General features: G+C 49.4%; 59 protein-coding genes and 3 pseudogenes (1 of these 62 running past the window's edge). 52 read left to right on the plus strand and 10 right to left on the minus strand.

The window, feature by feature from the left end:
- Nucleotides 1-294: 294 nt before the first annotated feature.
- Complete coding sequence (locus tag IT084_RS18180; RefSeq protein WP_243276881.1) at nt 295-459, minus strand: hypothetical protein; 165 nt, start codon at nt 457-459, stop codon at nt 295-297.
- A 28-nt stretch (nt 460-487) separates the two neighbouring features.
- Here IT084_RS18180 and IT084_RS18185 point away from each other — a divergent pair, with 28 nt between their 5' ends.
- From IT084_RS18185 to guaB, 47 genes and pseudogenes are all read left to right on the plus strand, one after another.
- Nucleotides 488-577, plus strand: a complete 90-nt coding sequence (locus IT084_RS18185; protein WP_243276872.1) for an Ada metal-binding domain-containing protein — start codon at nt 488-490, stop codon at nt 575-577.
- The gene (locus IT084_RS08545; RefSeq protein ID WP_195712447.1) at nt 565-1,308 is read left to right on the plus strand and encodes a plasmid pRiA4b ORF-3 family protein; all 744 of its coding nucleotides are present in this window, start codon (nt 565-567) and stop codon (nt 1,306-1,308) included. Before IT084_RS18185 ends, IT084_RS08545 begins: the two co-directional genes overlap by 13 nt.
- Nucleotides 1,309-1,368: 60 nt before the next feature.
- A pseudogene (locus tag IT084_RS19005) lies at nt 1,369-1,431 on the plus strand (SEC-C metal-binding domain-containing protein); the annotation flags it as partial.
- Between the two features lie 1,106 nt (nt 1,432-2,537).
- Nucleotides 2,538-2,924, plus strand: coding sequence for a hypothetical protein (locus tag IT084_RS08555; RefSeq protein ID WP_195712449.1), 387 nt, complete (start codon nt 2,538-2,540; stop codon nt 2,922-2,924).
- A 327-nt stretch (nt 2,925-3,251) separates the two neighbouring features.
- Nucleotides 3,252-3,650: a hypothetical protein gene (locus IT084_RS08560; RefSeq protein WP_195712450.1), complete on the plus strand. Its 399-nt coding sequence runs from the start codon at nt 3,252-3,254 to the stop codon at nt 3,648-3,650.
- Nucleotides 3,651-4,063: 413 nt separating this feature from the next.
- On the plus strand, nt 4,064-5,218 hold the full coding sequence (gene dinB, locus IT084_RS08565; RefSeq protein ID WP_195712451.1) for a DNA polymerase IV: 1,155 nt from the start codon (nt 4,064-4,066) through the stop codon (nt 5,216-5,218).
- 167 nt (nt 5,219-5,385) lie between these two features.
- Nucleotides 5,386-6,588, plus strand: coding sequence for a methyl-accepting chemotaxis protein (locus IT084_RS08570; RefSeq protein ID WP_195712452.1), 1,203 nt, complete (start codon nt 5,386-5,388; stop codon nt 6,586-6,588).
- A gap of 578 nt (nt 6,589-7,166) precedes the next feature.
- Nucleotides 7,167-7,397 (plus strand): hypothetical protein, encoded by a 231-nt coding sequence (locus IT084_RS08575; protein ID WP_195712453.1) that lies wholly within the window; start codon nt 7,167-7,169, stop codon nt 7,395-7,397.
- A 104-nt stretch (nt 7,398-7,501) separates the two neighbouring features.
- A complete protein-coding gene (locus tag IT084_RS08580; protein WP_195712454.1) occupies nt 7,502-9,202 on the plus strand; it encodes an IS1634 family transposase in 1,701 nt (566 codons plus the stop codon).
- A gap of 92 nt (nt 9,203-9,294) precedes the next feature.
- Nucleotides 9,295-9,861 (plus strand): annotated as a pseudogene (locus IT084_RS18595) (ATP-dependent RecD-like DNA helicase); the annotation flags it as partial.
- Complete coding sequence (locus IT084_RS18600; protein WP_279327853.1) at nt 9,859-10,152, plus strand: ATP-binding domain-containing protein; 294 nt, start codon at nt 9,859-9,861, stop codon at nt 10,150-10,152. The pseudogene IT084_RS18595 and the gene IT084_RS18600, both read left to right, overlap by 3 nt.
- 123 nt (nt 10,153-10,275) lie before the next feature.
- Complete coding sequence (locus IT084_RS08590; RefSeq protein ID WP_195712456.1) at nt 10,276-10,494, plus strand: hypothetical protein; 219 nt, start codon at nt 10,276-10,278, stop codon at nt 10,492-10,494.
- A 14-nt stretch (nt 10,495-10,508) separates the two neighbouring features.
- A complete protein-coding gene (locus IT084_RS08595; RefSeq protein WP_195712457.1) occupies nt 10,509-12,221 on the plus strand; it encodes a recombinase family protein in 1,713 nt (570 codons plus the stop codon).
- 21 nt (nt 12,222-12,242) lie between these two features.
- Nucleotides 12,243-12,644 (plus strand): annotated as a pseudogene (locus IT084_RS08600) (ClpP family protease); the annotation flags it as partial.
- Nucleotides 12,641-12,862, plus strand: coding sequence for a YlzJ-like family protein (locus IT084_RS08605; RefSeq protein WP_195712458.1), 222 nt, complete (start codon nt 12,641-12,643; stop codon nt 12,860-12,862). The pseudogene IT084_RS08600 and the gene IT084_RS08605, both read left to right, overlap by 4 nt.
- Nucleotides 12,863-12,951: 89 nt before the next feature.
- Nucleotides 12,952-13,740, plus strand: a complete 789-nt coding sequence (locus IT084_RS08610; RefSeq protein WP_195712459.1) for an undecaprenyl-diphosphate phosphatase — start codon at nt 12,952-12,954, stop codon at nt 13,738-13,740.
- Between the two features lie 98 nt (nt 13,741-13,838).
- Nucleotides 13,839-16,124, plus strand: coding sequence for a DNA translocase FtsK (locus IT084_RS08615; protein WP_195712460.1), 2,286 nt, complete (start codon nt 13,839-13,841; stop codon nt 16,122-16,124).
- A 73-nt stretch (nt 16,125-16,197) separates the two neighbouring features.
- A complete protein-coding gene (gene mnmH / locus IT084_RS08620; RefSeq protein WP_195712461.1) occupies nt 16,198-17,259 on the plus strand; it encodes a tRNA 2-selenouridine(34) synthase MnmH in 1,062 nt (353 codons plus the stop codon).
- Nucleotides 17,260-17,265: 6 nt separating this feature from the next.
- A complete protein-coding gene (locus IT084_RS18840) occupies nt 17,266-18,048 on the plus strand; it encodes a helix-turn-helix domain-containing protein (protein WP_195712462.1) in 783 nt (260 codons plus the stop codon).
- Between the two features lie 128 nt (nt 18,049-18,176).
- Nucleotides 18,177-19,508, plus strand: a complete 1,332-nt coding sequence (gene rimO / locus IT084_RS08630) for a 30S ribosomal protein S12 methylthiotransferase RimO (RefSeq protein WP_195712463.1) — start codon at nt 18,177-18,179, stop codon at nt 19,506-19,508.
- On the plus strand, nt 19,505-20,050 hold the full coding sequence (gene pgsA, locus IT084_RS08635) for a CDP-diacylglycerol--glycerol-3-phosphate 3-phosphatidyltransferase (protein WP_195712464.1): 546 nt from the start codon (nt 19,505-19,507) through the stop codon (nt 20,048-20,050). The genes rimO and pgsA overlap by 4 nt, the downstream gene beginning before the upstream one ends.
- 167 nt (nt 20,051-20,217) lie before the next feature.
- Nucleotides 20,218-20,772, plus strand: coding sequence for a hypothetical protein (locus IT084_RS08640; protein ID WP_195712465.1), 555 nt, complete (start codon nt 20,218-20,220; stop codon nt 20,770-20,772).
- A 4-nt stretch (nt 20,773-20,776) separates the two neighbouring features.
- Nucleotides 20,777-22,279, plus strand: a complete 1,503-nt coding sequence (locus IT084_RS08645) for an AAA family ATPase (protein WP_195712466.1) — start codon at nt 20,777-20,779, stop codon at nt 22,277-22,279.
- Between the two features lie 217 nt (nt 22,280-22,496).
- Nucleotides 22,497-23,735 carry a competence/damage-inducible protein A gene (locus IT084_RS08650; protein WP_195712467.1) on the plus strand — a complete coding sequence of 413 codons (1,239 nt, stop codon included), beginning with the start codon at nt 22,497-22,499 and terminating at the stop codon, nt 23,733-23,735.
- Nucleotides 23,736-23,820: 85 nt separating this feature from the next.
- A complete protein-coding gene (recA, locus tag IT084_RS08655; RefSeq protein ID WP_195712468.1) occupies nt 23,821-24,858 on the plus strand; it encodes a recombinase RecA in 1,038 nt (345 codons plus the stop codon).
- 13 nt (nt 24,859-24,871) lie between these two features.
- Nucleotides 24,872-25,333 (plus strand): regulatory protein RecX, encoded by a 462-nt coding sequence (locus IT084_RS08660; protein ID WP_195712469.1) that lies wholly within the window; start codon nt 24,872-24,874, stop codon nt 25,331-25,333.
- A gap of 191 nt (nt 25,334-25,524) precedes the next feature.
- Entirely contained in the window at nt 25,525-25,707 is a 183-nt protein-coding gene (locus tag IT084_RS08665) for a hypothetical protein (protein WP_195712470.1), read from the plus strand.
- Between the two features lie 117 nt (nt 25,708-25,824).
- Entirely contained in the window at nt 25,825-27,351 is a 1,527-nt protein-coding gene (gene rny / locus IT084_RS08670) for a ribonuclease Y (protein ID WP_395879635.1), read from the plus strand.
- A 219-nt stretch (nt 27,352-27,570) separates the two neighbouring features.
- On the plus strand, nt 27,571-28,089 hold the full coding sequence (locus tag IT084_RS08675) for a hypothetical protein (protein ID WP_195712472.1): 519 nt from the start codon (nt 27,571-27,573) through the stop codon (nt 28,087-28,089).
- Between the two features lie 15 nt (nt 28,090-28,104).
- A complete protein-coding gene (locus IT084_RS08680) occupies nt 28,105-28,884 on the plus strand; it encodes a TIGR00282 family metallophosphoesterase (RefSeq protein ID WP_195712572.1) in 780 nt (259 codons plus the stop codon).
- Between the two features lie 122 nt (nt 28,885-29,006).
- Complete coding sequence (locus IT084_RS08685) at nt 29,007-29,267, plus strand: stage V sporulation protein S (RefSeq protein ID WP_027363759.1); 261 nt, start codon at nt 29,007-29,009, stop codon at nt 29,265-29,267.
- Nucleotides 29,268-29,373: 106 nt separating this feature from the next.
- Entirely contained in the window at nt 29,374-30,321 is a 948-nt protein-coding gene (locus tag IT084_RS08690) for a dipeptidase (protein ID WP_195712473.1), read from the plus strand.
- Between the two features lie 89 nt (nt 30,322-30,410).
- Nucleotides 30,411-31,241 carry a PHP domain-containing protein gene (locus IT084_RS08695; protein ID WP_195712474.1) on the plus strand — a complete coding sequence of 277 codons (831 nt, stop codon included), beginning with the start codon at nt 30,411-30,413 and terminating at the stop codon, nt 31,239-31,241.
- 52 nt (nt 31,242-31,293) lie between these two features.
- Nucleotides 31,294-32,463: an LL-diaminopimelate aminotransferase gene (locus IT084_RS08700; protein ID WP_195712475.1), complete on the plus strand. Its 1,170-nt coding sequence runs from the start codon at nt 31,294-31,296 to the stop codon at nt 32,461-32,463.
- A 73-nt stretch (nt 32,464-32,536) separates the two neighbouring features.
- Nucleotides 32,537-32,803, plus strand: a complete 267-nt coding sequence (locus IT084_RS08705) for a translation initiation factor 2 (protein ID WP_195712476.1) — start codon at nt 32,537-32,539, stop codon at nt 32,801-32,803.
- Between the two features lie 169 nt (nt 32,804-32,972).
- Nucleotides 32,973-33,392, plus strand: coding sequence for a DUF3842 family protein (locus IT084_RS08710; protein WP_195712477.1), 420 nt, complete (start codon nt 32,973-32,975; stop codon nt 33,390-33,392).
- An 86-nt stretch (nt 33,393-33,478) separates the two neighbouring features.
- A complete protein-coding gene (gene cobU, locus IT084_RS08715) occupies nt 33,479-34,063 on the plus strand; it encodes a bifunctional adenosylcobinamide kinase/adenosylcobinamide-phosphate guanylyltransferase (RefSeq protein ID WP_195712478.1) in 585 nt (194 codons plus the stop codon).
- 17 nt (nt 34,064-34,080) lie between these two features.
- Nucleotides 34,081-35,604 (plus strand): cobyric acid synthase, encoded by a 1,524-nt coding sequence (locus tag IT084_RS08720; protein ID WP_195712573.1) that lies wholly within the window; start codon nt 34,081-34,083, stop codon nt 35,602-35,604.
- The gene (gene cbiB, locus IT084_RS08725; protein ID WP_195712479.1) at nt 35,601-36,575 is read left to right on the plus strand and encodes an adenosylcobinamide-phosphate synthase CbiB; all 975 of its coding nucleotides are present in this window, start codon (nt 35,601-35,603) and stop codon (nt 36,573-36,575) included. Before IT084_RS08720 ends, cbiB begins: the two co-directional genes overlap by 4 nt.
- Before the next feature lie 25 nt (nt 36,576-36,600).
- Nucleotides 36,601-37,995 carry a cobyrinate a,c-diamide synthase gene (locus IT084_RS08730; RefSeq protein ID WP_195712480.1) on the plus strand — a complete coding sequence of 465 codons (1,395 nt, stop codon included), beginning with the start codon at nt 36,601-36,603 and terminating at the stop codon, nt 37,993-37,995.
- A complete protein-coding gene (gene cobS, locus IT084_RS08735) occupies nt 37,992-38,768 on the plus strand; it encodes an adenosylcobinamide-GDP ribazoletransferase (RefSeq protein WP_195712481.1) in 777 nt (258 codons plus the stop codon). The genes IT084_RS08730 and cobS overlap by 4 nt, the downstream gene beginning before the upstream one ends.
- 90 nt (nt 38,769-38,858) lie before the next feature.
- Nucleotides 38,859-39,950 carry a threonine-phosphate decarboxylase CobD gene (gene cobD / locus IT084_RS08740; RefSeq protein ID WP_195712482.1) on the plus strand — a complete coding sequence of 364 codons (1,092 nt, stop codon included), beginning with the start codon at nt 38,859-38,861 and terminating at the stop codon, nt 39,948-39,950.
- A gap of 1 nt (nt 39,951) precedes the next feature.
- Nucleotides 39,952-40,581, plus strand: coding sequence for an alpha-ribazole phosphatase (gene cobC, locus IT084_RS08745; protein ID WP_195712483.1), 630 nt, complete (start codon nt 39,952-39,954; stop codon nt 40,579-40,581).
- A 113-nt stretch (nt 40,582-40,694) separates the two neighbouring features.
- Nucleotides 40,695-41,021, plus strand: coding sequence for a YtrH family sporulation protein (locus IT084_RS08750; RefSeq protein WP_195712484.1), 327 nt, complete (start codon nt 40,695-40,697; stop codon nt 41,019-41,021).
- Entirely contained in the window at nt 41,018-41,521 is a 504-nt protein-coding gene (locus tag IT084_RS08755) for a hypothetical protein (protein ID WP_195712485.1), read from the plus strand. The genes IT084_RS08750 and IT084_RS08755 overlap by 4 nt, the downstream gene beginning before the upstream one ends.
- Nucleotides 41,522-41,545: 24 nt before the next feature.
- Entirely contained in the window at nt 41,546-41,770 is a 225-nt protein-coding gene (locus IT084_RS08760; protein WP_195712486.1) for a helix-turn-helix domain-containing protein, read from the plus strand.
- Between the two features lie 152 nt (nt 41,771-41,922).
- Nucleotides 41,923-43,380, plus strand: a complete 1,458-nt coding sequence (gene guaB, locus IT084_RS08765; RefSeq protein WP_195712574.1) for an IMP dehydrogenase — start codon at nt 41,923-41,925, stop codon at nt 43,378-43,380.
- A gap of 123 nt (nt 43,381-43,503) precedes the next feature.
- On the opposite strand, the gene IT084_RS08770 is transcribed toward guaB, so the two are convergent.
- Nucleotides 43,504-44,133, minus strand: coding sequence for a GNAT family N-acetyltransferase (locus IT084_RS08770; RefSeq protein ID WP_195712487.1), 630 nt, complete (start codon nt 44,131-44,133; stop codon nt 43,504-43,506).
- Between the two features lie 210 nt (nt 44,134-44,343).
- Between IT084_RS08770 and IT084_RS08775 the strand changes: the two genes are divergently transcribed.
- From IT084_RS08775 to IT084_RS08785, 3 genes are all read left to right on the plus strand, one after another.
- Nucleotides 44,344-45,747: a phage-shock protein gene (locus IT084_RS08775; RefSeq protein ID WP_395879638.1), complete on the plus strand. Its 1,404-nt coding sequence runs from the start codon at nt 44,344-44,346 to the stop codon at nt 45,745-45,747.
- A gap of 80 nt (nt 45,748-45,827) precedes the next feature.
- Complete coding sequence (locus tag IT084_RS08780; RefSeq protein WP_279327850.1) at nt 45,828-47,414, plus strand: ASKHA domain-containing protein; 1,587 nt, start codon at nt 45,828-45,830, stop codon at nt 47,412-47,414.
- Nucleotides 47,415-47,607: 193 nt separating this feature from the next.
- The gene (locus tag IT084_RS08785; RefSeq protein ID WP_195712489.1) at nt 47,608-48,777 is read left to right on the plus strand and encodes an aminotransferase class V-fold PLP-dependent enzyme; all 1,170 of its coding nucleotides are present in this window, start codon (nt 47,608-47,610) and stop codon (nt 48,775-48,777) included.
- A 41-nt stretch (nt 48,778-48,818) separates the two neighbouring features.
- Here IT084_RS08785 and IT084_RS08790 read toward each other — a convergent pair whose 3' ends face one another.
- The 7 genes from IT084_RS08790 to IT084_RS08820 form a co-directional block, all read right to left on the minus strand.
- Nucleotides 48,819-49,220: a cobalamin B12-binding domain-containing protein gene (locus IT084_RS08790; RefSeq protein WP_195712490.1), complete on the minus strand. Its 402-nt coding sequence runs from the start codon at nt 49,218-49,220 to the stop codon at nt 48,819-48,821.
- 20 nt (nt 49,221-49,240) lie between these two features.
- Nucleotides 49,241-50,845, minus strand: a complete 1,605-nt coding sequence (locus tag IT084_RS08795; RefSeq protein WP_395879640.1) for a methylmalonyl-CoA mutase — start codon at nt 50,843-50,845, stop codon at nt 49,241-49,243.
- Nucleotides 50,846-50,923: 78 nt separating this feature from the next.
- Nucleotides 50,924-51,880 (minus strand): methylmalonyl Co-A mutase-associated GTPase MeaB, encoded by a 957-nt coding sequence (meaB, locus tag IT084_RS08800; RefSeq protein WP_195712491.1) that lies wholly within the window; start codon nt 51,878-51,880, stop codon nt 50,924-50,926.
- Between the two features lie 18 nt (nt 51,881-51,898).
- On the minus strand, nt 51,899-52,438 hold the full coding sequence (gene cobO, locus IT084_RS08805) for a cob(I)yrinic acid a,c-diamide adenosyltransferase (protein WP_195712492.1): 540 nt from the start codon (nt 52,436-52,438) through the stop codon (nt 51,899-51,901).
- Nucleotides 52,439-52,964: 526 nt separating this feature from the next.
- Nucleotides 52,965-53,936 (minus strand): acyl-CoA dehydratase activase, encoded by a 972-nt coding sequence (locus tag IT084_RS08810; RefSeq protein ID WP_195712493.1) that lies wholly within the window; start codon nt 53,934-53,936, stop codon nt 52,965-52,967.
- A gap of 36 nt (nt 53,937-53,972) precedes the next feature.
- Nucleotides 53,973-55,088, minus strand: a complete 1,116-nt coding sequence (locus IT084_RS08815; protein ID WP_195712577.1) for an acyl-CoA dehydratase activase-related protein — start codon at nt 55,086-55,088, stop codon at nt 53,973-53,975.
- The gene (locus IT084_RS08820; RefSeq protein WP_195712494.1) at nt 55,088-56,065 is read right to left on the minus strand and encodes an acyl-CoA dehydratase activase-related protein; all 978 of its coding nucleotides are present in this window, start codon (nt 56,063-56,065) and stop codon (nt 55,088-55,090) included. Before IT084_RS08820 ends, IT084_RS08815 begins: the two co-directional genes overlap by 1 nt.
- A gap of 382 nt (nt 56,066-56,447) precedes the next feature.
- Here IT084_RS08820 and IT084_RS08825 point away from each other — a divergent pair, with 382 nt between their 5' ends.
- Together IT084_RS08825 and IT084_RS08830 are read left to right on the plus strand one after the other, a co-directional pair.
- Complete coding sequence (locus tag IT084_RS08825; protein ID WP_195712495.1) at nt 56,448-57,065, plus strand: DUF3786 domain-containing protein; 618 nt, start codon at nt 56,448-56,450, stop codon at nt 57,063-57,065.
- A gap of 18 nt (nt 57,066-57,083) precedes the next feature.
- Entirely contained in the window at nt 57,084-57,617 is a 534-nt protein-coding gene (locus tag IT084_RS08830; protein ID WP_195712496.1) for an NUDIX hydrolase, read from the plus strand.
- A 21-nt stretch (nt 57,618-57,638) separates the two neighbouring features.
- On the opposite strand, the gene minC is transcribed toward IT084_RS08830, so the two are convergent.
- Nucleotides 57,639-57,671, minus strand: partial view of a septum site-determining protein MinC gene (minC, locus tag IT084_RS08835; protein ID WP_195712497.1) — the 3' portion only. Its footprint extends 615 nt past the window's final position; the window shows 33 of its 648 coding nt (coding positions 616-648); its start codon lies off the right edge, out of view; the stop codon is at nt 57,639-57,641.

Below are 57,671 nucleotides of genomic sequence, written 5' to 3' on the forward strand. Positions count from 1 at the left end.
GGCACTTCTTGCATGGCTGTCTCGACTGTAGAAGTCTCAAAGATTATGCAAAGTAAATGAGACAGAAATCCTTATATTTAATGGTCTGTACGAGTTTACTTTGCATAATCATCTACTTTGCATAAGGAGGATTATGCTAAGCTTTGCATAATCCACCCTGCGGTCAACCTGTTCGTGTGGCGAAAAACCACACCTAAAGGCCGTGAACAGGGGACGTTCAGGCAGGCCGCTTAGGTCTGTTTTGGGCATCCGCGAAGTATAAGACCTACCACGGCCCCGTGGAACCCCACGGGTTTACCCGTGGGAGGATGTCAGGTCCGACGGTAAAAACATCACCGTTGAAAAATTGGGCAGTACCGTTAAACCGAGGGCGCCGGACACCAGCAGCGCAGTTGCACCGGTCGCGCCGGTAACGCCAACAGGGAGCGAAGGCAAGTATATAGGCAACAAGAACAGCAAGAAGTTCCACCTTCCATCGTGTTCCACGCTGCCTGCGGAATATAACCGGGTATATTTTAAAACGCGGGAAGAGGCTGTTAGTGCTGGGTATACTCCTTGTAAGAGATGCAACCCTTAAAACTGTTCGAAGGAGAGGTTAACCGGGTAGCTATTACGTACTCTTGGGTACGGTTAGGACTTCCGCGAGCCCTATCCATAGCCCAGGATCAAGCAAAGATTTCGTCCTCCCTTCCCATTGCGAACAAAAGGAAAGGCGGTGATTATGTGGGGTCAAATGTGGTATATCAGCTTAAAATAACGTTACAGAAAATAGAACCCCCTATCTGGAGGCGGGTCTTAGTGCCGTCAGGCATTACTTTTAACAAGCTGCACAAAATTATCCAGGCCGCCTTCGGCTGGCAAGACTATCACCTATTTCGTTTTGATTTCGATGATGTGGTGGTTCATGTTCCCGACCCCGATTATGCACCAGGAGAACTGTATAGTGGCAAAAAAGAAATGAACGCCAAAAGAACGAAAATCGACATCCTTTTTAGTGAACGCAAAAAATGCGTTTATATTTATGACTTTGGGGATAACTGGAGGCATGATGTAATCCTGGAGACAATCATGCCGGCCGAAGAAGGACGGCGTTACCCGGTATGCGTGGCCGGTGCCCGGCACCGGCCACCAGAGGATGTTGGCGGAGTTCCGGGTTATGAAGAATTTCTGCGCATAATCTGTGACCCCGGGCACCCGGAACATGATGATTATCTGGTTTGGGCAGAAAAGGACACGGGCGGGAGAAAGTTTGATCCGGAATATTTTTATATCAATGAAGTTAACCGGGCTCTGGCAAAGATAAAGTAAAATTATGGTTGTTCTTTGCATGATGGAAGAAATAGATGAGATTGAGGAGGATGAATTTTGCCTAAAATTGGCAGAAACGACCCATGCCCCTGCGGGAGTGGAAAGAAATACAAGAAATGTTGTATTGCCTCGGGCAGAAATAAGCCTTGGTCATTGAATGAGGTCAGCTCTTTTACTACGGGAGAGATCATCATAAAATTGACAGAGTTAGGGATAAACGTATCCGAAAAAAGCTTAGCTGAAGAAATCAAAAACTATTATTCCGCATCCGATTTGGCTAAACATTGGTGGAAGACCAATAAAGTTATTGCAAAGGGCTACGACCAGGACTTTCCCTGGATGGCCGCTGTTGTTCTTTGGGAAAGATTGGCCCCGCACGCTATTAATTCAGAGAAGCTGGATAACATGATGCAAGAGGGGTACCGCCTCTGCAGCGAAGGAAAAGAGGAAAAATGCTGCCGGATATGGTTGGAAGTGTGGGAGCACCTGAAAAAACGTTTTACTCCGGAGATGAAGTCCATCAATGAAGCGGAAAAAGTCTTTTCAGGTTTGCAAAACCTATTTAACTGGTGCCAGGATTTGGAGATGGAGCTGGGCAATGCGGGTTTAAAAGAACCTTCTTTCTACGAGAAAAGGATAGAATACTGCCGGGAGTTCTGCGAGCTATTCCCGGAAACAGATAGGCTAATTATCGAAAACATGAAGCGAGCCGAAGCGGAATCTTATTTCGCCCTTGGTCTAATCGAACAAGGAGAAAAAGCTTTTCAGGCTCTGGTGGATGAATTCCCCAATTCCGCCTGGGCCTACATCGGCTGGGGAGACATGTACTGGTTGTTCCGGGACAGCAAGGCCCCCCGCGATTACAACAGGGCGGAGAATATTTATCGTCTGGCATTAGAGCGAAACGTTGTTGGCAAAGAAGATGTCCAGGAGAGGTTGCAGATGTTAAAAGAGGAGAGAATCAAGGGGAAAAGGTGATCCTTATGCCCCGAAGCATAGTCGGAAGGAGAAATACTGGCCTTCGGGGTAGACGTAAAGACTAATGAACTCGAGGTGGGACACCACGGCAACAGTAGTTCCACTACCCGGGCTTTCCTAAAGCGGTGACTTCGAGATTGTTCCCTGTAAAAGATGCAACCCTTAAGCCTGGCCGGAGATAGTTTCAGAGTTTTCCCTTGGTATATTGACAGGAATCGCTACTTTAGAATAATTCCTTGATGGCGATCAATATGAAAAAGATTTATACGCTTCCCAAATTTGTATATATAAGCCCGCATGCTGCGGAGATGTACTTGCAACGGGTGTTAAATAAGCCTTCCACCCCGAGAAATTTTCAAGCAGCCAGGCTTTTTTTAGCTCACATTTTAAGTAATCGAGCATGTCAGATAATAGGGGATCGGCAGGATGCGGCCGGATATAGATTAAAGTTGTATTATAAGGGGATTATTTTCATTTACAGTCCTGCCGAACAACAAGTCTATACAATATATCCTGCCAAAGAAGACAGTAACCGCCTGGAAATGAAACTGCGCATACCACCGGATTTCATATTAACTAATGAAGTTAGCAATAAAATAGGTAAAAAATTGCGTTCAAAGTTGTTTCAAGTAGAGTGACCGGTTGTTTCCGCGAAGGGGAGACCGGGTAGTTCAACTTCAATTCTAATTTTAAGGGTGTCTGCCAATTGTTTGATTGGCGTGGACATGAAAAAAAGATGTGTTATTGAGATACTTCCTGGTAGTTAATGACATACTCAAATGCAAAATTGTGAGGGCAAGTGAAACAGCAATTTATAGTGCAGGGCAGTTTGTACAGAAAGGAAGAAGAGTATGGGGTGGGCTTTTGCTGAAGAGTACACAATTACTGTCAAAAATCACACAATCACCGCTTCCGAATGGCTTGCTTGGCGAAAACAGGGACTAAGCAATACGGAGATTTCCGCCTTGCTCAACATCAGCCCCTCAATGGCCCGTATTATAGCGCGAAAATTCCGGGAAGCCGGTGTGCCCGACCCGCAATACAGAAAGCGCAAACCCGGCTTTGTAGGTAATCTGAACACCATGATCGATTCCGGAGCTTATGTGCTGGGGATTCTCTGGGGAACAGCTTCTACGTTCGGGGAAGGCTACTGGGTTCGCCATCGTCAAAAGTGGTACGTGGATGTAGTGCGGGAATACCTGGGAATCACTGCAGAAGGGCATGAAAGCTACTCGAATACAGGAAGCCAGTGGAGGTTGAAGATAACCCGCGCAGCGGAAGTGGCCACAATAAAGAATCTTCTTGAACGCTATGGTTGGGTTCCAAGAAAATCGCGGGGAAGACCGTACCCATCAGTTCCCTGAACGACAGGGGTTTTTCAAGAGCATGGGTTGAACTGCACTCCTCGGCGGATATAGTTCGTACAGGTAGACAGAGAATGCCCACTCCCAGATTAAGGATATATGGCAGCCAACCTCTAATGGAAGAATTAAATCGAGTTATTGCATTAAAAACAAACTTGCCACCCAAAAAGCTGCAAAGGATAACCACTGGGACAGGCGAAACCTGGTGCCTGTATTTCTTTGGCAGAAGCTGTCGTGCCATGATAGACTGGCTTTACGCTGGGACAGAATTGTTCAACTCAACAGCCAGGAACCAGTTTGAAAAGGTACTACTGCAAACAGAAAAGAGAGCAGGGAAATAAGGGAGTTAAAGACAGGACAACTTAAAAGTTTCCTCCAAACAACAAACACCAACCTAAATTTGGTGGTTCGCCATGCATATAATTCACATTGACATGGACGCTTTTTTCGCGTCCGTAGAGCAAAGAGATAATCCGGAATTGCGAGGTAAACCCGTGGCAGTGGGTGGCAAGCCCGAACACAGGGGCGTGGTGGCCGCTGCATCTTACGAAGCACGCAAATTCGGTGTAAGGTCGGCAATGCCAATGGCCACTGCGATCAAGTTATGCCCCGGGTTAATTGTTGCTCCGGCCAACCATAAAAAATACCGGGAAGTATCCAGTTCCGTCATGGATATTTTTCACTATTACACACCATTAGTAGAACCCCTTTCGCTGGATGAAGCGTTTCTTGACGTTGCTGGCAGTGAGCGGTTGTTTGGGTCGCCTGTAGAAATCGGAGCGGAGATTCAGCGCCGTATTAAAAACGAGCTCCAATTGTCCGCCTCCGTCGGTATCGGCCCGAACAAGTTCATTGCCAAACTGGCTTCGGGTTACAAAAAACCCGGGGGTTTTACAGTGATCCCGCAAGAAAAAGTTTTAGATTTCCTATCCCCGCTGCCGGTTGAAAAAATGTGGGGCATTGGAGATAAAACTGCCGAAAGCTTAAAACGCATGGGTATCAAGACCATTGGCCAGCTTAGGGCTTTGCCTCTTAAATTGTTGGAAGAAAAATTCGGAAAGCATGGCAAGTTGATGTGTGATTTCGCCCGGGGTGAAGATCCAAGGCCGGTTGAGCCTCAGCGCGAAGTTAAATCGATGGGGAAGGAAGTAACATTTGCCGGTGATGTTGCGAACCTGGAAGAGCTACGGCAGACACTAAGAGAATTAGCGGAGAAGGTCGCGCGTCGTTTGCGCCGTGAAAATTTAAAAAGCGGCTCGGTAACGCTCAAAATCAAATACCCTGACCTGCGACTCATAACACGTACAGAAAACTTGCCTGAACCTACAAACCTGGCGGGTGTCATATATAGAACTGCCAGCCGGTTACTGGACAAGCACTGCAAACCGCCGGTTAGATTGATCGGTATTACCTGTGGAAAGCTCACAGGGGAGCGGTATATCGCACTATTCAGAGACGAAAAGTTGGTAAATGAAGAAAAGATTACACTGGCCCTGGACAAACTCAGGGACCGTTACGGTGAGGATGTTGTAAAAGTTGCAAGTTTATTAAAAAAAAGATATAAATGAATTCAGGCTATCCCGGGCACCCAACCAGTACTTAATTGTTCGCAAGCTAGACTAGTTTTGTTTGTAAATCGGAGGATTTTGACAATAATTGACGAATAAAAAACCGTATTTTTAACAAACAACAGAGCAACACATTGCAAAAAAAATGGGGGGGACAAAACAAACACATGGGGTTACTAAAGAAAAAAGCCGGCAATCAAAAAAATAACTCATCAGGGGAATTTGCTTTTGGTTTTGCAGTAGGGCGTTTTATTATGGCTCATACCGATTTGTTGGCTTTATGGAGCCGCATTAAAGCCGATGAGGCTGCTGGAGAAGCGGAAGAGTTAGCCGTGGGGGCTCAACAGTTATCAGCCTCCATTGAAGAAGTAAATGCTTCCATTGAGGAAACCACAGCTGCCCACCACGAACTTGACAAATTGTCACAGGCCAATCAAACCGCATTGGCTGAGATGGAGAATCTTTTAAAGGTTGTATCTGATGGAATAACAAGTGTAAGCAAGCAATTGGAAGAAGTGGGAAAACGCTTGAATCAAGTTAATCAAATCGGTGAACAAGTGGCAAACATAGCGGATCAAACAAACCTTTTAGCTTTAAATGCAACCATTGAAGCTGCACGGGCCGGAGAACATGGACGAGGTTTCGCTGTAGTGGCGCAAGAGGTGGGGAAATTAGCCGGTCATACTAAAGAAGCAGTAAATACTGTAAAAAATTTGGCTCAAGAAATGGGTCAATTATCTAACGTTGCGGTGCAAAGTAGTAAGGAAATGAGTAATTCTTTCAGCGGTTATGCCGATCATGTCGCATCAGCCGCCAAAAGCATTAGGGAAAGTATTGAACAGGTGGAAACCGCATCCAAATCCCTTGATGGAATTGCAACTGCTGTACAGCAAATCACAGCCGCAGCTGAAAATTTTGCTCAAACAGGCCAGCGTTTAGCTGAAATTACTTCTTTTGGTTCTGCATGTACTGCTAATGCCGCTCATATAAGCCAGGTTGCTTTACCTGTTCTGGAAGACCTTTTTGACAATTTTACAGAAGATACAATTATCCATGTTTTAGCCGCAAGACTTTTTGAGCATGCCCGACTGTTGGATAATATTGTTAAAAATGCGGGTTCCGGTCAAAATGTCGTGACACATACCGAATGTAACTTTGGTCGGTGGTATTTTGGTGAGGGAGCCAAACACTTCGGACATTTGCCATCCTGGAAAGCTTTGGATGGCCCTCATCGCTTGGTACATAGTGTTGGAAATGACTTAATGAAGGAAAGTACGCCCGAATCTGCACAAAGATTAGCAGAAGTTTCATTGGATCTATTGCGCTGCTTTGTGGAATTAAAAAGGCAAGTGGCGGGTAATGTAAATTAACTAGCGAGGGATATACCATTTTATGCTTTTAATACTTAAGCGTAAGCGTCAAATAAACCCCACCAATCCCGGTGGGGTTTATTTGACGCTTACTGGAACTCTAAGAACAGCGGTCAAACCGCGCTTTTTTATATCCTTTGAACAGAGAGCGATATACTCACAGGGATTAAGTGCCTTTTTGACCATTGCTTTCCGTAACTATCACCTGCCAGGTTTGCTTCCTAGCCAATGCACAGTACGTTTTTTCACTGTACGAAGAAAAAAATTTGGCTGCATACATGTTATAGCGCGGTCAACAAACGACCGCGTTTTTTCTTTGGGAAAGCAAAACTGCGAGGGAGCTGATATTTTGTTTATCTCAATTGACCTAGCCCAAAACAGGGGTAGTTGTATACACCCGCCGGGCGGTCAAAAGCGGCAGTGTATACAAACACCTCCAAAAATGTGGCCGCAAGCCTTGTAAATAGCGGCCTTACGGGTGTAAACACTTTTGTTTACACCCGTAGGTTTTTTTAAGGGCTCAATGCCTTGCGGGGCGCGGCTTTCCAAGTGTAAACACCTGTGGGGGTGATATTTTTTTGAAAACCAGGGTAATCAGTCTCCGCCTGCCGGATGACCACTGGATATGGCAGGAGCAGGACAAGCAAGCGGTAATAAGGCTGGCGTTAAATCTCTACTGCCAGATTGGTGAGATCAACAGTAAAATCAACATCTTAAATCAGGAACTGAACGAGATTAAAGACGCCATTATTGAAATCAATAACAAGATCAATAATGCGTTTATTTCGGGAATAGCAACCGAACAATGAACTAAAATACTAGTTAATTCCTAAATTTTATCATCCGAAGCAGGAATAATTACCCTTTCTGACGAATAAACCTATTACCTAACAATTGCAGAAAGGGTGTTCCAATGGCTTCCATTATCAAGAAGAAGATCAAGGGCAATACATATTACTACGCTGTACAGAGCGGTTGGAAAGACGGCAAATCGCGTATTATCTGGCAAAAGTACCTCGGAAAAGCCGACGATATAGTTAAAGCTTTATCCAAAGACCCCGTTAAACCGGTTGAGGTTATATGTTTTGAGTTCGGGGCGTCTGCTACTCTTTATAGCATTGCCAACCAGCTTAAGTTGGTAGAAACCATTGACCGTCATACTAATAAACGAAAACAAGGGCCTTCCGTTGGTCAGTATATGCTGATAGCCGCTATAAACCGAGCCATTGCCCCCACCAGTAAAAGGCAGATTGGTGAGTGGTTTTCTTCTTCATCATTGCAAAACTGGCTACCTGTAAAACCCAAACATTTATCCAGTCAACGTTTTTGGGATCATATGGGATACCTCGATTCCGAGGCCATTAAGGCTATTGAAGCCGAGTTGACTGCCCGTATGGTCAAAGAGTTTAACCTGGATTTAAGGTGCCTGGTATATGATACAACTAATTTTTTTACCTGGATCGATACTATGAATGATTCCGAATTACCGCAGCGTGGTCACAACAAGGCTAAAAGGAACGACTTAAAGCAGGTTGGATTGTCCATGATGGTGACTACGGACTTTCATATTCCGCTGTTCCACAAGGTTTATCCGGGTAACCGTACTGATTCCAAGCAGTTTGGCAGCGTTACCGAAGAACTGGTGGAAAGATTAAGGTTGATTAAGGCTAATTGTCAGGATATCACCCTGGTATATGACAAAGGAAATAACTCCAAGAAGAATCAAAAGCAAATAGATAACAGCCCGTTTTCTTTTGTAGGGTCGCTGGTTCCCTCCCAACACCCTGATTTGTTGGCTGTGCCCCGGTGTTCTTTTACCCCCTTGCAAGGTGCCAATTTTGGCGGTGTATTTGCCTATCGCACCAGGAAAATGATTATGGGGGTAGAGCGAACGGTTGTTGTTACTTTCAATGAAGCACTGTATCTCGGTCAGTTACAGGGGATACTCTTGCAATTGCGCAAGGCCAATGAGGCTTTGCGTGAATTACAGAAAAAGCTTTGTAACCGGGCAAACGCCGGCAAAAAACGGGGTAAGCCGCCAACGGTGGCTTCGGTTCAAAATCAGGTCAAAAAGATATTAACCAGTAGCTCGGCACCGTTATCAAAATTAATTCGTACAGAGGTTAAAGAAGTTGACGCAAATGTGCAGCTGGAGTACTCCATTGATCATGATGCTTTGGATAACTACAAAGATAACTACCTTGGTAAAAGTATTCTTTTCACCGACCGCGAGGACTGGTCCACCGAGGATATTGTGTCCGCTTACCGGGGGCAATCACATATTGAAGATGCTTTTAAAAGGATGAAAGATCCTCATTTTTTAAGTTGGAGTCCACAATATCACTGGACGGACCAAAAAATTGAAGTGCATGCTTTTTATTGCGTGCTTGCCCTCACCCTTACCACTCTGGCCAGGCGGAAAGCTGTTCTTGCGGGAGTTGATATAAGCATCCCGAAGATGTTGGAAGAGTTAGCCAATATTAAAAATGTAGCACATATTTACCCTAAAGATTCCAAACAAAAAGATTGTTTGATGTTGACTAAACGCAATGAGATTCAGCAGAAGTTAATGGAAATTATGGAAATTGAGCAGTTGCATAGGGATATTTGTTAGGTAACAGGACCCAATATCCGGGATGCCTTGATGCGCCTGAGTTGCCGGGTTCTTGTATCCTATAACTAGGAAAGTTACGCTTAGTAGCTGATGAAATGTCCATGGCGGACCTGATTTTGGCCAAAAACCTGTTTGAGGCAATAAAAACCGGAACGAGGGTCCTCCTGGTGGGGGATATTGATCAGCTCCCCTCGGTCGGGCCGGGAAACATACTAAGGGACATTCTGAGCTGTAACAACATTCCCCGCGTCACTTTAAACAAAGTATTCAGGCAGGCGGCCAAGTCGCAGATCATTGCCAACGCCCACCGAATCAACAAGGGACAGCAGTTGATGATCGACACATCAAAAACCGATTTCTTCTTTTTCGAAAGAGAAGAACCGGGGGATATTATCAAGTGTATCCTTCACTGTATCAGTAAACTTGAATATGACGTTGCCGACATCCAAGTATTGTCGCCGCTAAAAAAGGGTCCCCTTGGGACTCAGGAACTAAACAAGACCATTCAGGAAGCCATCAACCCCAAAGGCCAGGCAATAAAATATTCCGACAGGATATTCAGGGTTGGAGATAAAGTAATCCAGACCAAAAACGACTATGAAATGGGGGTATTTAACGGCGATATAGGGGTTGTCAAAAAAATCGAGGGCTCCAGTATGTTTGTGCAATTTAACGGCGATTTGGTTAAATACGGCTACGGCCAGCTGAACAACCTTGAACTGGCCTACTGCATAACGATTCACAAGAGCCAGGGGTCGGAATTTAAAGCGGTGATCATTCCGCTCACGTCCTCACACTATATAATGCTGGCCAGGAACCTGTTATACACGGCAATCACCAGAGCCAGGGAAAAAGTAATCCTGGTCGGGACCAGGAAAGCGTTGGCCATGGCCATCAGGAATAATACGCCGGTAATGCGATATACCAAACTTAAAAATTTATTACCGTAATTTACCAGTGAGATTCCCCATGCTTGTCCGGCTTGAACCGGGCTTTTCTTTTTTTTCAGGAAGCGACTTGAGGGGCATATTTGGCTTAATAATGGGAATTTTAAGGCCAAAGGGGGGAAGTTAATGGTAAAAGCGTCTGGTGGAAAGGTTTTTGTTAATGATGTAGAATATAGGATTAAGAAAGGTCCCGGCACCATTAAATTGCAAAGACGCGATCCGGTATCCGGAATACGGGTGGAAAACGTGTTCACTCCAGGGCCGGATTCCTCTAAACGATTGAGCAACTTTAAAGCTAAGGCCGCAGAACTTGTTTTAAACGATATTCTCAATCAATCCAGGTAGGGGTGTGTATTGAAATGGCCATTCCGGTGGCAGCACTGTACAGGGTATCAACCGCCAAACAACTAAAAGACGATGAAGACGACAGTATCCCCGTCCAATCCGCCGTAATCAGAAACTTCGTTGCCCAGCATCCGGAATGGGAACTGACCAGGGACAGGGAGTATGCTGAAGAAGGCGTGTCTGCCTTTAAATTGAGCAAGGATGACCGGGATATTCTTCAACACGTCATTGACGACGCATATAAGGGTAAATTCAAAGTCCTGCTGGTTTTTAAGGCCGACCGCCTTTCGCGCAACAGCTTTGAGTATCCAATAGTCCTGTGGCAACTCCACCGCGCCGGCGTTGAGGTCGTTGCCGTCGCCGACGGTGGCAAAAAGCTGGGTGTGGAAGACCAGTTTGATAAACTAATCCGCTTTATCGAGGGCTGGCAGGCTGAAACGGAAAGTAAAAATACCAGCATCCGTGTATCCCACGCCATGCGGGAGAAAGCCAAGCAAGGGCACTGGAACGGCGGCCGGCCGCCTTACGGGTTCAGATTGTCCGACTCGAAGCAGGGATTGCCGCTGGTGATAGATGAGCAGGAATCCGCAATAATCAAAGAGATGTGCAGGTTCTACCTGGAGGAAGGAATCGGCAGCAAGCGGATCGCCAAAGCGTTAAATGAGAAGGGGTGCCGAACCAGGGAAGGGAAGCTGTGGAGCGATACCCGTGTCCGGGCGGTGCTGCAAAATCCCATTATCTGCGGTTTACCGGCTTACGACCGTACAAAACAAGGAAATACACCCACCTCGCGGGTCCGGATTAGAGGTTATACCGACCTGAGTAATTTTATCATACCCCGGGATGAAAACGGCAATCCAAAGCCGGTACCGGAATATAGTATTATTACGTTGGAAGAATGGCAACGATTAATTAACAAAATGCGTGAGAATGTACCATCAATGAAAGCTGGAACCCCGCCGGCAAGGGCCATGTCCAGCGAAGCGTTGTTGACAGGCTTTCTTGTATGCGGGCATTGCGGGCGGGGATTTATCAGCTCCGGAAGCAACTGGCGCAAGCGGAACGGCAAGATCTATCCTTGCCGTAAACGGGTTTACCGCTGCATTACACATGCCCGGGTGGGCGGAGGGGAAAAGGTCTGCGAAGGTCAGGGGTCATACTCCCAGCAAAAAATAGACCGCGTTTTCCTTCAGGAATTACAAAATTTTCTATCAGGGCTTAACCTAAATGATCTGCTGCAATATGTTGAGCAAAAACAAATAGATTATCTGGCTTCAACCACAAATCACATTAAAGCCCTTCAAACGGAACTCCGCAAAAACAAAAAGATTTACAATGCCTGGGTAAAACGTCTGGACGAATATTTTTCCGACCCCGAAAACAGTATGTATTCGGAACAACTGCTTGCCGAAAAGGTCCGTGAATATGGTAATATTGTATCGGAGAATGAAAAAGAATTGGAGAGAGTTAAATCCGAGGCCCGCATTGAAAAACACAAGAGAAGCCAGTTGATGGAATTTTCCCGGCGTGCGCCCGAATGGTTTAAGCTCTTCATGGAAGCCCCTGTATCAACGAAGAAGCAAATGTTGGCCCAGATTATCGGCAAGGTTGTTTTATACCGGGACAAAATAGAGATTCATTATAACGTAGACCTGGCAGAATTCTTGGGCCAGGAAGAAAAAACAGTTCAGGACAGGCTCAAGCTAAAGGTTTTAGCGACATTTTGAACCCCGGATAGGAATATTCCCGTTCTTCTGATGTTAGGGGGTAGCGACAAGGAGAGTATCGGGGTGCCGATTGCGGTGTCCACCAATTACTCCTTCATCGCTGAAACCGCAAGTATGACCATCCACCCCATCCGGCTGAACGGCCTTGTCATCGGGGTGCCGCAAACCTACGAATATCTCGATAAAATGCAGGACCGGGTAGTCCGGTTCGTGACCAAACACTCGCATATTACCGAGGAAAAATTCAGGGAGTTGATGTTTCGCACGGGGGAACTGGCCAGGGATATCGGGACCGTGCTGATCGGGTATGATGCGGTGGAATGCGGGTTAATCAACGAGGTGGGCGGCATGAGCCAGGCGTTGCGCAAATTAAACCAGCTCAGGGAAGAATGGAAATCCCGAAAAGAGGTGCAGTTACAGTGATCCTTTACACTCCGATGCAGCTGGAGCTTGTGCTGGCGGGCCTGGACCAGGTGACCCGTTCGGGTGAAGAAGAGACTACTGTGGACGGTATACCCGCAATAGTGCGCAGGACAGCCGATGGTAAAGAGCAAATTGTGCAATTGCTCAGTACAAATCCGGCGGATTATTTGCGCAAGGATTTGTGTCCCGGCGCGTTGGTCAGGTCCGATCGTAAATAATAACTATTTTTGAACATCCCGGCTGGCTGTAAAGTTTGTCCGTATGTTATAATGGTGCTGTTTATGCTACAGAAAAGGCTGGGATGAAATTGGATTTGCTTCAAACGGTAGTGTTGGGAATTGTCCAGGGCTTAGGGGAATTTTTGCCTATATCCAGTTCCGCCCATCTGGTGCTGGTTCCCTGGCTGATGGGCTGGCCGTATGCCGGCTTAACTTTTGACGTGGCCCTGCACGTCGGAACGCTTTTTGCCGTGATCGCTTTCTTCTGGCGCGACTGGCTGCAGTTGATTGGAGATGGGCTGAAGTTCAAGCGGACCACCGAAGGCAAACTATTCTGGTTTCTGGTCGTTAGCACGATACCAGGCGCAGCCGCGGGGTATTTGCTGGAAAACCAGGCGGAAACAGTTTTTCGTCACCCGCTGTTGGTTGGGGTTATGCTCATTATCATGGGTGTAATCCTGTACCTGGCTGATACCCGGTCACTGTCCGTGATCCATTTAAAAGATGTAGGCCTGAAAGAAAGTTTGATTATCGGTGTATCGCAGGCCCTGGCCATTATTCCCGGTGTTTCACGCTCGGGAGTCACCATGACCGCCGGCAGGTTAATGGGGTTGACCAGGGAAACATCAGCCCGCTTTTCTTTTCTACTGTCCACACCTATTATCGCCGGTGCAGGGGTAAAGGAACTTACAAAACTGGCGCCGGGCGACATCGATTCCGTATTTATCACCGGGGTGCTTGTATCGGCGCTGGTGGGGTTTTTAGCCATCAAGTTTTTATTAAGATATTTATCCCGGCGAAATTACTCCATTTTTGCCTGGTACCGCTTATTGGCCGGCTTATTGGTGATTGGTATCTATTTTTATAGAAATTGGTAAATAGTTAAAACCGATGCTGGAATCGGTTTTTTTATTGTTTTTTAGAGGAATTATATGTTAAAAATGGAATATGCATACTAGGGGGAGGTGGCTTACTGATGTCCAGGGTTAATAAGTTGAAGGATCCTTTAAGATACGAAATAACGGGGATTGCACTGCTGGCCATTTCCGTGCTGACGTTGTTAAGCGTGATTAATCCTTCCATCGGTTTAGTCGGGGGGGTTATAAGCAGCCTTTTGATGAGATTGGCGGGAGAAGGCAGGTATCTGGTTCCGGTTTTTCTTACGGTTTTTGGCTTAAAAATGCTGCTGCGCAAGAGCAAGGTTAAAACCCCCGTGAATTTGTCCGGGGCGTTAATTATCGCCGTGGTTGTGTTAACCCTGTTGCATTTTACCGTGCCGGCGGAATATGCTCTCAAGTCCGGCCTGGCTGGTGACGGCGGCGGTTTGATCGGGGGATTGATTTATTTCCTGTTGCTGAAATCGTTCGGGGTGTCAGGCATGTATATCATCCTGACCGCGTTATTGTTAATCGGTTTGCTGCTGTTGACCAATCAATCCATTTCTGTGCTGTTGAAAAATGCGCTGGCTAAAACCTTTAACATGTTAAAAAAAACGATTCAGATGGTGGATGAATTTCTTTTTACCAGCGACGAAGATGAGCCGGTAAATCAACCCGTTATCATTGACGGCTACCCTACCGGAGACGATCTGCCGGGCGGATCAAGGGGTAAAAAAAGCGAGTTTGGCTTAGATGAAAAAAACCAGAGCGGCGAGCAGACCGATCCGCCGCGGGAAGAAAAAAAATCCAATGTCATATATTACCGGCCCTTTCTGAATGCCGGGGCAAGAAGAGACGAAGCAACCGGGGAAGGCGGGAGCGGATCTGCTGCGGGATTGAATGAGCATGAGAGCGGGGGCGGTGAATCCTGCAGCGTTGAGTACCAGCTGCCTCCCGTATCATTGCTGGCCAAGCCGGTGCGAAGTAAAATGCATAAAAACAACCGGGACATTGCGGATAACGTCAAAAAACTGGAAGAAACGCTCGGCAATTTCGGGATTAAAGCCAAAGTAACCCAAGTAACCAGGGGACCGGCGATTACCAGGTATGAGATTCAACCTCCGCCGGGGGTGAAAGTCAGCCGGATTGTCAGTCTGGCTGATGATATTGCCCTGAGTATGGCGTCGCCCGATGTGCGCATAGAGGCGCCCATCCCGGGCAAAGCGGTAGTGGGCATTGAAGTGCCGAACAAGGAGATTGCGACGGTATATTTGCGCGAACTTGTGGAAACCGCGGAATTTCAACAGATGCGCTCCCATCTTGCTATTGCTCTGGGTAAAGATATTGCGGGTAACCCGATTGTGGACGACCTGGCCCGGATGCCCCACTTGCTGATAGCCGGCGCCACCGGGGCCGGGAAAAGCGTATGTTTGAATACCATCCTGGGCAGTATTTTGTATAAAGCAACGCCCCGGCACGTGAAATTCCTGATTATTGACCCCAAGATGGTAGAATTGTCTGTTTATAACGATATTCCCCACCTGGTATCCCCCGTGGTTACCGACCCCAAAAAAGCGGCAACATCATTGCGCTGGGCAGTCAAAGAAATGGAGTATCGCTACGAACTATTCGCCCGGGCGGGTGTACGCGACCTGACCCGTTACAACAACCTGGTGCAGAGTACCGGTAAAACGCCGCTGCCACTATTGGTAATCGTCATTGATGAACTGGCTGATTTGATGATGATCGCGCCTGCTGAAGTAGAAGACTCCATCTGCCGGTTGGCCCAGATGGCCCGGGCCGCCGGAATCCATCTTGTGGTGGCGACCCAGCGGCCTTCAGTAGATATCATCACCGGGTTGATCAAGGCAAATATTCCGTCCCGGATCAGCTTTGCCGTTTCCTCGCAAATTGATTCCAGAACTATCCTGGATATGGGGGGAGCGGAAAAATTACTTGGCCGGGGAGATATGCTGTATTACCCGGTAGGGGCGACAAAACCGGTCAGGGTTCAAGGGGCATACCTGTCGGACAGGGAAGTGGAACTTTTGGTGCAACACTGGAAAAAGCAATCCGTTCCCAAATATGATGAGAGCATCGGCCAGGAAAAGACTGGAGAAAGTGGAGGATCCGATATTGAAGATGAAATGCTGTCCCAGGCGGTGAAGATTTTTGTGGAAACAGGTCACGCCTCCATTTCCCTGCTGCAACGGCGCCTGCACATCGGATACGCCCGGGCGGCGAGATTAATCGACATAATGGAGAAAAAGGGGTACGTTGGGGGATATGAGGGGAGCAAGCCCAGAGCGGTTTTAATTACACCCGAAGAATATAAGAACCAGTTTTGCGATCAACTGGAATGTCAGGCCGGAAATGATAAATAAAAAGAGGATTCATAACCCTTTACGTCGAAGGGAATTTTAACTTTAGCAGACCTTGCCCTCGCCGGAGGACGAAATGTACAAGGATATAGATATAGATGAGCTATTGAGCAGGATGGCCGGCATTCCCCTGATTGACCTTCGCTCGCCGGGGGAATATCGCGAAGTGACGATACCCGGCGCCTGCAATATACCTTTGTTGGACAATATTGAGCGGGCGCTGGTGGGGACGGTGCATAAAAACGAGGGGCCGGAAAGAGCCAGAAAAATGGCCATGGAAATACTGGCTCCCAAGTTGCCTTCATTTGTCTACGCTTTCAAGAAATTGGCCCCTAAAAAGGAAGTGATTATTTTTTGCTGGCGCGGCGGTGATCGCAGCCACTTTGCCGGCTGCATCCTCGACGCCATGGGCTATAAAGTATACAGGTTGCTGGGCGGTTTTAAGGCTTACAGGCGCTACGTTTTACAATACCTGGACAGGGAATTACTGCCGCTCCGGGCTGTGGTGGTCCACGGGTTGACGGGTGTGGGTAAAACCGATGTGTTGCTGGAACTGCAAAAAAGGGGTTATCCCGTTTTGGACCTGGAGGGCCTGGCCAGGCACAGGGGTTCCGTGTTCGGTAAGATCGGACAACCCCCGTCCCCTGGCCAAAAGATGTTTGAATCACTTATTGCAGCTGAATTACAGAAAGCGGAAAGTTACGGCATCTTCATCGTGGAGTGTGAAAGCAGAAGGCTTGGCAACTTGTACGTGCCCGGTTCGGTGATGAATACTATGCAAAGGGGGTACAGGATTCTACTTTACGCTTCCGTTAAGACGAGGATTAAACGCATCTTAAGGGATTATGCGCCTGGAGGGAATGATAACCTGGCCGCCTTGCAGGAGGCCGTGAGCCGTTTAGCCAAGTATCTTGGAAAAAGCAAAGTGGCCGAATTGAACGATTGGCTTTCCCGTGGAAATATTTCCGGCGTAATTGGGTTTTTGTTATTGCAGTATTACGACCCGCTGTACAAGTACCCGGACGGGCCAAGCGACAAATACGACTTGTCGGTAAATACCGACAATTTGGAGCGGGCCGTGCAAAAAATCGAAACTTTTATCGGGGGGTTGGCTGAATTTAAGGATCCGCGGAGGTGATAATCCGTGTCTATCGGTGAAGCGCTCAGGCAGGCCAGGGAACAGATGGGGGTTTCTCCGGAAGAAGTGGAAAACCGCACAAAAATTCGCCGGAAATATATCATCGCGATGGAAAATGATGATTTTGAGGTATTGCCTGGTGGGGTTTATGTCAGGGGTTTTTTACGCAATTACGCCAGGTTTTTAAATATAGACGGGGAAGCCCTGGTCAGGCAGTATGATGAGCTCTACCGGCAACATGACGAGACTGAACAGGTACCGGACAAGGGTCCGGCCGGAGCTGAAAGGAAAAATCTACCCAACCGGCGTTCGCTGGCTTTTATCGCCGTCGCGCTGCTGGTTTTGGGTTTGGTTTACTGGACGGGCGTGTTTAATATAAACCCGCAGGGGAAAATTTCCGGAAACATGGATAAACAAATGTCTTCCGGTGATAAACCGGGAGCCGGCCCGGGCGGGCAAAATAAAAAAAGCGGCGTATCCGGCCCGGCGGAGCAAAGTAATGAGAACAACAAGACTCAGGGCATGGACGTGGTATTAAAGGTTATAAATAAGGAATGCTGGATGCGTGTCGTAGTTGATGAAAAAGATGTTGTGTTTGAGGGAACGGTAGGTCCAGGAAATACCAAGGTATTTCGTGGAAACGAGAGTATCCAGGTAAGGCTGGGAGATGCAGGTGCGGTCAGGGTCATTGTTAACGGAGAGGATTACGGTTTTCTCGGCGCGCCCGGGAATGTTGTGGACAGGGTATTCAGGGTGGGAACAAATCAAGAAGAGTCAGCCGGGGGTTGACGCGACCCCCGGCTTTTTAGCGCGCAGCAGCGCCCGTGATAACCACCGGCCCTACCGGCCAACTATTTTTTGACACCGGCACTTTTGTTGCATTATACTTGTATGAAGACGTTGGAAAGGTGTTACTGATGTTAACCAAAATCGGATTTATTAGCCTTGGGTGCGACAAAAACAGGGTTGATTCGGAAGTTATGCTGGGTTACCTGCGGCAGGCGGGTTACCATTTAACCGGCGATTTACGCGAAGCGGAAATTATTGTGATTAATACCTGCGGTTTTATTAACGCGGCCAAGGAAGAGTCCATAGCCTCCATTCTGGAGGCGGCGCGTTATAAAGCAGATGGCAACTGTCGCCATCTGCTGGTGGCGGGCTGTCTGGCCCAGCGGTACGGCAATGAACTGTTGACAGAGATGCCGGAAATCGACGGGGTCATGGGTACCGGGTCCGTACCGGAGATTGTCTCCGTTCTGAAAAAAATGCAAACTGGTGACAGGGTTGCGGAAATCAACGGCCCCGGCTATGTCCATTCGTGGTGGGTGCCCCGTTTGTTGACCACGCCCGGCCATACGGCTTACTTGAAAATTGCCGAAGGTTGCGATAATTGCTGCTCTTATTGCGCTATCCCGGCCATCAGGGGCTCTTACCGAAGCAGGTCGATGGGGGATATCCTGGCGGAAGCGGACAACCTGTGTTCCCGGGGAGTAAAAGAGCTGATTATCGTGGCCCAGGATACGACCCGGTATGGATTGGATCTTTACGGAAGGCTTGCCCTGGCGGATTTGCTCCGGGAGCTTGTTGCGATGGAGAAGTGCCGCTGGATCAGGTTGATGTACTGTTATCCCGCTTCCGTGACCAATGAATTAATTCAGGTAATGGCGTCCTATCCCAAAATTTGCCGGTACATGGATTTGCCTCTGCAGCATATCAGCCCGCGCCTGTTGCGATTAATGAACAGGCGGGGAAGCAGGGAAAAAATAGTCAACTTAATTAAAAGAATGCGTCAAGCCGTACCCGGCCTGGCATTGAGGACCACGTTCATCGTTGGTTTTCCCGGTGAAACCGAAGCGGAATTTCAAGAGCTGCTCAATTTTATGGAGCAGGTTCAATTTGAACGGGCCGGTGTTTTCGGTTTCTCGCCGGAGGAGGGTACGGCGGCGGTGGCTTTGCCCGGCAGGGTGAGTGACGATGTGATCGCGGAAAGAGTGGAAAGGGCCATGCTCCTGCAGCAGCGGATTTCGCTGGCCCATAACAGGAATTTGGTTGGCCGGGAATTGACGGTGCTGGTGGAAGGCTGGGACGCGGAAGTAAAAATGTACTGGGGACGTACCGAAGCGGATGCGCCGGATGTAGATGGTAAAGTTTATTTTGCCGCGGAGGAAGAAGTTCGGGAAGGCGATTTTGTCCAAGTGCGCATTTTGGATGCAGCAGAATATGATTTGTCGGGAGTATATTTAAAATGAACCTGCCCAATCGGCTAACCTTGCTAAGGATATTAATGGTGCCGGTGTTTTTGGCGATTCTTTCCCTGCGCCTGCCGCTGGGCGATTATATCGCTGCAGGTGTTTTTGTGCTGGCTGCCTGTACGGACGGACTAGATGGTTATATGGCTCGTAAAAAAAAGCAAATTACCAGGCTGGGCAAGTTGCTGGACCCACTGGCCGATAAGTTGCTTATATCAGCCGCCCTGATCGCCCTGGTGGAATTGGACCGGTTATCCGGGTGGGTGGCCGTGGTGATTATCGGGCGTGAATTCGCCGTTACCGGTTTGAGATCCCTGGCCGTTACCGAAGGGGTGGTTATTGCGGCGAGCAAACTGGGCAAACTGAAAACAATTACACAAATTATCGCCATTGTGGCCATGTTTTTAAGGGATTTTCCTTTTAACCTCATTAACATACCGTTTGGTAATATTGCCATGGCCGTGGCGGTTATATTTACCATCTGGTCGGGGATGGATTATTTTCAACAGGCAGGATTTCTCTTGAAGTCCAAAAAGGATTAGAATAATCCCGGCACCCAGCTGCTATGCCGCGGCGGGTGTTTTTGTTTGATGGTGATAATTCCCTGCTCTAACAACGTTTTTGTTATGTTATAATGTTTCGTTGTACGATAGCGGCTTCGCTATGCCGGATGTGTTTTTGGGGAGTGTCCTTGGGAAAGGATGGTAGAATGAGGTGGCAGGGCATTAGAATTCATATCGTGGCAATCTCTTTATTGATCGGGCTGGCCGCGTTTCTGGGGGCGCAATGGCTGTATAACAGTTTAAATTTCCAAAAGCCCCTGCGAGAATTGCTAAGCCAGCATAAACTTGTGGCTGCTTATCAAATTGAAGATGCCGGCGATACTTATAAAATAACCATCACCTTGCGTGAAACCGGTAACCTGATGGAAACTTACAACCTGATTTACGGCGAAATTGAGCAAGTTATGGGCAACCGGCCATTTGAGATTCAACTGGTTGACCACCGGAATGACCGGCTAAACAGCATCTTCGAGCAGGGGCAGTTTGCCATCCATGAAGCCTTGGTAGTGGGCAACTTTACTAAAATGGCGGACGCGTTAAATGGTTATGCCCGCAAGGCCGGGGTGGAATCCAGGGTTTATATTGACGATTACAACATTTACTGGCAGATGCGGGATGGTTCGTATTATTTATACGACGTAGTGCCGAGGAAAGAATATGCCGGAACCACTCCGGTTGGTGTCGCGTTGGATAGGAGGTGAAGCGGTGCTCAAGGAAATCAGTTTGGGGATCGGCCTGGCCGCGGTAATTTTTCTGGCCGTTTCGGGTTATGACGTGATTCCCATCATATTTATGGGTTTGGCGGCCGGGGCGCTTTTTTTCATTACCCGCTCCCGGGGCATGATCGGTAAAACCTTCAGCGCCGCTCCGCCCGCCCGGGCGACAAAAGTGGAATTTAGTGATATTGGCGGACAGGCCACCGCCATCAATGAACTGAAAGAGGCACTGGATTTTATTAAAAACCATGATCAAATCATTAAAATGGGCATCAGGCCGATCAAGGGCATTTTGCTGACCGGCCCGCCCGGAACCGGGAAAACGTTAATGGCCAAAGCGGCGGCCGGCTACACGGAATCCGTTTTCATCGCCTGCAGCGGTTCGGAATTTATCGAGCTTTACGCCGGCGTAGGCGCGCAGCGGGTGCGGCAGCTGTTTCAAACGGCACGGGACAGCGCAATAAAACAAAAAAAGGACAGCGCCATCATTTTCATCGATGAGATTGATATTTTAGGCAGTAAAAGGGGACAAAACGCCAGTCACCACGAATATGACCAGACGCTGAACCAGTTGCTGGTGGAAATGGACGGGCTTAAGGTGAACGACAGGGTGCGGGTACTGGTAATGGCCGCCACCAACCGGGTGGATATGCTGGACCCTGCGCTGCTACGTCCGGGGCGTTTTGACCGCCAGGTCAAGGTGGACCTTGCCGATAAAGCCGGCCGGCTGGAGATCCTGAAACTCCATTGTCGCAACAAGCCGCTGGCCGCGGATGTTGACCTGGAGGAAATAGCCAAACAGACTTTCGGATTCAGCGGAGCGCATTTGGAGAGCCTGGCCAACGAAGGGGCCATTTTGGCCATGCGTGAAGGTTGTACGGAGATAAGCAACAGGCACCTGCTTGAAGCCATTGACAAAGTGATGATGGGTGAAAAGCTGGACCGGCGACCGGCAAGGAAAGAACTTGAACGGGTGGCCGTTCACGAGGTGGGGCACGCGTTGCTCAGTGAAAAAGTGCGGCCTGGTTCGGTTTCCATGCTCACGATTATGCCGCGTGGGCAGGCGTTGGGTTATATGCGGCAGGTGCCGGAAAATGACACGTATCTCCATACCAGGGGGTATCTGGAAAACCAGATTCAGGTTCTACTGGCCGGCTCAATCGCCGAGGAAGTGGTGCTGGGTGACCGGAGCACCGGCGCGGGCAATGACTTTGAGCAGGCCGTAAAAACGGCCGGGCAAATCATTCGCTCCGGCATGTCCGAACTGGGTGTTGTCGACCCGGATATTTTACCCGCGGACCTGCGTTACCGGGTAATTAGCGGCATTATTAAGACCCAGGAGCAAAAAGTAAAAGAATTTTTACTTAAAATGAAGGATGCCATCGGACAAATTGTGCATGTTTTGCTGGTGGAAGAAAAAATAACCGGCGAATATTTCAGGACGATCACAAAAAAGTTTTTACTCGTTCAACAAGGTCATACGGATCAATAAAGGTCGCACGAACAGTTGCGGCCTTTTTATTATTACTCTAGAAAAGTAGCTATGGTCATATTTATGTGCGTGGCAAAGGAAAAACCGAAAGGAGCTAAGGGAACTGAATTAAACGCGCCTTTCATGCTTAAAAAATTTATCACCGGGTTGCGTCTGGCATAAGCAGGGAATATTTCCGGCCGAACCGAATAATCACTATAAACGAGGTGAGCAAACATTGCAGGCAGAAATAATTTTTACCGGAAATAAGCTTTTACTGGGTGAAATTTTAAATACAAATGCGCAATACCTGGGGCGGGAATTGTTCGAACTGGGCATCGAGGTGCTGCTGCACACGACTGTGGGTGATAACCGGACAATGTTGCAATCGGTATTGCATAATTCATTTTCCCGCGTTGACCTGCTAATCATTACCGGCGGCCTGGGACCGGCCGCGGACGACTTGATCAAGGAAACCGTAGCGGATTTTTGGGGTTTGGATATGGTGCTTGACGAGCAAACCCTGCGGCGCATCGAAAAAATTTTGGCGGAACGCGGTGTCACCCTGACAGAAAACTTAAGAAAACAGGCTTTAATTCCCCGCGGGGCGCTGGTTTTGTCCAACCCCGCCGGTATAGCCCCCGGATTGCTGATTCGAAAAGAGGATAAAACCGTAATCCTACTGCCGGGATCGCCTGGGGAATTACGGGCGGTTTTCGAGGGCTCAGCTAAAAAACACCTCGAAGCCGTTGCAGGCGGGGGTATAATTATGCACAGCAAAGTATTTAAAGTGACCGGTATTTCTGAATCACAGGTACAGAAAAAGTTAAACGGTGGTAATTCATGGGACAATCCCAGCATATCCTATGTGGCCATCCCGGGTGAAGTGCACGTGCGGATCACTGCCAGGGCGGATTCCGAACGGAAGGCCCGGGAATTATTGAATCAACATTCTGTGTTGGTCGAGGACAAGCTGGAGGATTATATTTTCGGCAGGGACAACGAGGTGCTCGAAGAAGTAGTAGGCCGGCTACTGGTGGAACGTGGCATGACCGTATCTCTGGCCGAATCGTGCACCGGGGGGCAGGTGATGAAACGGCTGTCGGATATTGCGGGCAGTTCCAGGTACCTGCTGGGCGGGGTTGTGGCCTACAGTAACGAAGTCAAAATTAGTTTGCTGGGTGTGCCGCGGGAAACCATCAACCGGTACGGCGCGGTAAGTGAGCAGACCGCGAGGTCAATGGCCGAGGGCGTCCGGAAATTAACCGGCTCATCCCTGGGCATTGGTATTACCGGCATTGCCGGCCCGGATGGAGGTACGCCGGAAAAACCCGTGGGCCTGGTTTATATTGCTCTGGCGGACAAGGACAATGTGTTTTGCCGGGGGTACCGTTTCCCCGGGCAACGCCGGGGAGTGCGCTCAGGGGCTGCCAATGCCTCTTTGAATATGCTTCGCCGGTACGTACTTGGCATTTAAATGTAAAAATGGTTATTGACATAACCAGATAAAGCTTATACAATTGTATCGAACATATGTTTTACGAAAGGAGGATTTTGATAAATTGATTGAAAAGCAGAAAGCATTGGAGAATGCCCTTTTACATATTGAAAGGCAATTTGGAAAAGGCTCCATAATGAAGCTGGGCGAGTCATCAGCCAAAATAAACGTGGAAGTTATTCCCACGGGGGCCCTGTCCCTGGATATGGCGCTCGGCGTGGGCGGTTTACCCCGGGGTAGAGTAGTGGAAATATTCGGCCCCGAGTCCTCCGGAAAGACCACGGTGGCTCTGCATGTAATCGCCCAGGCGCAAAAGGCCGGCGGTACGGCGGCGTTTATTGACGCCGAACACGCGCTTGATGCCAACTATGCTGCGAGGATCGGCGTCGATATCGAAAATCTTTATGTATCGCAGCCCGATACGGGGGAACAAGCGTTGGAGATCGCGGAATACCTGGTGCGCAGCGGCGCTATTGATGTAATTGTTATTGACAGCGTCGCTGCGCTGGTACCCCGGGCGGAAATTGAGGGCGAAATGGGTGATTCCCATGTGGGGTTGCAGGCGCGCCTGATGTCCCAGGCACTCCGCAAACTAACCGGGGTGATCAGCAAGTCCCGTTGCACGGCCATATTTATTAACCAACTGCGCGAAAAGGTGGGGGTAATGTTCGGCAACCCGGAAACCACTCCCGGTGGAAGGGCGCTTAAATTTTATTCCTCCGTGCGCCTGGAAGTGCGTAAAATCGAAAGTCTGAAACAGGGCACCGACGTAATCGGCAACCGAACCCGGGTTAAAGTGGTCAAAAACAAAGTGGCGCCACCGTTTAAACAGGCCGATTTTGATATTATGTATGGCACCGGTATATCGCGGGAGGGCTGCATCTTGGACGTGGCCGTGGACTTGGGTATAATTAATAAAAGTGGGGCCTGGTACTCGTATCAAGAAGAGAGGCTGGGCCAGGGCAGGGAAAACGTAAAGGAACTGCTGAAGGAACGGCCCGAATTGGTGGATGAGCTGGAAGCGGCGGTGCGCCGGCAGGTGGGATTGCCGGTTTTGTCCGGTAAACAGGCCGAACTTTCCGCCGCACAGGTTGCCGAGTAGGCTATTGGCCGGTATGAGTGCGCAAGATTTAAGAAAAGCCAGGGAAAAATGCTACCGGTTGCTAGCCGCACGTTCCCGCACGGAACAGGAATTAAGGCACAGGCTTGCGGATGCGGGGTTTGCTGGCGATGTTACGGATGAAATTATCCTGGAGTTAAAACATAAGAACTTATTGAACGACGAAGCCTATGCCGGAAACTGGGTCAGGTGGAGGCTTACCGTTAAGCCCGTGGGCCGGGAATATTTACGGAAAGAATTAAAGTATAAGGGTATCGGCAGTGAAATCATTGACAGTGTATTAATTGATTATGATCATGAACGGGAACTGCAAAACGCACTGACACTGGCCCGGCAAAGACTGGAGCGGGAGCGGGGAATTACTTGGCGCCGGCTGGCCGCTTTCCTGCACCGGCGGGGGTTTTCGACGGAAATAGTGGCCGCCGTTTATCGCTTGCTGGTGGAGGTGGAACGGTAGGATGATTTGTCTTGACACGATATTCGAAAAAAAGTACAATTAAATTTGGGAGAAAGTAGAATTGGATTATCCGGCCTTCGGGTTTCATATATATTTTTTCCACAACTATATATGACTATATATGAATCAAGCTGATAATGGTAACGCCGGCCTGCTTTGTTTGGTTGACATAATATCAGCGTAACCGGAGTATGTTGCTTTTTAATTTTTCCGTCCGGGAAGTCCCCGACCGTGAGGGCGGGGATGAAGGGCGGCTAGGGCGGGGACCGCCCGAAGTCACGCCTGCCAGAGAGATCCACTCAATGAAGCAGGAAGCCCATGCCTTTCGCGAAGCGAAAGGAGGGGTAGTTCACCCGTTGCCGGAAAACTTTTAATGTATAGTCCGATTCTTTTTCTTACCGAGTAATGCTCGGTGTTTTTTTTGTTGACTGAGCAATAGTTATTAACCAATAAAATTATCAGGGTTAGGAGGTGACAAATTGCAGACCAACCTGGCAATCGTAATAATTGTCACGGCATTTATTGCCTTTGGGTCTGGATATCTGGTCAGGAAATTAATTGCCGAGTCCAAAATTGCTTCGGCCGAAGCACAGGCCAGGAAAATTATAGAGGATGCCCAAAAAGAAGCCGAGGGTAAAAAGCGGGAAGCAATTCTGGAAGCAAAAGAAGAAATATTAAAACAGCGCAACGAAATGGAGCGCGAGCACAAGGAACGCAGGTCAGAATTGCAAAGACTGGAGCGCAGGCTGGTTCAGAAGGAAGAAACCCTCGATCGTAAAGTCGAAAGCATCGAAAAAAAGGAAGAGGTTCTGAACCGTAAGGAAGCGGAAGTCGATGCGTTAAAGAACGAGCTAACGGCCATTTACAACCGCCAGGTCATGGAACTGGAAAGAATATCGGGGCTGACTTCCGAAGAAGCGCGACAGATATTGCTTGCCGATATTGAAAAGGAAATTCAGCATGAAGCGGCAATAATGATTAAAGAAATAGAAAACAAGGCCAAGGAAGAAGGGGAAAAACGGGCCAGAGAAATCATTACTTCCGCCATCCAGCGCTGTGCCGCCGATCATGTCGCGGAAACGACGGTGGCGGTTATACCGTTACCCAACGATGAAATGAAGGGCCGGATTATTGGCCGGGAGGGCCGAAACATCAGAGCTTTTGAAACGGCAACAGGGATTGACCTGATTATAGATGACACCCCCGAGGCTGTAATTCTATCCGGGTTTGACCCGATTCGCCGTGAAATAGCCCGCATCTCCCTGGAAAAGTTGATTGTGGACGGTAGGATTCACCCCGCCCGCATTGAGGAAATGGTGGAAAAAGCCCGCAAGGAAGTTGATCAGCAAATCAGGGAAGCCGGTGAACAGGCGGTATTTGAAACTGGAGTGCACGGCCTGCATCCCGAGTTGATAAACTTGCTTGGCCGGCTTAAATACCGTACCAGCTATGGTCAAAATGTATTGAAGCATTCCATTGAAGTGGCCCACCTGGCGGGACTGATGGCGGCCGAACTGGGAGTGGATGTGCAGTTGGCTAAAAGAGCGGGGCTGCTGCATGACATCGGCAAAGCCGTGGATCACGAGGTGGAAGGACCCCATGTTGCTATTGGTGTCGAGTTGGCCCAGAAATACAGGGAAAATAAAGAGGTCGTTCACGCTATTGCCGCTCACCATGGAGATGAGGAACCCAGGACCATAGTGGCCGGCCTGGTACAAGCGGCGGATGCCATTTCTGCGGCCCGGCCCGGGGCAAGACGGGAAACACTGGAAGCATATATTAAGCGGCTGCAAAAACTCGAGGAAATTGCCAGCGCGTTTGAAGGTGTGGAAAAGTCGTACGCCATTCAAGCGGGACGGGAAATCAGAATCATGGTCAAACCCGAAAAAGTGGATGATTTGGGTGCGATTAAATTGGTCAGGGAAATTGCTAAAAAAATTGAAAACGAACTTGATTACCCCGGGCAAATTAAGGTTATGATCATCCGGGAAACACGGGTTGTGGATTATGCCAAATAAGAAAGCCAGACGATCTCTTTATAGCTTAATAGCTTAGAGGTGGTTACCGGCGGACGGCATCGGGCCGGCCGCCGGTAGAAGCTATAGCTATATATGAGATCGTTTTTTACTACTGGGAATATTTTTAAATCACTTTGGCCTATCCGAAGGCAGGAATATGGCTGGTGATAAAGAAGTTTTTTAAAGGTGTGTGAGCGAGCGGAAAAGGAAGGTGTACTTATGCGGGCTGGATACAAGGACAGAGATGATGTTACTGACAGTGTCGGGTTGTTGATATCCATACTGGTTCGTTATCCGGAGGTATCGGCTATAAACTTTGATCCCTGGGAACAAATGCTGAGGTTCAGCTTTATTTGTTCCCGGGTAATAGACGAACAGGAATTTAACAATTTCAAGGCCTATCTTTTAGATAGCATTCAATCGTTTAATTACCTGGAAGGCAAGGATGCCAAGTTTATAGATATTTCCCACCAGGTTTATGACGACCTGACTCTGATTGAAATAAAAAGGGATGTCGCTACGCTGGTTCAGGAAGAGATCGCACTGGTGGTCCAGATTTTTTACCAGTACTGGGAAGGAAACCTGGTGTCCGATTTTAATGAAACTTTAATTGAAGAAGATTTGATTATCCAGGAAGAAATTATTGAGCATATGCTGGAAAGCGTTAAAGGTTCGGCCGAAGATAAATTTTTATATGCCTTTCGGGAAGAAGGAAAGGTACTTGTTTTTAATAAATAGGTGGTTATTGTTTTGATTCGACTACTGATGATCGGAGATATTGTAGGGCGCCCTGGGCGACGGGCGGTGAAAGAAAATATACCGGAACTGGTACGGGACGAAAAAATAGACTTGGTTATAGCGAACGGAGAAAATTCCGCCGGGGGTAATGGGATAACCAGGGAAGTGGCCCGTGAATTATTTTCCGCCGGTGTGGACGTGATTACCATGGGTAATCATGTATGGAATAAAAAGGAAGCACTTGATTATATTGCCAAGGAAAACAGGATTATCAGGCCGGCAAATTATCCACCTGGTACGCCGGGTATGGGGTTTGGTTGCTTTAAAACAAAAACCGGCTTTACAGTAGGTATTTTTAATTTATCCGGACGTGTGTTCATGCCGGACCTGGATTGCCCGTTCAGGTGTGCTGATAAAGTATTGAAGGAATTTAGAGAACAAAGCAACATTATTCTTCTTGACTTTCATGCCGAGGCAACTTCGGAAAAAGCGGCGCTGGCTTACTACCTGGACGGCAGGTTATCAGCGGTCTGCGGTACTCACACCCACGTGCAGACAGCGGACGAACGTATTTTGCCAGGGGGCACGGCGTTTATTACCGACGTGGGCATGACCGGTCCCCGGGATTCCGTTATTGGAGTGAAAAAAGACCTGGTGACCAATAAATTTTTAACCCAATTACCGGTGCGATTCGAGGTTGCCGGCGGGCTTTACCAATTGAACGCGGTAATTATTGATGTGGATGCTGAAACCGGCAAGGCCGTCAATATAAAGCGCATTCAAAACTATGAGTAAAAGGTTGCGGTCGGAAAAAATTTTTTAAGGATAAAAAGGAATTTTTGCACTATTGAAGAATATATTTTTGAAAAGGGGTTAGGGGAATAGTCATTCCAGAGCAGAAGAAGGAGGTTCGATGAATGGAAGTGTTAAAAGTTTCAGCAAAATCTAATCCAAATTCCGTAGCAGGTGCTCTTGCCGGGGTGCTAAGAGAAAGAGGTTGCGCCGAGCTTCAGGCTATCGGTGCAGGGGCTTTAAACCAGGCAATAAAAGCGGTAGCAATAGCGAGGGGATTTGTCGCGCCCAGTGGAGTGGACCTGATTTGTATTCCGGCATTTACCGATATAATAATTGATGGTGAAGAGAGAACAGCAATTAAGTTGATTGTCGAACCCCGTTAATTGAAAATAGTTAAATTTAATTTTGAAACCTGTTTATTCTGCAATAGGATAAGCAGGTTTTTTAATTTAGCGAAAAAAAAGATAAGACAGGGGTGAAGCGTTTTACATGTATTTAAAGCAGGTGGTTGACGGGCATTGCGATACTTTAACCGCGCTGACGGCTCAAAAGCGTTCCCTGGGGGAACGTTCCGACCGGGGTCAGCTCGATTTGCCGAGAATGTTTTCCGGCGGTTTGAACGTGCAGTTTTTTGCCGCTTTCATTTCTCCCCGGTATAAAGATATGGCCTTAAAAAAATGCCTGCAGTTAATCGACCAATTTTATGCCGAATTAAACGCCAATAAGGAAGTAATCGAATTGGCTCTGCATGCCGGAGATATCCGGCGGATCACCGGCTCCGGGAAGATAGCCGCTCTGCTGTCGATAGAGGGCGGGGAGTCGCTGACCGGGGACATATCCATACTGCGCATTCTTTACCGGTTGGGTGTACGTTCCCTGACCCTCACCTGGAACGGACGGAACGAACTCGGCGACGGGGTTGGGGAAGGGGAAACGGGTGGCGGGTTGAGCCTTTTCGGGCGGTTGGTGGTACGGGAAATGAACAGTTTGGGCATGCTAATTGATATATCCCATTTGAACGAAAAAGGTTTTTGGGATGTTGCCGAAATATCTAATCAGCCTTTCGCCGCGACACATGCCAACTGCCGGGCCATATGCAACCATCCCCGGAATCTCAGCGACGGCCAGCTTGAATACCTGGCTAAAACCGGCGGAATAGTGGGCTTGACCTTTGTCCCGGATTTTATCGCCGAACATAACCCCGATTTGGAGAAATTAATCAGACATATAGATTATATCGCCTCCCGGTTTGGTACGGGTTGCATTGGGCTCGGTAGCGATTTTGACGGTATGGAGGGGCACGCCCTTGGCTTGGAGGACGTCACCTGCCTGCCGCGCCTGGTGGATGCTTTAATTAAACGCGGTTATGGTGATGATGACGTAACCGGGATCATGGGGGCTAATTGGATGCGGCTACTGGACCGGGTATTAAAGTAGATTTTGATATTGAAAAAGAGCAAAATAATCGTTCTTTTATGTTACAATAGGTGTATGACTTTGTTGCCAACGAAAACAGGTGATTGGAAATGTTTGCGGATCTTCACGTTCATACCAGTGCCTCAGACGGCTCCAGTACGCCGGAGGAGGTTGTACAGATGGCTGCGCGCAACAAATTGCGCTGTATAGCCATCACCGATCACGATACCATGGACGGCATTAATGCTGCTCATGCGGTGGCCGAGCGCCGGGGTGTCGACATATTGAACGGAGTCGAGCTTAGCACCGAATGCGACGGGTTGGAAGTACATATCCTTGGCTATTGTGTTGACCCCGGCGACCATGAATTACAGGAACATTTAAAGATTTTTCAAAATGCCAGGCTGAACCGGGCCAAAAAAATCATTAATAAGTTGCGTAACTTGGGACTGGTGATCAGTCTGGAAAAAGTGCTTGAATTGGCCGGCCCCGGGTCAGTAGGCAGGCCGCACATAGCCAGGGCCTTACTGGCGGAAGGCCAAGTCAATAGCATAGCCGAGGCGTTCGAACTTTACATCGGGGTAGGTAAACCTGCATATGAGCCGCGATTTAAGTATCACCCCGTACAGATGGTTAAATTGATCAGGTCTGTTGGCGGAGTGCCGGTGCTGGCGCACCCGGGCATAACCTGCGGGGAGTCGCTAATTATGACTTTAATTGAAGAAGGCTTGCAGGGCCTGGAAGTTTACCATCCTAAGCATACGCCGGAAATGGAAAAGTATTATTTGAACCTCTGCCATGAGTACGGACTGGTTGTTACGGGCGGCTCCGACTTTCACGGCGTCGGAGTGACGGGTCACGGCAGGCTGGGTGAAGCCGTTGTTCCTTATAAGGTGGTAGTTGAATTAAGGGCGCTCGCCGCTCAAAACAAGATGGACTAGATAAAAGCCAGTTTTAAATGTTGGTTTACTGTTTTAACGGAGGGAGTTTAAATTGCAGAAAGCACGGCGGATTCAAAAATTATGCTCCGCGATTTTTAATGAAATGGAACAACTTAAACAACAGGTGGAACGCAGTGGAATTAAAGTGATTAACCTGGGAGTAGGCAGCCCGGACCGGCCGCCGGCGCCCCATATAATCGAAGCCATGCACAGGGCTCTGGATAACATGGAGAATTACCGCTATCCCCTGGAAGGAAAACTGGAGCTACGCCGGGCGCTGGCCTCGTGGTACCGGAAACGCTTCGGCGTGGAATTGGATCCTGTATCCGAGGTATTGGTGCTGATGGGTTCGCAGGACGGGCTGGCCCATATTGCCCTTGCTTATATCAACCCGGGGGATATTGCGCTGGTTCCCGATCCTGGTTACCCTATCTACGCCACAAGTATTCTACTGGCGGAAGGTGAAATTTACCCGATACCATTGCTGGCAGAAAATAAATTTTTACCCGAGCTCAAAACCATTCCTGAAGATATTGCCCGAAAAGCGAAGTTGATCTGGGTCAATTATCCAAACAACCCCGTGGCGGCTTCGGCGGACAGGGGTTTTTTCAGCTCTCTGGTGGATTTTGCCCGGGAATACGATATCCTTGTGTGCCATGACATAGCTTACTGCGAGCTTGCGTTTGACGGGTACAAGCCGGCCAGTTTTTTAGAAGTTCCGGGTGCCCGTGACGTGGGGATCGAATTTTACTCCCTTTCCAAAACGTATAATATGGCTGGTTGCAGGATTGGGTTCGCCGTAGGCAATGCGGATGTGTTGGAGGCACTTGGCCGGATCAAAACCAATATCGATTACGGGGTATTTAACGTCGTACAAGAGGCGGGCATAGCCGCCCTGGAGGGATCACAGGAATTTGTACGGGAAAATGCTGAGGCTTACCGCCGGCGCAGGGACGTGCTGGTAGACGGTTTGGCGGCGTTGGGTTGGGAAATACCAAAGCCGCAGGCTTCCATGTTTGTGTGGGCTCCGGTACCACAAGGGTATAAATCCTCAAGAGAATTCGCCATGCAGTTGTTACACCGGACAGGTGTACTGGTTATTCCGGGCACGGCTTTTGGGGAACGCGGCGAAGGCTACGTCAGAATCGCGCTGGTGAGGGAAGAGGACGTGCTGCGGGAAGCGGTGCGCCGGGTCGGGCAATTTTTTCAGTCCGGCGCTTAAAAGGGATCAATGTCTATTTGGCCGCCGCCTAACATATAATAAATCATGAAAAGCCGGTCAAGGTGGTGGTGCGATGGGAGATTACCCGGATTTAGAATACTTCCAACGCAGGATACAGGAACTGGAAGAAAAGGTGGATCAGCTTCGTCTCAGCCGCAGGGTGTTGATGAACTTAATTGAAAAAGTCGAGCGGGAAAAAGCATTTTTTTTAGCCAAACTGGAAAAAGAAAATCGAAGGCTGCATCAGGATAATTACAAATACGCTCGCTGGTTATTAAAGAAAAACAGTCAGATTGTTGAGTTGCAATCCAAGCTGGAGGGACGGTCCAGCTCAAATTAACTGGAGACCCTGAAACGGGGTCTTTTTTTGTACTTTTGGGGAATTATGCCTGGCCATATTTATGGCCAGGGCTAAGGGAAAAAGTACCGAAAGGCGCGTGTTAAAGGGAACTGATTTAGGGCGCGCCTTTCTTGCGAAATATGGTATAATGCAGTTGAGGTGTTAAGTGATGAAAATAGCAGTAATCGACGGCCAGGGTGGCGGGATGGGCAAGCACATCATGGACAGGCTCAGGCGGGAGCTGCCCGAAGAAATTGAATTTTTGGCTTTAGGAACCAACGCGCTCGCCACATCGGTGATGCTGCGGTCCGGAGCCAACGAGGGTGCGACTGGGGAAAACGCCGTGATCTTCAACGCGCCGAGAGTGGATATGATTATCGGCCCGATCAGCATCATGTTTCCCCACGGCATGTCCGGAGAACTTACTCCGGCCATGGCCGAAGCAATTGCCGCCAGCCCGGCCCCCAAGGTATTGCTTCCCTTGGCTCGTTCGGGGGTGAACATTGTCGGCCTCAAGGCCGAGCCCCTGCCGCATCTGATCGACGAGCTGGTGCAAAAGGTTAAAGACCTGTTGTTGGGCGGTATTTAAATATTTTAAAAAATTCAAATGCAAACCAATATAGTCCATGTGACTTGCATGTGCGCAGGGAACCATAAATTCAGGGGAGATTTTATATGTCCACAGGAGAAATTATTCTGGTAATCGGCGGTGCGCGCAGCGGTAAAAGCGCTCTTGCTGAGAAACTGGCCGCGGCGCTGGGCGATGAGGTCACCTACGTGGCCACTGCCGGAATCCATGATGAAGAAATGGCCGTGCGGGTCCGCCGGCACCGGGAACGAAGGCCGGAAGGTTGGAAAACGGTTGAGGAGACGCATAATTTGGCCAATGTATTGCGGTCCACCCCGGCGGGGTCGGTGATACTAATAGACTGTCTGACACTCTGGGTTACCAATTTGTTGCTTGATGAATCAGTTCCCAAACCGGGTGCAACCGGCGAGGAAAAAGAAAAATACATTTTGGATGAGGTCCGGGACATACTTGGGGTTGCCCGCAACAACAAGCATATTGTAATTTTGGTCAGTAACGAGGTGGGCTATGGGTTGGTGCCGGATAACCAGTTGGGCAGGCTGTTCAGGGATATTACCGGTAGAGTGAACCAGTGCATCGCCAGGGTTGCCGACAGGGTTTTTCTGGTAACAGCGGGAATACCACTGGAAATAAAATCACTGGCGTTTAGTTTAACTCAGGAGGGGATATAGTGCCGGCCAGGACGATCATGGTGCAGGGGACGGCATCACATGCCGGTAAAAGTATTCTGGTTGCGGCCCTTTGTCGCATATTTTACCAAGACGGCTTCCGAGTGGCGCCGTTCAAATCGCAAAACATGGCCTTGAACTCATTTGTTACCGCCGACGGGGGAGAAATGGGCAGGGCGCAGGTTGTCCAGGCCGAGGCGGCGGGAATTCCGCCCAGCGTGAACATGAACCCGATTCTGTTAAAGCCCACCGGTAACTCTTCTTCCCAGGTGGTGGTCATGGGCAGACCGCTGGATAATTATACGGCGCAGGCGTATCACAGGGATTTGGCGGGCAAGCTGTGGGGTGTGGTTACCAAGGCGCTGGCCGAGCTACGCCGAAATTTTGACATTATTGTGATTGAGGGGGCCGGTAGCCCGGCGGAAGTCAACTTGCAGGATACAGAAATAGTTAACATGAAGGTTGCCCGGGAGGCGGGCGCTCCCGTATTGCTGGTGGCCGACATCGACCGGGGCGGCGCCATGGCGTCGGTGGTGGGCACACTGGAATTGCTTGCGCCGGAGGATAGAGACCGGGTAAAGGGCATTATTATCAACAAGTTTCGCGGTGATGTGTCGTTGTTCCAGCCGGCCGTTGATTTTTTGGAACAGAAAACTGGCGTTCCGGTTTGCGGCGTGGTGCCTTATATCGAGGATTTGCGCATTCAGGACGAGGATTCGGTGGTAATGGAGGACAAAAACTATTCCGCCCGCGGTGACGGTGGGAAAGTGGATATTGCCGTGATCCGCCTGCCGCGCATCTCGAACTTTACCGACTTCGACCCGTTTGAAACCGATCCGGACGTGTATTTGCGTTACGTGACAAAAGTAACTGAGCTGGGTCTCCCGGACCTGGTCATTATTCCGGGTAGCAAAAACACTATTGAGGACCTGGTATTCCTCAAACAATCGGGACTGGCCGGCAAGATCGTGCGGCTGGCCGGGAACGGGGTGCCGGTGATCGGTATTTGCGGCGGTTTTCAGATGCTGGGGAAAGAACTGTATGATCCTGAAGGAACGGAATCAAGCATTGAATATATTTCCGGGCTGGGTTTATTGGACATGAAAACTGTCTTTGTGCGGGACAAAATAACCAGCCAGGTGGAGGCGTCGGCCAGCGGCCGGCTTGAGTTCCTGAGCGGTTTCAAAGGGAAGTTGACCGGCTATGAAATACATATGGGCAGGACGGAACTGGGCGCTTCACTGGAACACGCGTTTATCATTAAAACCCGTTCGGGACGGGATGTTCGTGTCCAGGACGGTGCTGTGGACGCCGGCGGGTCCGTATGGGGCACTTACATTCATGGGATCTTTGATAATGACGAGTTCCGGCGCCGCTTAATCGACCGGCTGAAAGAGAAAAAGGGCTTGGAAACGGAAGGGTACGCCGTAACCGTAAGCACTGCGGAAAGAAGGCAGCAGGAATATGACCGGCTGGCCGGGCTGGTCCGCCGGCATTTGAATTTGCCGCTGGTATACGGACTGCTGGGTATGTCAAAATTATGATTAAAATATTTGTTTTGCAGGCGATGTTCGGTTATTTAATTGATCTTTTAGTGGGGGATCCTCCCCGGGTACCCCACCCGGTGGTGCTGATCGGCCGGGGGATCGGTTGTTTGGAGAAAATGGCCCGGCGGGTGGTTTCATCACCGGTGGGGTTAAAAGTGGCGGGTGCCGGTATTGCCCTGGTCATCCCGGCGGCGAGTTACGCGTTGGCGATTTTGGTTTTATGGGCCGCGGCACAGGTAAATGATTGGCTTTCCCTGCTGATGGGAGCATGGATTGTATCCACCACCGTGGCCACCCGGGGGCTGGCCGAAGCGGCGAAGGAAATCAAGTGCATTCTTACGGGCGGTGACCTTGCACTGGCCCGGCAGCGGGTGGGGTGGATAGTCGGCAGGGATACGGCGGCCATGCAAAGCGACGAGGTGGTCCGTGCCACGGTGGAAACGGTTGCGGAGAATACAGTTGACGCCGTGGTGGCGCCGCTTTTTTACGCCTGCATTGGGGGCCCTCCTTTGGCCATGGCCTACCGGGCAGTTAATACTCTTGATTCGATGCTGGGGTATAAAAATGAGAGGTACCTCCATCTGGGCTGGGCTTCGGCCCGGCTGGACGACATTGCCGGTTATCTACCGGCCCGCATTACAGGAATAGTCATGGTTTTTGCCGCCTGGCTTTCCAACAGGAACTGGCGGAGGGCGCTGGCGTGCTGGCGCCGGGACGCAGCCCTGCATCCCAGTCCCAACAGCGGGATACCGGAATCAATAATGGCCGGCGCTCTGGGTGTCAGGCTGGGTGGCGTTAATGTTTATAGCGGGGTGACTTCGTTCCGCCATTACCTGGGTGAGCAGGTGGAGACATTGAGGCCCGATCACATAGACCGGGCCACCCATATGTTATATCTTGCCGCGGCAATCGCCGCGCTGGGCTGTCCCGCGCTGGTTTGGGCGATATTGCGGATTGCCGTCGGGTAAAGTGTTGTTGGAAGGAGATTATTCAGTGTATAGTATACCGCGCATCATGATTGCAGGCACGCACAGCGGTGTGGGCAAGACCACGATTGCCACGGCCGTAATGGCCATGTTGAGTAAAGCCGGTTTACGGGTACAGCCATACAAGGTAGGTCCTGATTACATCGACCCCGGTTTTCACCGGGCCGCTACCGGGAGGGTATCCAGGAACCTTGACACCTTTTTTCTCGGCGAAGAAGGGGTGAAGGAATTATTTGTCAGGTCCGCGGCGGGCGCTGACATCAGCGTAATTGAAGGGGTTATGGGTCTATATGATGGAATCGGCGCGGGAGACGAGGGCAGCTCCGCCCGGGTGGCCAAGATTTTGCGCTGCCCGGTGATCCTGGTTGTGGATGCCCGCTCCATGGCCCGCAGCGCCGCGGCCGTCGTTTGGGGGTATGCTAATTTACCTGGCGGCATCCCTGTGGCAGGAGTAGTTTTAAACAGGGTAGGAAGCCCGCGCCATTATCAAATTTTAGAAGAAGCAATAACGGAAAAAACTGGCATTCCTGTGCTGGGTTGCCTGATGCGAAATAATGAACTGCACTTGCCGGAAAGGCACCTGGGGCTGGTACCCAGCGTGGAAAATAAAAGATTAAGGGATACCGTGGAAACGCTCGCGGAACGGGCAATACAGGGGATTTCCCGGGAAAAGCTGCTTAACCTGGCACGGAGCGCTCCGGCAATAAGTGCTGAGCAGCACATTTTTGCGGTGGAGCCGGGTGAGCCTGTACGGTTGGGCATTGTCAGGGACAACGCCTTTAATTTCTATTACCAGGATGGCCTGGATCTACTGAAGGCCTTGGGTGCCGAGCTGGTTACATGCAGTGCGCTGGATGACGAAACGCTGCCGGAAGACCTGGACGGTCTGTATATCGGTGGCGGTTTTCCCGAAATGTTCATTGAGCAGCTGGCTGAAAACCGTGCGTTTATCGACGTTCTCCGGCGCCGGGTCGAAAAGGGTATGCCTGTTTACGCCGAGTGTGGCGGGCTGATGTACCTCTGCCAAACCATCAGCGACATTTCTGGACAAAAATTTTATCATGGAGTGGGGATCTTGCCTGCCCGGTGTAAGATGGAAAAAAAGCGCGTTGCCCTGGGATATGTTACTGCAACCGCTCTGGTCGACAATATCCTGGTCAAGAAAGGCACGGTGTTGCGGGGGCATGAGTTTCATTACTCCACCGCCGGCGGGCCGGACCTGATACCGGCTTTTTTACTTAAAAAAACAGGTGGGGAAGATGGGCATGCGGACGGATACGCGTCAAAAAACGTGCTGGCCACTTACCTGCATATCCATTTTGCCGGTTCAATCGAAGCCGCCCGCGGGCTGTTGCGATCGTGCGCCCGATATCAACGGTTTCGCAGGGGGGCTGACAATTGAGGAGTTTTTGTTTTGCCCTTCAGCATTTGACCAGAATCAGATTATATACTGGAGCATTTGATGAATCGACCTTTGGGCGCTCGGCGGCATTTTTTCCCGCGGTTGGCCTGCTGCTGGGATTATTGGTGCTGGCGGCCGGCCTGCTGTTCAAGTATCTTTTCCCACTGCCGGTCGTTGCCGCGCTGCTGGTGGTCACGCTGGTTTTTTTGACCGGAGGCATCCACCTGGACGGTTTTATGGATACCATGGATGGTATTTTCAGCGGCCGGAACCGGGAAAGAAAATTGGAAATCATGCGGGACAGCCGCGTCGGCGCTTTTGGGGTCCTGGGCCTGGCCTGCCTCCTGTTGCTCAAGTATACCGCTTTTTTGACCATGCCGCCGGAATTAATGACGCAATCAATCTTACTGGCCATGACCTTAAGCAGGTGGTCGATGGCATATGCCATTGCCTTTTTTCCTTATGCCCGCAGAGAAGGGCTGGGCACCCTGTTTCACCGGTACACCGGTAAAAGGGAGGCGCTTGCCGCGTCGGCCAGCACACTTGTGTTCGCAGGTTTGATTGCGGGGGGCGCGGGGTTTCTACTGTTGCTGGCCGCCTGGGGTTGGGTGCATTTTGTCGGCTGTAAAATGACCCGCGAGCTTGGGGGATTGACGGGTGATATTTACGGGGCTACGGGTGAAACAACGGAGGTGCTGATTTGCCTGCTGTCCTTGCCACTGTATGCTTACGCGCCGGTTTTGTTCGGTAATCCCGGCTTGTTGCTGAAATAGTTGCCGCTCGTGCTAAAATACGTTGGTTAATCAACCTGATGTGGCATACGGGTGCAGAAAAGTAAAACCTTTCAAAAGAGGAGAATATTTATGGATAACGAGTACTTACACGGTGGCGACGTGTTTGGCGCCTCCCGGAATCTGAAGCGCTCACTTCGGGAAATATATGATTTCAGCGCCAGTATCAACCCTCTGGGCCCTTCCCCGGCGGCGTTGGCGGCCATCAAAAATAATCTTGAGTTGATCAAGTTTTATCCCGACCCGCACTGCCTGGACTTGCGCCGGGCAATATCCCGCTACCTGAACGTGCCAATGGAAAATATACTGCTCGGCAACGGGGCCTCGGAACTGATTTACCTGTTGGCGCGGGTGTTGGGGTGCCGGCATGCCCTCGTTCCCGCCCCTACATTTATTGAATATACGGCGGCGGTTAAGGGAGCCGGAGGGACGGTATCCGAAGTGGCCCTGGACGAAACCGACGGTTTCGCTTTGCCGGCGCGCCGGGTGAATAAAGCGCTTCGGGGGGTTGATGTCATATTTATCTGCAATCCCAACAACCCCACCGGCCGCGCTGAAAAACAGTCAACCATCAAACTAATTATTGAAGCAGCCCGGGAGAGAAACATTACCATAATAGTCGACGAAGCTTTCATGGATTTTGTAAACGGCCGGGAACAGTGCACGGTATTGCCGCTGATCGAGCAATATCCCAACCTGGTCGTGCTGTACACACTGACAAAATTTTTCGGCATACCCGGGCTGCGGCTGGGAGTTTTGCTGGGAAACAGTGCTTTAGTTCAAAAAATTAATTTAATTAAAGACCCGTGGAACGTGAACAGCTTGGCGCAAATTGCCGGTGTCGCATCCCTGTTGGATGTGAGTTACATGGAAGAAACCAAAAGGTTGGTGGACCGGGAAAGGGAATTTCTATACCGAAGCATTTGCGAGATTCCAGGATTACAGGCCTTTCCCGGTGACGCGAACTACTTATTGGTTAAAATTTGTAAACAAAGGATAACGTCAACTGTTCTGGCTGCCCGAACCGCCCAAAGGGGCGTGCTGGTCAGGGACTGCTCCACTTTTCGCGGGTTGGGCAGTAGCTATATACGGGTGGCGGTGAGAACGAGAAAAGAAAATACGGTGTTACTGGAAGCGTTGGCAGAAGCAATGAAAGGGGCGTAATATGGGTTGCCGGGTTTTTTTAGTCAGGCATGGGGAAACTGTGTGGAATAAAGATTCCCGGATCCAGGGGCAAACTGATATCCCGTTGAGTGAAAAAGGTGTAGAACAGGCCAGAGCGCTAAGTAAACGGCTGGAAAGGCTGAATTTTGCGGGAATATTTTCCAGCAATCTTTCCCGGGCCCGGGAGACGGCGGCTATTATCGCTGGCCCGCATAACCGGCCGGTGGAGGTGATACCCGATCTTCAAGAGCTGAACTTTGGGGATTGGGAAGGTATGACCATGGAGGAAATCCGGAAGGAATATGCTTCATTAACCAGGGCCTGGTGGTCCAATCCGCTGACCACCAGAATACCGGGCGGGGAAACCTTGGCTGAACTGGCGGAACGCTCCGTCAGGGCCATCAGGAGCATTATCGAGCGCTATCCGGAACAACAGGTGGTGGTGGTCGCGCACGGGGGAACCATCCGGAGTATTGTGGGAACCGTGCTGGGCCTTGACTTGAACCAGTACTGGCGCTTGAGGCAAGATAATGCTTCGCTGTCAATTATCGAATTTTACAACTGGGATAAGGGCATTTTGATGTTATACAACGATTGCAGCCATTTAAGTGAAGGATTTATTTGCCAGTAACAAAAAGTTTAGACTAAAAAATCCGGATTTAGCTCCGGGTTTTTTAATTTATCCATTTAATTGGACATATATTTGACATGAGTGACGTTTAACAAACCGGGGAGGGATTGAACTTGGATACGTTTCCCAACAAAATGTTCCTGATCTTTTTCACTTCTCTGGGCATCATTCTGGGAGCCGCTCTGGTGGGTTCCCTGGCTGCCGTATTTTGCGGGGAGCCTCCCGTAGGGACCATGTTGAAGTTGGCCAGGGAAATCAAGATATGGGCCATTGTTGCCGCCATCGGCGGTACGTTTTCAACCTTTGAAGTTTTGGAGTCGGGTCTTTTTCAGGGAGAGGTGCGGGCGGTAATAAAACAAATGATTTATATCATCAGCGCCCTGGGGGGGACGCAGGCTGGATATTATTTGCTCTTGCTGCTGTCGGGTGAGGGCCAATGAAGCGTCTCCTGTTCGGGATGTCGGTATTCATTCTGGGGATGATTGCGGGCTCCGCCGTGACCGGGGTAACCATAGGCAGGCAAATTGACACCCTTTATATTGAAAACCGTTCCTTGAAGGACAAACTGGCGGTGAACGAAAAAGAACTGGCTCAACTGCGGAAAAAAAACCGGGAACACAAAAGACTAGTGACAAAAATCAGCACCAGGGTTTACTTTCCTGAGGATTGCGACCTTTCCGAATACGAAAGGAGCACTATCGAGTTAACTGTGGAAAAAAAAGTCCGGGAATGGCTGAAAGTTATTTCCGGCCAGGAAGTGGAAACAATAAACTATCTGTTGGTGCCGACGATAGTGGACAACCGGGAAATAGAAGTGGAAGGAATGAAAATCCGTTTAAAAGTCAACCTGGTGGTAATATCTGAAAATGTTGTGGTTTACCTTGAAGTGATCACCCTTGGGAAGCTGCATGATAAAGCCGTTTCGAGCTGGGCAAAATAAAAGAAAAAAGGAGTGTGCGCGAAAATGGAAGAGTACATTCGTTCCCGGGTGCCCTGGAGCACCGAGCCCAGCCTTAAGTTTAAAGCGGAGGAAGTGGGAGTTGATTTTGATGATTTAATTGAGGGCTTCAAAGAAGGTAAATCAGACGCCGAAATGGCCGGGGAATTTGACGTTACGGAAAAACTAATTTACCACTTGCGGGACCATTTCATGCGCCATGGTCTTGGATCCATCATGGGGCAGGATTGAGGGCGAGATATACGAAAATCTCGCAATCTTTTTGCCGTAGGAGAAAATTATGGCTCGGCCAAAAAATAAAATTACATATCCCCTTAAGCCCCCAGTTGTGCTATAATAAGCAGATATATTAAAGACACATATTGCAAAGGGGGTGCGGGAATATTTTTCCTGAGAAATTTAGTAAAATTGGCTTAACCTTTGATGACGTGTTGCTAATTCCCGCAGCATCGGAGGTTTTACCGCGGGATGTGGTTACTACCACCCGGCTGACCAAAAAAATTAAATTAAACATTCCTTTGATGAGTGCCGGTATGGATACCGTAACGGAGTCCCGCATGGCCATTGCCATGGCCCGGGAAGGCGGCATCGGAGTGATTCATAAAAATATGTCCATTGAGCGCCAGGCCATGGAGGTGGACAGGGTAAAGCGCTCGGAACACGGGGTGATTTCCGACCCTATATATTTGTCGCCGGATAGCCCGATCAGTGAAGCGCTGGTATTAATGGAACGCTACCGCATTTCTGGCGTTCCGGTTACTGAAAACGGCAAACTTGTGGGAATTTTAACCAACCGCGACCTGCGTTTTGAAAAAAATTTCAACCAGCAGGTGCGCAATGTGATGACCAAGAATAACCTGGTGACCGCGCGGGTGGGAACGACCCTTGAACAGGCCAAGGAAATTTTACAGAAGTACAAGGTGGAAAAACTCCCCATTGTAGATGATGATTATAACTTGCGCGGCCTGATTACCATCAAGGATATTGAAAAGGCCCGCCAGTACCCGCTGTCCGCCAAGGATGAGGGCGGCAGGTTGCTGGTTGCCGCCGCCATCGGCGTAAGCGCGGATACGATGGATAGGCTGGATGCTTTGGTTAGTGTCAAAGTCGACGCTGTTGTCATTGATACCGCTCATGGACATTCCCGTGGTGTTATAGACACGGTCTATAAAATTAAAAATAAATACCCTGATTTACAGGTCATTGCGGGCAATGTCGCCACCGCGGAAGGTACGCGCGATTTAATCAAGGCCGGCGCCGACGCTGTTAAGGTGGGTATCGGTCCGGGTTCCATTTGTACCACCCGGGTAGTGGCGGGAGCGGGTGTACCTCAAATTACCGCCGTTTATGATTGCGCCCGGGAAGCGATGAAGTACGATATTCCTATCATCGCCGATGGAGGAATCAAATACTCGGGCGATATAACCAAGGCAATTGCCGCCGGCGCCGATGTGGTCATGTTGGGGAGCTTGCTTGCGGGAACGGAAGAAAGCCCCGGCGACCTGGAAATCTACCAGGGCCGCAGCTACAAGGTCTACCGCGGCATGGGATCTCTTGGTGCCATGAAGGCGGGCAGCAAGGACAGGTACTTCCAGGAAGATCAAAAGAAACTGGTGCCGGAAGGAGTAGAGGGAAGGGTGCCTTACAGGGGTACGCTTGCCGACACTGTCTTGCAGCTAATCGGCGGGCTCAGGGCCGGCATGGGGTACTGTGGTGCCGCCACTATCGAGGAGCTTAAGAAAAATACCAGATTCATCCGCATTACATCCGCGGGGTTGCGGGAGAGCCACCCCCACGACGTGGTAATCACCAAGGAAGCTCCCAATTACAGCTTGCGCTAAATAAAGAAAAAGCCGCTAAGGCTTTTTCTTTATTTAGCGCAAGAAAGCTTGGAATTTTACAACCTGACCTGTCACGGCACAGCATATTTTTTGCAAAAAAGACGCCCCGGGGCGTTTTTTAAGTTAAAGGTTGAATATACTGGTTCCGCAGAATTTCATTTCTTCGAATCTTTTAATATCTTCCTCACTTACCCTGGATCCGATGCGGGCCATCATTACATTGGCGATATGTTCGAGTATCTCGGGATCGTCCGTGGGAACACGCACCAGGCCCACGCTACCGAAAAGTTTGCTTAGCATTTTCTGGTATCGCCAAATATCGAGCCCCGTATTGTCCAAATCCCAGTGCCAGCAAAACTCGATGGTGATAACTATTTTTTCTTCCATCAGGGGATTGGAGAAGGCGCATTTCAGTAATTTGCTGCCCAATTTTTGATGGCGGCAGGAAGGGCTGACCTCAATGGCGCCCAGTTCCAGGATACTGGGGTGCCTGGACCAGCGGCTGTATTTATCCGGATTGTGAAAGGTGACGTAGCCCATGATCAGATTTTCCCGGCGGGCAATGTAGACTAACCCGTCATCGGAGGCTGCAATTTCAATTAAAGCCTTGTGCTGTTTGTGTGGTTCACGGAAAATGCACAAGTCCCGGGACATTTCCAACCGGGCTAGAAAATCCGCATCCACGGGCCCTTCAATAACAAAGGTGTCCTCCCGTTGTGCATAGTTCGCGGGTTGGTTATGGTTCGAGGTCATAATGACCACCTTTTTGTTTTTGATCATAGGATACATGTTTATTATTCTCATTATATATTTTTGATCAATTCAGGTAAACAATGGATTTGAGATAAGCTGAAAAGAATAATAGTAAAAAAATAATATAAATTACTAAAAATAGGAAGGAATTTGCCCCTTTCATACCGAATTATTAAGGCAATAAATGGAAAATTAATAATCGCGAGGATGGTGAAAGGATTGGGCGGCAAGCTTCATTCCCTCACGGATGTTTTAAAAAAGACTTTGTTTTTCTTTGAATCTTTATCCGTGGCTGAATTAACTCCCTACGTGCATAGGCAGATGCTGGAGGATTACTCCAGGGAACAAGTTGAGAAAAAAGTGCGTTTATGTCTTGAGCAACACAAGTGTTTCAGCAGCGCCGACGGATATATATGGATTTTGAATCTTGAGGGGCAGCGGGAGAACGATCAATTTTACAATCTTTTGCTTAAAAAGCAAAAACCACTTAGTTTCAACGAGCTATCCAAAAACGGGAACAAGAAAAAAAAGCACAAGCTGGTATCGGAACAGGCGTCGTTAATCAGCGACGGAAGGTTTATCCAACTGGAAAACGGCTTATGGGGCCTGACAGAGTGGGAGGTGGAAACCGGTAACTATTCACTTAAACATTTAATCATCAAGGCGTTGAAAATTCATCCCACCGGCCTTTCCCTGGCCCAGTTATGCGATGTGGTCGGAACATGGAGGGAGACTGGAAAGAACGAAATCCTGGGGGTACTGGTCAAATTTCCTTATTTCGAAGAAATCGGCAACGGCGTATGGTGTTATAATGCCGAAACCAGGGTGGTCTATGACCGCATCTTGAAACGGTACCTGGAAGCCCTGCAACGACAAAAAGAGAGATGGCACAGGGACCGGGAGCGTTGGGCAGGCAAAGTAAAAAACTTGCAACAGCAGCTGGCTGAAGTAACAGCGTCCCACCGGGAGGCCGCTGCCGCTCTGGCTTTGCGCCAGGGTGAAATGAACCGCATGGAACAGATGGCTACGCAAATGGCCGAAAAGGATTTGCTGCTTGCCCTGAGGAAAAAAGAAATTTACCGTTACAAGGAACATCTTCAAAAACTGGAATCCAAGGCCAACAGTATCCTGTACCAGTGCCGCCTGTGGGTGAAAAGGGCCCGTGAGAGCGAAGCGGAAAACAATGAGTTGCGGGAAGCGTTGAAAAGGAACCAATCCGGTTTGGAATCCATGTTTACCAAACTGCAGCAATACAAGGAGCGGGACCGGGAGAATAAGGCTAAAATGTTGGAGATGAAGGAAGCCCACGCGGAACGTATTGCCGAACTACAAACCGAGATCGTCAATTTAAAGCAAAAATTGGAAAGACTTCAGGAAAGCAAAGACCAGGAGGTAAAGATTTGGCGGGATGAAATCAACGCTTTGAGCGCCGATTTAAAACATTCCATGGCTGAGGGTGAAAGATTGAACCGGTCACTGCGCTTGGCCCAGCAGGAACTGATTAGAGTGAAAAACGAGTACAAGGCACTGGAAATGCAACTGGCACATCCGCTGGTACGGCTGGTGGCCAAATTCACGGGCAAGTTTAAAAAAGCCTCTCAACAGATTGTTTAGAGATACCGCAAGGTATCTCTTTTGAGTTTTGTCGTTATATGATATATTTAAATTATCTGATAAAAAGAGGTGCGTAGTAGTTGTCTGTAACCAATAACGGCGCAATCATATTAAAAAATCAAGTTCTCGTTGATGTGGGCATCAACCCGATGAGCCAAAAATTTTATATTGAACTGGAACCGCCCAGCTTGTTGAATAACCAGGCGGACGTCGACAGATTGATTAAAAGTTTGGATAACCATTATCATAACCCTGTTGTCCCGCTGGCAATGATGAACAAAGTCAGCGAGGTGCTGCGCCGGGCCGATTGGCGTGTAACCGTTACACTTGCCCGGTTCGGTGAAAGCTGGAAACTGATCGACATTGAGCCTGGCGATACTACCGGGCATAATTTCGGGTTGGCAATAGACCTGGGGACCACTACCGTGGTTTGTTACCTGATTGATTTGAATTCCGGGGAAATAATTGGCGTTGCGGCTGATTATAATGGACAGGTTGTACTGGGTGAAGATATTCTTACCAGGATTTACCGGGCCAGCGATCCCGGGGGCATTAAAATTATGCAAAGCGCGGTTGTCGATACGTTGAATAATTTAATTTCCCGCTTGGAGCGGGAACATAAAATTAATCGCCTGCAAATTTATGCCGCCGCTGTCGGAGCCAATACCACGATGATGCACTTACTGCTGGGGCTTGATCCCTCCCGCATTTGCATGGCGCCGTATATCCCGGTTATCAATTTGCCGGGCTTTATGCGCGCGTCCGAGATCGGCCTGCTTGTCAACCCCCACGCCCCTCTGTATTGCTTGCCAAGTGTCGGTAGTTACGTGGGTGGCGACATTGTGGGCGGCATTCTGGCCAGCGGTTTGCATAAAAAACCCGAATTGGCCCTGTTTGTCGATATTGGTACAAACGGGGAGATGATCCTTGGCAACCGCGACTGGCTTGTGGCATGCGCCGGGGCGGCGGGTCCCGCGCTGGAAGGCGGTGTGGCCCGTCACGGGATGCGGGCGGAACCGGGAGCGGTTTACCAGGTGCGCATAGACCCGGAAACCAAAAAGGTATCATATTCAACCATCGGCGGGCAAAAGGCCCGGGGAATTTGTGGTTCGGGACTGATAGACTGTCTTGCCGAATTGTTGTTGGCCGGCATTATCAACCGGGCGGGCAAATTCAAAGGTGATCAGAAGGAATTCGTGGTGGTGCCGGCTTCCGAGTCCCAGACCGGGAAAGACATTACTTTTACCCAGGTGGATATCGATAATATTATGCGCACCAAGGGTGCCGTCAACGCGGCGCTGGAGGTGATGCTTGAAGGAGTGGGATGCCAGCTGGCTGACATAGAAACATTTTACGCCGCTGGGGCATTTGGCCAGTATCTCGACCTGGAATCCGCCATTACCATAGGACTTTATCCCGATTTGCCCAGGGAGCGGATGATCCGGCTGGGCAACAGTTCCGGGGAGGGGGCGAGGCTTGTACTGATTTCGGACCAAAGCAGGCGGGAGGCAGAAGAAATCTCACGAGGTATAACTTATTTTGAGCTTAATGCCAGTGAAGTGTTTATGAATAAGTTTGTTGGCAGTAAATTTTTACCACATACCAATCTGGATTACTACCCCACGGTCAAGGAAAAAATGTTTCGCCGGGGGCTTTTACAGGAGTAAGACGGAACAACCAGAACACTGGTATATAAACAAACTCCAGGGCGCGGAATACCCGGGAGTTTTTTATTTAACCTGTGTATGTTCCGTAATAAATAAAAAAAATAATAAATATACTAAATTTACACTCCTTGGGGCAGCATATTTTTTACCGGTTTTTTCACCGGAAGCTTGTACAGTAGGAGGTGTATTAGCATTGATATATTTTGATAACGCCGCCACCTCCTGGCCCAAGCCGCCTGAGGTAATGGAGGCGATGCGTCATTGCCTGGAAGAAGTGGGAGCAAATCCGGGACGGTCCGGGCATAAAATGTCCCTGGCCGCGGGGAAGATTGTTGACGCGACCAGGGAAGCCATCGCTGCGCTGTTTAACATTTCCGAGCCCGACAGGGTTATTTTTACCTTCAATGCCACGGATGCGCTGAATATGGCGATCAAAGGGACGCTGAATTCCGGCGACCATGTCATTACCACTTCTATGGAACATAACTCGGTAACCAGGCCTTTATACGGGTTGCGCCATCAAATCGAGGTAACCAAGGTGCAATGCAAAGACGATGGTACGCTGGACCTGCGTGATGTTAAGAAAGCGATCCGGCCCAACACCAGGGCTATCATAATGACGCACGCGTCCAACGTTTCCGGCACGGTAATGCCGGTTCGGGAAGCGGGCGCACTGGCCCGGGAGGCGGGAATAATTTTTATTGTTGACGCTGCTCAGACCGCCGGTATCCTGGATATTGACGTGGAAAAAATGAAAATCGACCTGTTGGCCATGCCCGGGCACAAGGGGCTGATGGGGCCACCCGGAACGGGTGTGCTTTATGTGGGGGAGCGCGCGCAAATGAAACCGTTTCGCGAGGGAGGGACGGGCAGCAAGTCGGCGGTCGCCGGACAGCCCGAAGAGTTGCCCGAAAAATATGAAAGCGGCACGTTAAATTCAGTTGGTATTGCCGGGCTGGGCGCGGGGGTTAATTTCATCCGCAAAATATCACTTTCAAAAATCCGTGAGCATGAAAGAATGTTGACCGCCAGGTTCATTCAAGGCGCGCGCAAGATACCCGGGTTAAAAATATTCGGACCCGATGAAAATACGGAGCGGGCGCCGGTGGTTTCCTTCTTGTTGGAAGGCAAGGATACCGGGGCGGTGGGGGGTGCCCTGGACCGCTGGTACAACATCGCTTGCCGGGCGGGTTTGCATTGCTCTCCCGACGCGCACCGCACGCTGGGTACATTTGAAAGCAAGCTGGTGAGGTTTAGTTTCTCTTACTTTAATCAAGTGGAAGAGGTGGATTTTGCTTTGCAGTGTCTAAGAGACATCAAGGAAAGGGATCTTTCCGGCGTTGATGGCGGTTGTAACTGTTAAAGGTAGTAAAAAACCGCCCGGAACACCGGGCGGTTTTCAGATTAATCCACTTTTACGTGTTCGTAAATCCATTCTACAATCGTTTCCAGAGGTGTGCCGGGGGTAAACAGTTCCGCCGCCCAGCCGCCTTCCTTGAGTGCCTTAACGTCGGCTTCGGGAATAGTGCCCCCGCCGATGACTATAATGTCCCCGGCCCCGTTTTCCCTGAGTAGCTCGGTAACCTTTGGGATCAAAGTCATATGCGCGCCGCTGAGGATGGAAAGGCCGACAACGTCCACGTCTTCCTGGATGGCTGCTTCCACTATTTGTTCCGGAGTCTGGTGCAGCCCGGTATAAACCACTTCCATACCGGCATCCCTGAGGCCCCTGGCAATTACTCTGGCTCCCCGGTCGTGTCCGTCCAAACCGGGCTTGGCGACTAACACCCTAATTTTTCTTGCCATTATCTATCCTCCTCTTGTTCTTAGAAAGTTGGTTTTTCTTTATACTCACCGAATACTTCGCGCAAAGTCTGAACAATTTCACCCTCGGTAGCATACGCCCGCACGCAATCAAGAATGTAGGGGATCAGGTTATCCGTTCCCTGGGCGGCCTGTTTTAGAGCGTCCAGGGTATCCCGCACCAGGAGGTTGTTGCGCTCGCGGCGTAGTTTTTGTACTTTTTCCACCTGTTTACGTTCAATTGCCGGGTCGATGGTCAGGATTTCAATGTCAAGCTTTTCGTCGGGGTCAACGAATTCATTGACCCCCACCTGAATTCGCTGTTTTTTATCGATGGCGCGCTGGTACTGGTAAGCGGCGTCGGCAATTTCCTGCTGGAAAAAGTTCTGTTCGATGCAGGCCAGAACGCCGCCCCGGCGTTCAATTTCTTCGAAATATTTTTCCGCTTCTTCTTCCATCTTGTTGGTCAGCGCTTCCACGTAATAAGAGCCGGCCAGGGGATCGATTACGTTGGCGACCCCGGTTTCGTAGGCGATGATTTGCTGCGTGCGCAGCGCGATCTGCACGGACTTTTCCGTGGGCAGGGCCAGCACCTCGTCCATAGAGTTGGTGTGCAGGGACTGGGTGCCGCCGAGCACCGCAGCCAGGGCTTCATAAGCCGTGCGCACAATGTTGTTTTCCGGCTGCTGGGCGGTCAAGCTGCAGCCCGCGGTTTGCGTATGGAAGCGGAGCAGCCACGATTTGGGGTTTTTGGCTCCGTATTTTTCTTTCATCCGCCGGGCCCAGATGCGCCGTGCCGCGCGGTACTTGGCGATTTCTTCGAAAAAGTCAATATGCGAGTTGAAGAAAAAAGACAATCTTGGGGCAAAATCATCGACGTCCAGGCCGGCATTGATTCCAGCCTCAACATAGGCAAAACCGTCCGCCAGGGTAAAGGCCAGCTCCTGGACGGCGGTTGATCCCGCTTCCCGGATATGGTAGCCGCTGATGCTGATGGTGTTCCATTTGGGTACGTGCTTGGAAGCGTATTCAAAGATGTTGGTAATTAGTCTCATGGATGGCTCCGGTGGGAAAATCCATGATTTTTGAGCAATATATTCCTTTAGAATATCATTTTGGATGGTGCCCGTGAGTTTTTCCGATGGCACTCCCTGTTTTTCGCCGGTGGCGATATACATGCACCAGAGGATGGACGCCGGCGCGTTGGTGGTCATGGAAGTACTGACTTTATCCAGAGGGATGCCGTCAAACAAAGTTTCCATGTCGGCCAGGCTGTCGATGGCCACCCCGACCCGCCCCACTTCACCAAGAGAACGCGGATGATCGCTATCATAACCCATGATGGTGGGCATATCGAACGCTACGCTTAATCCCGTTTGGCCTTTCTCCAGCAGAAATTTGTAACGCTGGTTTGATTCCTCGGCGGTGGCGAATCCGGCAAACTGGCGCATGGTCCATAAGCGGCCACGGTACATGTTATGCTGGACGCCCCTGGTATACGGGTACTCCCCGGGAAAACCCAGGTCCCGCAGATAATCAAAGTCCCGGATTTCTTCTGGGGTGTAAATATCATTTACCTGCATGCCGGATACTGTTTCGAATCTAACGTCACGGTCTTTTCTTTTCATTCTTTCGGTCAGCCATTTTTCCCTGGCGACTTTTATTTCATCCATCTTGCTCCCCGACATGTAATCAATGCCCCTTTCTTAGTGTTTATTTTTAATGTTTAAAAATCTTTCCACTAATTTACGCGACTCGGTATAGGGGTCGGCCTTGCGGTCGGCCAGGTCGTCCAGCAGGCCGTTCAAGCTACCGTTTTGATTTAAATAACCCCAGAGGTGCCGGCGCAGCTCATCCTCAACCATTTCCATCAGTTCCATACACACCCTGTTGCGTACGGTTTCCCTCAACTCGCCGCTACTCCGGGTAGATTCAAAGTGCCGCCTGATGAGCGACCAGAGATTCTCGATGCCGTCCTTGGTCACCGTGCTCGTTTCAATTACGGGCGGGCGCCAGCTTGATTTGTAACGCGGGCTCATATCCAGCATTTGCTCGATGTCGGTGACGATTCTTTTGGTGTTGCCCAGGTCGGATTTGTTGATTATGAAGATGTCGGCTATTTCCATGATGCCTGCTTTAATGGTTTGAATGTGATCACCGGCACCCGGGGTAAGCACCACCAGGGTGGTATCGGCGTAATGCATGATGTCCAGTTCACTTTGGCCGACGCCCACCGTTTCAATGATAATGACCTGGCAACCATAGGCGTCCAGTACCTTGACCACGTCCTTGGTGGCGCGGGCCAGTCCGCCCAGGCACCCCCTGGTTCCCATGCTGCGAATAAACACGCCTTTGTCCAGCGCATGCTCCTGCATTCTAATCCTGTCGCCCAAAAGGGCGCCGCCGGAAATGGGCGAGGTGGGGTCGACGGCAATTACTCCCACTTTAAAATTGTGCCGGCGTGCCTGTTTAATTAATTCATCGGTTAATGAACTTTTACCCGCTCCGGGCGAGCCGGTTACGCCGATAACGTGGGCGCGGCCCGTATGGGGATAGATTCGACTGAGCAATTCCTGCTTACCTTCCCCGTCGTTTTCAATTAATGTAATAATTTTGGCCGCTGTGCGCCTGTCACCCTGAATAAGCTTGTTAACGTCCAACATGTTTTTCACCTGCCCGGGTCAGTATTCTATGCCTTTTCGCGCGGGTACACCCTGGTAATACGGGTGCTTGACCAGGGTGACGTCGCTGACCAGATCGGCATGCTCCACTATTTTCCTGGGCACGTACCGGCCGGTAAGAATCAACTCCACATGGTCCGGCTTGGTTTTGATCAGGTTCAGCACCTCTTCAACATCGACCAGGTTGAAATCAAGGGCGACATTTATTTCGTCCAGAATCACCAGGTCGTAATGTCCTTCCCGGATCACTTTTTGAGCTGTACTCAGCCCCTGCCTGGCCAGGTCGATATCGGCCTGCGACGGGTTTTCTTTGCTTACAAACGTTTCCAGGCCACTTTGCACGATAATCAGACTGGGCAAGTATTTTTCGGCGGCCTGGAGTTCGCCGTATTCTTTACTGCCTTTCATAAACTGGAGCATAAACACCTTGTATCCATGACCTATTGCCCGTAAAGCCTGGCCCAGAGCTGCGGTCGTCTTACCCTTGCCGTTTCCGGTATAAACCTGCACCAGGCTTTTATTTAACCGGGGTCGGGACACGGGAACACCTCCCTCCCATGAGCAAGCATGAAAAATCAAATTATTTTAATTATTTTATAAGCAAGAATCATGCCTTTTAAGCGGAAAGCCGAATTAGGGTATTGTATCAAAAACTCCTTGGAAAATCCCGACTTGCATATTGCTATGTTTTGATTATCGCAGCGTTTATAAAGGAAGCCCATCACTAAAAAACAAAATCTTTGTAGCTGATCGTAGACATGTGTCAATGCGTCAAAAACGCTGCTCCCCGGGCTGGGTAACCGCTATAAAAAAAATGGTTGGAGAAAATATTTCCTCCAACCACTACGAACAGTTAATTATTGCTTATAAATTTTGTTTTTAAAAAATAAGTAAAAGAGAGGGCCGATTATAAAAAACCAACCGGCAAAAATTGCCCAGGTTACCGCCTCCAGTTTCGACCGGCCGTTTTTACGCGCGTCAAGGCCCACCCAGATACCTGAGCAAACCATAATGGCAAGCACTGTCACATTAAAAATAATACTGATTATCATTAAATTGTCCCCGTTCAATTTTTTTCCTCCTGAATTATATCCCACCTGGGACACCTGGCGCCCCAGCGCCCGATGACGCGATCTTCCTCGTAAATCTCAGCGATTTCGCAGGAGTTGGGGCAGCCGTCGCATTCAAAGCTGCTGGTCCGGTAGGTCAGGTCGGAGATAAAGAATCCCTTGAAATTAGTGGTTTTATTGTTTAAAGCCATTTCTTCCCGGGCCAATAAGGCCGCCCCCACCGCGCCGATAACGTCGTGGTGCGGCGGAATTTGCACTTCCATCCCCAATGCACGTTCAAAAGCGGCCTTAATTCCCGCATTGGCGGCCACTCCGCCTTGAAAAATAACCGGCGGCAGGATTTCCTTGCCCTTGCCGACGTTGTTTAGGTAGTTGCGTACCAGGGCTTCGCACAACCCGTTGATAATGTCTTTCAGGGGGTGCCCCATTTGCTGCTTGTGGATCATGTCTGATTCCGCGAATACCGTGCACCGCCCGGCAATGCGCACCGGGTTCGTCGATTGCAGGGCGAGTTTGCCGAACTCGTGGATGGGGATCCCCAGCCGCGCCGCCTGCTGGTCCAGGAACGAACCAGTCCCGGCGGCGCAAACCGTGTTCATCGCGAAATCCGTAACTACACCGTTTCTGATAATTATTATTTTCGAATCCTGCCCGCCTATTTCAAAAACCGTTTGCACGGCGGGGACGAAAAAAGTGGCGGCGACGGCGTGGGCGGTGATTTCATTTTTGATAACGTCCGCACCAACCATTACACCAGCCAGGTAGCGGCCGCTACCCGTTGTGCCCACTCCGCATATTTCGATGTCACCTGGTAAAGATTGCTTAATTTCTTTCAATCCGGACTGGATGGTTTCCACCGGCCGTCCTTTGGTCCGCAAATAAAGGCCTGCCAAAATTGTTCCGGCCTCGTCCTGTACTACAATATTGGTGCTGACGGATCCAACATCTATGCCAAGATAGGCTTTCATCAAAGTCACTTCCTTGAATGATTGTATAATGAGCCATTACAAGGCACTGGCGGGACGTAGAATTTTACCGGTTTTTCTTAGTAATTTTTTGCGTTTCATTAAGTCGACAAACGCTTCCAGCCTGGTGGTCATTCCAGCCTTGCCGGTCTGCTCGTCAAGGAAAAAGGTGAGCACCGGTATATTATAATCTCTACTAACCGAGGTCAGAATTGTTTTGGCCACTATTTCCGGGATACAGGTAAAGGGCGCCAGCTGGATCACCCCGTCGAAATTTCGTTTTGCATACAGCACTGTATTACCGATGGAATCCCTGCCGTGTCCGCCGATTAATTCGGGCAAGTAGGGCATCGCGGCGTCCTTGACGGTCATGCCTTCAACGGTTTCTTTCCAGGTATTGTCCCTTGTCCACCCGGTTAAAAACATGGACCGCTCCACTTCTACACCTAAATTACCCAGCGTTTCCTCAATTTCCAGGTTGCTGGCCGGTTCCAGCAAAACGTAAATTTCTCCAACAATGCCCACCTTGAGAACCAACCGCTCAGGATCCTGTGGAATTTTATATATTTCTTCCAAGGCCGCCTTTTCGGCTTCGATAATTTCATCCATGGTATAGGCGGCGTCTATCCATTCCAACACTTTCTTATATGTTTTGGTGGTGGTGCCCGGCGTTAATTCCCTGGGCCTAACGACATGGGTGGCTTTTTCCGCGTTATCCAGGGCCTGCAATTTACGCCAGGCTCTTTTGATGCATTCGATAATTGATTTGATCGACAACCGCTTCGGGTTAAGCTTATAGACGTTGCGAATAAAATTCAATGGATATAACCTCGGCGGTTCAAAAACAATCATTTCCACGGGATGGCCCATGTCATGCAGAATTCTTTTGTGCAATTCGGCGTATAGCCCGGCCCTGCACGGACCAACACCGCCTGAGGTCACCAGAACGTTAGCCCCTTTTTCAATTGTTTCCAGGTAGGTGCCCATTAAAATTTTTAGTGGGAAACAAGCGAATTCTGGAGCGTATTGCACGCCCAAGTTTAATGTTTTGCGGCTGGGGCGGGGAGGCAGTACCACTTCGTTGCCAAGATCGTTGAGCAACATTTTAAACGTACGGTAGGATTCACCCATGTGCGGGAAGGTAACCTTGCGCATCATTGTTCGCTCCTTTTTTTGCGTTTTACCATGTCCACAAAAGCTTCCAGCCTTGTGCCCAGCCCTGCTTCACCGCTGTGTTCATCTATGGTCAAGCTCATAAATGGAATTTTGTTGGACCCGTTATTAATTTGAATGAATTTATCCAGTATGGAATCCGGTCCGCACCCGAAGGCCGTAACGTGAATAATTCCGTCTATGTCTTTGCGCCCGGCAAAATAATAAGCCGCCCGTAGGGTTCGATCGGTGAATGTCCAGAATAGCCTTTTCCCCAACTTATACCGCTGCAACTTTAAAAGCAGGGGGTGTAGGTTGTCTACGGTTACAACGTTAATGCCCATGCGGCGCAATTTGCCGATGATGTCTACGCTGATATACTGATCATGGATGGTGTAGGGATAACCTACAATGGCAAAATTCAGGCGACCGTCGCCGGTGACCGGTTTGATTTTTTTATGATTGAAGATGATATCAATTGCTTCTAATGGCTGAAAGCCGCGGCGCAATATTTTTTGAAACCTTAGCTGGGCCATTCTGGCTTTTACATACGCCTTGAATATTTTAAGCGATTTGGCGTTCAATAATTTTCCAACCGAATAAAAAGCCTTAAACAGAGCATTGCGCCGGGTGCGCGTGTCAATGCGCACATCAATAATCGGCGGCATATTTTCCAGGCCGTAACGGACCATGTCCGGCAGGCCCAGAAATTTTGGGCAATAAACTGTCTTATTGTTTAAACAAACAATGCGCGGGATGAATAAGTAATCAACCTTATCTTTTAAGGCGATGGCGTGGCCAAAAAAAACCTTGACCGGTACGCAGGCGTCGGCTAGAGCCTCGCGCACTCCATTGTCCAGTAATTTTTTGGTCGTTTTTCCGGAGGAAACCACCTGTGCCCCCAGTTCCTCGAAAAAAACCTTCCACATGGGGTAATATACATAATAAAACAAAGCGCTGGGTATACCGATACGGATCATTTATATTCCTCCATGTAAAACATTTGTTTACGTTATTTTCAGGTAATACCCAAAAAATGCCCAAACATCTAATATATTCTTATCTTGATATTCTTTTTGATTGAAAAAATTCCTTTCTAAATTTCAACAAAAAATACAGCTTGCCGTGCCCCGGTTACTTCTGTACATTTTACCGGCCGGGGTGTCACTTGAATTTTATATTTAAATTTAATCGTTTGAATGTAAATATATGCTTGTCCTTTTGGCAGGGGCTGACAAGGTGCTGTAGAATATATGGATGAGTTGAAAAAAAATTGGAGGTATTTACGCTGGCCGGGTTTAAGATGATACAATCGGCAAGAAAACACAAATTCGGCCCAGAGACAGGAGAAGGAGGTACGGCATGTCTGCCCAAATTAATTTAAACCCCGCGCACGGGAAAGCCATTGAAGAATTCGCCCGTTTAAATCCTGAATCCATGGCGGATAAGGCTATGGTCAGTTATGAACGGGATAAATCCTTTTTTACGGTACCTTTTTTGGGTAAGGAATACCGGGTTTACTACCCCAGCGGTAGGGTGATGTATTGCAACGAGCAGGGGGAGGTACCGCAGGCCTTTCAAATAGTATTGCTGCATTACCTTGCCAAGTGCAGCAACAGGATGCCGGAAGGGTCCAAGGTGGCCTTCAGAGAACTGCCGAGCGGTTCCATTTATGTCGGACCATTTACCAATCGCTCCATCAAACCTTTGGTTTCCATTTTTGGCTCTAATCCGAATAAACTGGTGGAGGCGGCGGTAAAACTTGGCGGGTGGAAGGAAGATCTTGGGGATGTGGCCGTTACGGTGCCGGTATTGCCCAAAATTCCAATCACTTTTGTATTGTGGGAGGGTGACGATGAATTTCAGCCATCGGGCAATGTTCTCTTTGACGTTTCGGCTTCCAGTCACTTACATACGGAAGATTACGCGCTGTTACCGGGACTTGCCGTCTGGGAACTGAAAAAGGCGGCCCAAATTTAATTGCTGGGGGATGGATAAATGCCCGAAGAAAAAACAATTTCTACGGAAACAATTTATCAGGGTAAAATCATTTCCGTGCGCAAGGATCAGGTAGAGTTCCCCGACGGCAGGTCCGGGGCAAGGGAGGTGGTGGACCTGGCCAGTGCGGTGGCTGTTGTTGCCGTCACCGACAAACAGGAAGTATTGCTGGTTAAGCAATATCGCTACCCCACTGGCCGTGAACTGCTGGAAATCCCCGCTGGAAAGGTGGAACCGGGTGAAAACCCGCTGGATTGTGCTAAAAGGGAGTTGGAGGAGGAAACGGGTTATCGAGCGGTATACTGGCGTCAAATAGGCGCATTTTTTACTTCGCCGGGGTTTTGCACTGAAAAAATATACTTGTATTTCGCCGGCGGTTTAACCCCGCATAACCCCAAGTTGGACCCTGATGAGTGTATTGAAGTACATTTGGTACCGCTGCGGGATGCATTTCAGATGGTTAAAAACGGCGATATACACGATGCCAAGACCATTATCGGCCTTTTGACTGCGGAAAAGATGGTAAATAAATAGCCCCTCAAAGCCGGGGCTATTTTATGCGCTTGCACCGATACGATCGTACCTGGA

It is taken from the genome of Desulfallas sp. Bu1-1 (assembly GCF_015594625.1).
GTDB lineage: Bacteria > Bacillota > Desulfotomaculia > Desulfotomaculales > Desulfallaceae > JADNRQ01.

Bases quoted from the DNA above. Each gene is read 5' to 3' on its own strand.
- IT084_RS08595 (WP_195712457.1), top strand. From the start codon at position 10,509: ATGGCCATTCCGGTGGCAGCACTGTACAGGGTATCAACCGCCAAACAA.
- IT084_RS08640 (WP_195712465.1), top strand. From the start codon at position 20,218: ATGAGGTGGCAGGGCATTAGAATTCATATCGTGGCAATCTCTTTATTG.
- IT084_RS08720 (WP_195712573.1), top strand. From the start codon at position 34,081: ATGGTGCAGGGGACGGCATCACATGCCGGTAAAAGTATTCTGGTTGCG.
- IT084_RS08665 (WP_195712470.1), top strand. From the start codon at position 25,525: ATGTTGCTTTTTAATTTTTCCGTCCGGGAAGTCCCCGACCGTGAGGGC.
- cobU (WP_195712478.1), top strand. From the start codon at position 33,479: ATGTCCACAGGAGAAATTATTCTGGTAATCGGCGGTGCGCGCAGCGGT.
- IT084_RS08705 (WP_195712476.1), top strand. From the start codon at position 32,537: ATGGGAGATTACCCGGATTTAGAATACTTCCAACGCAGGATACAGGAA.
- IT084_RS08790 (WP_195712490.1), bottom strand. From the start codon at position 49,220: ATGGCAAGAAAAATTAGGGTGTTAGTCGCCAAGCCCGGTTTGGACGGA.
- IT084_RS08760 (WP_195712486.1), top strand. From the start codon at position 41,546: ATGGAAGAGTACATTCGTTCCCGGGTGCCCTGGAGCACCGAGCCCAGC.
- IT084_RS08710 (WP_195712477.1), top strand. From the start codon at position 32,973: ATGAAAATAGCAGTAATCGACGGCCAGGGTGGCGGGATGGGCAAGCAC.
- cobD (WP_195712482.1), top strand. From the start codon at position 38,859: ATGGATAACGAGTACTTACACGGTGGCGACGTGTTTGGCGCCTCCCGG.
- dinB (WP_195712451.1), top strand. From the start codon at position 4,064: ATGCATATAATTCACATTGACATGGACGCTTTTTTCGCGTCCGTAGAG.
- pgsA (WP_195712464.1), top strand. From the start codon at position 19,505: ATGAACCTGCCCAATCGGCTAACCTTGCTAAGGATATTAATGGTGCCG.
- meaB (WP_195712491.1), bottom strand. From the start codon at position 51,880: ATGTTGGACGTTAACAAGCTTATTCAGGGTGACAGGCGCACAGCGGCC.
- IT084_RS08810 (WP_195712493.1), bottom strand. From the start codon at position 53,936: ATGAAAGCCTATCTTGGCATAGATGTTGGATCCGTCAGCACCAATATT.
- IT084_RS08675 (WP_195712472.1), top strand. From the start codon at position 27,571: ATGCGGGCTGGATACAAGGACAGAGATGATGTTACTGACAGTGTCGGG.
- IT084_RS18600 (WP_279327853.1), top strand. From the start codon at position 9,859: ATGTTTGTGCAATTTAACGGCGATTTGGTTAAATACGGCTACGGCCAG.
- mnmH (WP_195712461.1), top strand. From the start codon at position 16,198: ATGTACAAGGATATAGATATAGATGAGCTATTGAGCAGGATGGCCGGC.
- cobC (WP_195712483.1), top strand. From the start codon at position 39,952: ATGGGTTGCCGGGTTTTTTTAGTCAGGCATGGGGAAACTGTGTGGAAT.
- cbiB (WP_195712479.1), top strand. From the start codon at position 35,601: ATGATTAAAATATTTGTTTTGCAGGCGATGTTCGGTTATTTAATTGAT.
- IT084_RS08820 (WP_195712494.1), bottom strand. From the start codon at position 56,065: ATGATCCGTATCGGTATACCCAGCGCTTTGTTTTATTATGTATATTAC.
- IT084_RS08825 (WP_195712495.1), top strand. From the start codon at position 56,448: ATGTCTGCCCAAATTAATTTAAACCCCGCGCACGGGAAAGCCATTGAA.
- IT084_RS08690 (WP_195712473.1), top strand. From the start codon at position 29,374: ATGTATTTAAAGCAGGTGGTTGACGGGCATTGCGATACTTTAACCGCG.
- IT084_RS08660 (WP_195712469.1), top strand. From the start codon at position 24,872: ATGAGTGCGCAAGATTTAAGAAAAGCCAGGGAAAAATGCTACCGGTTG.
- IT084_RS08590 (WP_195712456.1), top strand. From the start codon at position 10,276: ATGGTAAAAGCGTCTGGTGGAAAGGTTTTTGTTAATGATGTAGAATAT.
- IT084_RS08770 (WP_195712487.1), bottom strand. From the start codon at position 44,133: ATGACCTCGAACCATAACCAACCCGCGAACTATGCACAACGGGAGGAC.
- IT084_RS08755 (WP_195712485.1), top strand. From the start codon at position 41,018: ATGAAGCGTCTCCTGTTCGGGATGTCGGTATTCATTCTGGGGATGATT.
- IT084_RS08580 (WP_195712454.1), top strand. From the start codon at position 7,502: ATGGCTTCCATTATCAAGAAGAAGATCAAGGGCAATACATATTACTAC.
- IT084_RS08615 (WP_195712460.1), top strand. From the start codon at position 13,839: ATGTCCAGGGTTAATAAGTTGAAGGATCCTTTAAGATACGAAATAACG.
- IT084_RS08685 (WP_027363759.1), top strand. From the start codon at position 29,007: ATGGAAGTGTTAAAAGTTTCAGCAAAATCTAATCCAAATTCCGTAGCA.
- IT084_RS08570 (WP_195712452.1), top strand. From the start codon at position 5,386: ATGGGGTTACTAAAGAAAAAAGCCGGCAATCAAAAAAATAACTCATCA.
- IT084_RS08555 (WP_195712449.1), top strand. From the start codon at position 2,538: ATGAAAAAGATTTATACGCTTCCCAAATTTGTATATATAAGCCCGCAT.
- IT084_RS08815 (WP_195712577.1), bottom strand. From the start codon at position 55,088: ATGCGCAAGGTTACCTTCCCGCACATGGGTGAATCCTACCGTACGTTT.
- IT084_RS08830 (WP_195712496.1), top strand. From the start codon at position 57,084: ATGCCCGAAGAAAAAACAATTTCTACGGAAACAATTTATCAGGGTAAA.
- IT084_RS08695 (WP_195712474.1), top strand. From the start codon at position 30,411: ATGTTTGCGGATCTTCACGTTCATACCAGTGCCTCAGACGGCTCCAGT.
- rimO (WP_195712463.1), top strand. From the start codon at position 18,177: ATGTTAACCAAAATCGGATTTATTAGCCTTGGGTGCGACAAAAACAGG.
- IT084_RS08545 (WP_195712447.1), top strand. From the start codon at position 565: ATGCAACCCTTAAAACTGTTCGAAGGAGAGGTTAACCGGGTAGCTATT.
- IT084_RS08795 (WP_395879640.1), bottom strand. From the start codon at position 50,845: ATGAAAAGAAAAGACCGTGACGTTAGATTCGAAACAGTATCCGGCATG.